Genomic DNA, 55333 nt, shown 5'->3' with positions numbered 1-55333 from the left:
TGGGCAAGGATGGCCGGGTCCTCGCGCGATTCTCGCCGCGTACTGCACCGGATGATCCGACGGTCGTCCAGGCCATCGAAAAAGCCCTGAGTTGAACACCTGCCGGTGCAGCTTCAAGTTCTAAGCTTGAAGCTGCAAGTAGAAGCACAAAGGGTCCTCTTGCAGCTTTAAACTTGCAGCTAGACGCTACCTTCATACCCCTTAATCACCCAAATCAATAGTGCTATTCAGCACGCTGCACTCCCCCATATTATCCACATCATAAACCTCGTCTTCCGTGGAGTGCTCCCATGCCTGTCCAAGCCTTGTTCAAACCGTTCCAGCTCGGTGCACTGCAGCTGTCGACCCGTGTGGTCATGGCGCCGATGACCCGTTCGTTTTCCCCGGGTGGCGTGCCGAATTCCAAGGTCATCGAGTACTACCGCCGCCGAGCCGCTGCCGGCGTGGGCCTGATCATCACCGAAGGCACCGTGGTCGGTCACCCGGCCTCCAACGGCTACCCGAATGTCCCGCATTTCTACGGCGAGGCGGCGCTGGCCGGCTGGAAGAAGGTCGTCGATGCCGTGCACGCCGAAGGTGGCAAGATTGTTCCGCAGCTCTGGCACGTGGGCAGTGTGCGCCGCATCGGTACCGAGCCTGACGCCAGTGTGCCGGCCTACGGCCCGATGGAAAAACTCAAGGATGGCAACGTGGTGGTCCACGGCATGACCTCCCAGGACATCAAGGAGGTGATCGCCGCATTCGCCCAAGCCGCCAAGGATGCCCAGCGCATCGGCATGGACGGTGTGGAAATCCATGGCGCCCATGGCTATCTGGTTGACCAGTTCTTCTGGGAAGGCAGCAACCAGCGCACTGACGAATACGGTGGCAGCCTGGCCAATCGCTCACGCTTCGCCATCGAACTGATCCAAGCTACTCGTGCAGCCGTCGGCCCGGACTTCCCGATCATCTTGCGTTTCTCCCAGTGGAAACAGCAGGATTACACCGCGCGCCTGGTACACACCCCTGAAGCATTGGGTGAATTTCTCAAGCCGCTGTCTGACGCGGGTGTGGATATTTTCCATTGCTCCACCCGTCGTTTCTGGGAGCCGGAATTCGAAGGTTCCGACCTCAACCTGGCGGGCTGGACCCGTCAGCTCACCGGTAAACCGACCATCACTGTGGGCAGCGTCGGCCTGGATGGCGAGTTCCTGCAGTTCATGGTCAACACCGACAAGGTCGCGCAGCCGGCCAGTCTGGAAAAGCTGCTGGAGCGCCTGAACAACGACGAGTTCGACCTGGTGGCGGTGGGCCGTGCGCTGCTGGTGGACCCGGACTGGGCGGTGAAGGTACGTGACGGCCGCGAAGGCGACATTCTGCCGTTCAGTCGTGAGGCGTTGACGACCCTGGTGTAAGCGGCGCCAGGACGGGCACCGGTTGCCCGTCCTCGCACACACCGCGTAACTGGCGCTCGAATTGCTCGATAATCGCCGGCCAGCCCTGGCGACTGGCATGCTGGCGAGCATTCAGTCGGGCCCTGCGCAAGGTCTCGCGCTCTTCCAGCAGCCAGGTAGCAGCATCGCAAAATGCGTTTTCATCTCCCGGCATCGCCAGCACGCCGTTGTAGCCATGGCGAATATGCTGGGTGGCGGCGGCCTGGTCGTACGCCACCACGCCCAGGCCAGAGGCCATTGCCTCCAGCACCACATTGCCGAAGGTTTCGGTCAGGCTGGGGAACAGGAACAAGTCCCCTGATGCGTAATGCCTGGCCAGTTCTTCACCGCGTTGGGTGCCGCAGAACACCGCCTCGGGCAGGTCGCGCTCCAGTATCGGGCGCTGCGGACCATCCCCGACGATGATCAACTTCAGCCGACGCTGTGGATAAGTAGCCTGCAGCCCATCAAAGCACCGTTTGAGCAGCCCGAGGTTTTTCTCCTGGGCCAGGCGCCCCACGTGCAGTACGGCAATATCGTCGTTTTCCAGGCCCCAGCTTTCGCGCAGGGCATTGTCGCGCTTGGCCGGGTGGAACAGTTGGCTATCCACTCCGCGCGCCAGCATCCCCAGGCGCTCGAAATGCCTGCGCTCCAGTTCCAGGCGCTGGCTGGCGCTGGGCACCAGGGTCAAGCTCGAGCGGTTATGAAACCAACGCAGGTAGTGCGTGACCATGCGGCTCAACAGGCTCAAGCCGTACTGGTTGGAGTACTGCTGGAAATTGGTATGAAACCCGCTGACCACGCTGATGCCCAAACGCCGCGCCGCCCGCAGCGCCGACAGCCCCAGCGGCCCTTCAGTGGCGATATACAACACGTCCGGGCGCTGGCGGGTCCAGCGGCGCAGCAACTTGTGCATCGACGACTGGCCCCATTGCAGGCCTGGGTAACCCGGCAGTGGCCAGCCACGGCAGAGCAGTAAACCATCATCGCTGGGCCGGCTCTCGTCGGCGCCCTGGCGCGGGCGTACCAGCTCGACCTGATGGCCGCGCGCGCGTAAACCTTCGCACAGGCGGCCAAGGGTATTGGCCACCCCGTTGATCTCTGGCGGGAAGGTTTCGGTGATCAGGGTGATGTGAAGCGAAGCTGTCGTCATGACCCACAGTGTCGCTATGGGCCATGTCGCCATTGTGTCATGCAGATGATGGATTTATGACTTGACCACTTTCGACGTCGCCATCGCCTCAGCGCCCTGTTCACGCACCCAGAACAACGTCGCCCCGGCCACTGCGGCCGGCATCATCAGCAGGTTGACCACCGGCACCAGCAGCACCAGGTAAACGATGCCGCCGAAACTCATGCTCTGCCAGCGTTTCTGGCGCAGCCAGGCGAGCATTTCGTTCCAGCCCAGCTTGTGGTTGTCGGCCGGGTAGTCGATGTATTGGATCGCCATCATCCACACGCCAAACAGCAACCACAGCGGCGCGGCGATCAGGTTGACCACCGGAATGAACGACAGGATAAACAGGCCGATGGCCCGTGGCAGGAAGTAGCCCAGCTTGCGCATTTCCCGGGCCAGGGTACGCGGGACCATTTCAATCAGCTCGCCCCAACTGAATGCCGGGAAGTCATCAGTGCCACGTACCACCACTTCCACTTTCTCGGAGAGAAAGCCGTTGAACGGTGCCGCGATGATATTGGCGAGCATGGTGAAAGTGAAAAACACCATCAGCACCACCAGCACCACAAACAACGGCCATAGCAGGTAATTCAGAAAGCTCAGCCAGCCGGGCAGGGTCGGCATCAAGTGGTCTACCCACAGGCTGAACTGATGGCCGGCAAAATAGATCAAGCCGACGAACAGCACCAGGTTGATCGCCAGCGGCAGCAGCACAAACAGGCGCAGGCCGGGGCTTAGCACCAGTCTGAGGCCTTCGCGCAGGTATTGCGGGCCGGAAAGGGCAGGGGCGGGCATGGAGAACTCCGAGCAGGATGACGAACGCGCCGACCTTACCGGCTTTGCCTTCAAGGCGAAAGCGTGGTCGGTGTGACGACATCAACGGTAACAAAGGCGTCGATTAATCGGCCTGACTGCATAGAGACCACCTATGAGCTGGATTGTTATTCCGTATTTCCTTAATCTTGCCCCCCTCGATACGCTGCACCCATTATTTTTCAGGGCCTGCGAGTTAAAGCCTTCCCCAAGTGCTTCGTGGTCCCTTTTTTATTCCAGCCGTCTTGTAGTCCGGGCGGTCGATAGGAGTGAGTCATGTCTGATACCCGTCATTCGCGAGTGATTATTCTCGGTTCCGGCCCTGCCGGTTACAGCGCTGCCGTCTACGCTGCCCGAGCCAACCTCAAGCCGCTGCTGATCACCGGCATGCAGGCGGGCGGTCAGTTGACCACCACCACTGAAGTCGACAACTGGCCGGGCGATGTCCACGGCCTGACCGGTCCGGTGCTGATGGAGCGTATGAAAGAGCACGCCGAGCGCTTTGAAACCGAGATTGTGTTTGATCACATCAACAAGGTCGACTTCTCCAAGAAGCCTTACAGCCTGACCGGCGACAGCGGCGTCTACACCTGTGACGCACTGATCATCGCCACTGGCGCCAGCGCCCGTTACCTGGGCCTGCCTTCGGAAGAAGCATTCATGGGCAAAGGCGTTTCCGCTTGCGCCACCTGTGACGGTTTCTTCTACCGCAACAAGCCGGTCGCCGTGGTCGGTGGTGGCAACACTGCCGTGGAAGAGGCGCTGTACCTGGCCAACATCGCCAGCACCGTGACCCTGGTTCACCGCCGCGAGACTTTCCGCGCCGAGAAGATCCTGATCGACAAGCTCCACGCCCGTGTGGCTGAGGGCAAGATCATCCTCAAGCTCAACGCCACCCTGGATGAAGTCCTGGGCGATAACATGGGCGTGACCGGTGCTCGCCTGAAAAACAACGACGGCAGCTTCGACGAGCTGAAAGTCGACGGCGTGTTCATCGCCATCGGTCACACCCCGAACACCTCGTTGTTCGAAGGCGTGCTGGAAGCTAAAGACGGTTACCTGGTGGTGCAAGGCGGCCGTGAAGGCAACGCTACCGCGACCAACATCGAAGGCATCTTCGCTGCCGGCGACGTGGCCGACCATGTCTACCGCCAGGCCATCACTTCGGCCGGCGCCGGTTGCATGGCGGCCCTGGACGCCGAGCGTTACCTCGACGGTTTGAAGGACGCTTCCTTCTAAATTGTTGAAATAAAAAAACCGGCTGCGAGGCCGGTTTTTTATGCGTGCAATTTAACTGACTCAGGATTTGCGGGTCAGTGGCTGGGCGGTGAATGTCACACCTGCCAACCCATGGGCAATCAACGCCCGAATATTGCCATGGTCACTGCCTTCAGGCGTCGCCACCACCGAGCGGTAGTGCTCACCAAACGCCAGCAGCGCTTCCTGGTCGCTCAAGCCTTCCAGCAACGCCAAGCCCAGGGTCTTGCACGAACCTTCGTTTTGCCCGGCAGCGTTTTCCACATCGCCATTGGTGAAGGCTTGCGGCTGATAATCGTAACCGGCAGCGACAAACGCCAGGGTGTCGGCAAAAACATGTGCGCCGCTGTTGAGGCTGGCGCGCAGGGTGTTCAAATCAGTCATGGGTTTTTCCTTTGGCAAACGCCGCCTGTTGCTCGGCGCTGGCTTCTTGCTGGTATTGGGCTTTCCACTCGGCGTACGGCATGCCGTACACCACTTCGCGGGCGTCATCGAGGCTCAGCTCGATCTGGCGCTCGTCGGCCTCGGCCTTGTACCACTTGGACAGGCAGTTGCGGCAGAAGCCGGCGAGGTTCATCAGGTCAATGTTCTGCACATCCTTGCGGCTGTCCAGATGCGCTACCAGCCGGCGGAAGGCGGCGGCTTCGAGTTCGAGGCGTTGTTGATCGTTCATAGGGCTCACTGACAATTCAGGGGTTAGCGGCTGGCCGCCAGGGTAATCGACACCGACTCGGCAAAGCGCAGCGCATGGGGCTTATCCACTTCGACTTCGGCGTACAGCACCGATTCGTTGCTCATCACCAGGTCCAGCAGTTCCTGGGTCAGGCGCTCCAGCAAGGCAAAGCGGTTGCCTTCCACGTGGGCGATGATGGCCTTGGTGATGGTGCGGTAGTTCAGCGCGTGGTCGATGTCGTTGTCGCGCACGGCTTCCTGGGCGGCATACAGGATGGTCAGGTTGATCAGCACATCCTGCTTGTTGAGGATTTCGTCCTCATTGATACCGATGAAGGTGCGCAGGCACAGGTCCTTGACCCGGATGCGCGCCATGCCTGGTTGAAGTTGTGGCATTGCTACTTGCTCCGTCCAATCAGTTGCAGGAACTCCATGCGCGTGGTGTTCGACTCGCGGAACGCGCCGAGCATCACCGAGGTGTTCATGGTTGAATTCTGTTTTTCCACGCCGCGCATCATCATGCACATGTGCTTGGCTTCGATCACCACGGCCACACCGGCCGCCTGGGTCACTTCCTGGATGGCGTCGGCGATTTGCCGGGTGAGGTTTTCCTGGATCTGCAGGCGCCGGGCGAACATGTCGACGATGCGCGCCAGCTTCGACAGGCCCAGCACCTTGCCCGTCGGAATATAGGCCACGTGAGCCTTGCCGATAAAGGGCAGTAGGTGATGCTCGCACAGCGAATACAGCTCGATGTCCTTGAGGATCACCATCTCGTCATTGTCGGAGGCGAACAGTGCGCCGTTGACGATTTCCTCGAGGTTCTGCTCATAGCCATGACACAGGTACTGCATGGCCTTGGCGGCGCGCTTGGGGGTGTCGAGCAGGCCTTCTCGTTCCGGGTCTTCGCCCAGGCCCTTGAGGATCTCGCGGTAATGGTGGGGCAGGGATAAGGTCATACAACATCCTCACAAGCGGCTTACTTGATATGCCGCCCGCCGTTGACGGTCAGGGTGGTCCCGGTGACATAGGGGTTGTCCAGCAGGTAACGCACGCTCTGGTAAATCACCTCCGGCCCGGGTTCGATGCCCAGTGCCGATTTGGCCAAGACCTTGACGCGGTAGGCCGCGTCGTCGCCTTCGTTGAACATCACCATCGCCGGGGCGATGCCGTTGACCTTGATCAGCGGCGCGAACTGCGCGGCAAACGACAGCGTGAGGCTCTCGAGCCCCGCCTTGGTGGCACAGTAGGCGATGTGCTGGCGGCTGCCCTTGCGCACCACGTCATCGCTGATATGCACGATGTCGGCAGGTGTCGAGCGTTGCAGCAAGGGTGAACAATGCAGGTTGATCAGGTAGGGCGCAAGCATGTGCACGCTGAACATATCGCGAAAGGCGCGGCTTTCGTCGCCCGGCGCCTCTGCGACCCACGCCGAAGCATTGTGGATGATTGCACGCAGGCTTTGTGTGTGTGTGTTCAGTTCAGCGATAAACGCGAGAATCCCGGCTTCAGTGGAAAAGTCGGCAAACACACCGACCGCGCCACGCTCGCGCAGGGCCTGCACGCCAGGGCGTTCGCTGCGGTAGCTGAAAATCACCGGTTGGCCCTCGTCCAGCAGGCGTTCGGCGCAATGCAGGCCGACGCGCTGGCCGGCGCCGGTGATCAGGATCGGGGCGTTCGTTGCAGTCATGGGAGGCTCGCGTCGCTGGCAGGCGCAAATCATACCAGCGACGGGCCGCCCCTGTACTCACGCCGCCGCTTCGGAGGCCTTGCGGGGGGCAGGCGCTGGGTGCAGCCAGTTCGCCAGCAGGTGGGTCGACAGCGGAATGAACCAGTACACCATCAAGGGCGTGAGTGCCATTGTGCTGACCAGCACACGTGGCCCCAGCTCGAGTTCACTGAGCAGCGGCCCCAGGACGAAGTTGAACAGCAGCGACACCGGAAAAAACGCCAGCCAGATCGCCACCGCCTGCTTCCAGCGTGGCGGACGGGCGCCCGCTGCGCCAAACCAGCCATCGATGCCCCGTACACGGTGCTCGGACGGGTCGGCGAATAAATCGCTCCCACGGCTCAACCACGCACTGCGTGAGGCGGAAAACTCCCAGGCGTGCAGGGTTTTCTCATCGGCGAAGCGGAAAATGATCTGGAATTCATCGTCATTGGGCGGTGGGGCCAGCACGCCGGAGCCCAGATAGCCGGGGAAATCGGTGGCCAATTGCTCGCCTTCGCGCAGCCAGGCCATCAGTTCTTCATAGCGCCCTTTGGCCACGCGGCGCGCAACCATCAAGGTGACGGGAGAGGTAGACATTGTGTATCTCCAAATGTACGGGTGCGCTGAACCGGGTAGGTGGCGCACAGACGACGCTGCAGGGGTGTTGCAGCGACGTGTAAAAAGCAGGCAAGGATTATTCCTGTTTTACCCGAATACACCAGCGACATTGGTCCGAAAAGCGGGAAACTTGAAAAAGACAGGTGTAAAGGCGTTAAATGAGCGCCCAGTTAACGTTGGTTTTTTGGTCTAAAATGCCCGTGATTACTGCTCCGCTTGATAGTGTTTCGCATCTGGATTCCACCGCTTCCGATGAGCTGTTTCCGATTCGTGAAGTCTCGAGATTGACAGGCGTCAACCCGGTCACCTTGCGTGCCTGGGAGCGCCGTTATGGGCTGATACAGCCCACGCGCACTGAAAGTGGGCATCGCCTCTATTCCAAGGTCGATATACAGACAGTCCATCGTGTTCTCGATTGGATCGAGCGCGGCGTGGCCGTGAGCAAAGTGGGCAAGATTCTCGCTCGTGACGATCAGCAGGCCGAAGCCGTTCGTGCACAGCGCGATGCCGTCGAGGAAAGTGAATGGCCGCAGTGGCAGGCGCGGTTGATGCAGGTCATCAGCGACTTCGACGACCGTCAACTGGAACGTTTGTATGGGCAGGTTCTGGCTACCTACCCACTCGACGTGGTGTTCCAGGACATTCTGATGCCCCTGTGGAATGAGCTGTTGCGTCATCAGGGGCGTTTCGGCCAGGCCAGCGAATGGTTGTTCTTCGACAACTTCCTGCGAGTACGTGCCTTGGAGCGCCTGCAATTGGCGTGCGCTTCACCCGTGCCGCGGGTATTGCTGGCGGCCATGGCGGGTGAGTGCCGTAAGTTGGAGTTGCTGGTGGCGGCGCTCCTGATGAGCAGAGATGACCTGGCCGTGAAAGTGCTGGGCATGGGGCAGCCGGTTGACGAGTTGACGCTGGTCTGCGAGAAAACTCACCCACAGGCCCTGATCCTCTTCTCCAATTACTCGCATAACCATGATCTTGCCGGGCGCTTGAACCGCTTGGCGTTGACCCTGGATTGCCCGCTGCTTCTTGCGGGTGCGGCTTCGGATCTTGCCCAGGACGACCTGGCCGGCACGTCCATCGGCTGCCTGGGCAATGAAGGTCGCCTGATGCGGCGGCGCTTGCAACAGTTTCTCAGCGGCGGGCTGGATACCTGATTTCAGGCATGCATGTGCGGATGGGCCAGGCGGTGCTGGTGCAGGATGAACTGACGCAGGCGCTCGGTTTCATCCACGTCGCTTTGGCTCAAGCGATAAGCAAACAAGCCCCGTGCCGTTTCCCGCTCGAACGCGCCGCGCAGCGCGATGCGTTCGTAGCCCGATGGGCTGAACCACAGGGAAAAGGTTTTTGGCGGCTTGATCCGGCCGCGAATTTCCACCAGTACACCCTTGAATGACACCTCATGCACCCACAGGGCGCCGGCATTGCCCCGGATGTTCTCGAGGGCCACCGGCGTTTCAAGCGCCAGGCGCCACGGGCGTATCATCGGGCCGTCTTCGAAAATACTCGGCACGCCCAAACGCAGATGCATTGCATTGAACTCATCCTCCACCAGATGCAGAGGGAAGGTCAGTTGCTGGTTGTTGAACTGCGCCTGGATGGTGAGATGGTCGTGGGCGGCCAGGCGGGTGAGCAAGTCGCGAATCTGTGCACCGCCGTTGACGGTCAGGCTCGACGAAGCATCCCGCAGGTTGAGTTGCGGGTTGTGTTGCATATTCTGAATGAAATCCAGCTCATCCTGGGTCAGAAGCGCATTGCGTCGCATCGTGCTTGCTCAATAGAGGGGTATTAAAGTGCCATTATCCGCTCTTATGCCTGCACTTTCTAAATTTTGTTTAATCCATTTGTCGCTTTGAGCGCTGCCAGTTCGGCCTTGACCTGCGCCAGTTCGCCTTCCAACTGCGCGACACGCTGCTGGGCCTTGACCTGGAGCGTGACGTCCTTTTGTACACCGACGAAATACGTCTGTTTGTCCGCCGCGTTATAAACCGTTGAAAGCGACAGTTCGTTCCAGAAGTGGCTGCCGTCCTTGCGGTAATTACGCAGGATTTCCCGGCAGGCACCGTCGTTCTCCAACGCTTCGCGGATGGCTATCAGGGCCGGCTGGTCGCGGTCGCCTGACTGCAGGAAGCGGCAATCCTGATAGAGGATTTCGTCGAGGGTGTAGCCGGTCAGCCGTTCGAATGCGGGGTTTACGTAGATCAGCGGCTTGTCCTTGCCTTCTCTTTCAGCGATGACGATGCCGTCGTTGGAAGCGTTGATCACCATGTGCATCAGCTTGGCGTTAATCATTGCGCGGTCCATGGCTTTGGGTTGGAGTTGCCAGTTTAAGACATGCCTTGAATCTTGCACGGCGGGCGCTGAAATATTTGCGCCAGCTGCTAATATCCCAGGCTTTCGCTCAACTACAGGATCAGATTGATGAAAGTCGCCATCCTTTCCGGCTCGGTGTACGGCACGGCTGAAGAAGTCGCCCGCCACGCCGCCGACATCCTCAACAAGGCCGGCTTCGAGGCCTGGCACAACCCCCGCGCGACCTTGGCGGATGTACAAGCCTTCAGTCCGCAAGCCTTTCTGGCGGTGACCTCCACCACCGGTATGGGTGAATTGCCCGACAACCTGCAACCCCTGTATTCAACCCTTCGCGACCAACTGCCCGCCGCCTGGCGTGGCCTGCCCGGCGCGGTGATCGGCCTGGGCGACGCCAGCTACGGCGATACCTTCTGCGGCGGCGGCGAGCAAATGCGCGAGCTGTTCGGCGAGTTGGGTGTGCGTGAAGTGCTGCCGATGCTGCGCCTGGACGCCAGCGAGAGTGTCACTCCGGAAACCGACGCAGAGCCGTGGCTGGCCGAGCTGGTCACTGCACTGCGCGCTTGACCGGGAATTCGCGTAACAACGCCAGCCAGGCCTGGGCGGCTTTCGATAGATAGGCGCCCTCACGCCAGATAAAGGCAATGTCCCAGCGCAGGTAGTCGGGCGCCTTCAACGTCAGGCGCACCACGCCAGGTCGCACCAGCCCACGGGCGACCACGCTGGGCAACAGCACCACCCCTTGGCCGGCGGCCACCAACGCGGCGAGGAAATCTGCCTGGCCACTGCGGCCGATTTCCTTCGGGGTAAAGCCCAACTGCTGACACGCCTGCATCAGACGATCATTGAGCACAAAACTGCGCTGGTACATCAGGAACGGCGTGTCAGCCAATTCTTCAAGGCGTACCTGGGCGTTGTCTGCCAGAGGGTGGTCAATCGGCAGCAGTGCATCCAGTGGTTCATCGCAAAAGGCTTGCCAGGCAAACGCCGGGTCATTGGGCTTCAAGCTGCCTCCCACTTCCAGTTCACCGTTCAGAATCGCCTGCTCGATATTGCGGCTGCCGCCCTCCAGCAACTGGATGGTGACGTTCGGGTAGCGTCGGCGGTACTCGGCAAACAACCCGGCGAACAGCGTGTCGCCCGCCAGCAATGGCAGGCCCAGGCGCAGTTCACCGCGGGTGAGGTGGTGCATATCGTCCAGTTCGCTGAGCAATTCGGACTGCAAGCGCAGCATGGCTTCGGCGCGTTGCAGCACGACTTGACCAGCAGCGGTCAGGCGGATCTGCGAGCCGATACGGTCGAGCAGCGGCGTGCCCAGGCTTTGTTCCAATTGTGCGACCTGCTTGCTGACGGCGGACTGGCTGATATGCAGGGTTTTCCCCGCCTGGGTAAACCCGCCTCGGTGGATCACTTCGACAAAGCTGCGCAGCTGTTTGAATTCCATTGCCTTGATTCCAGTTTGGAATAGTTGGCAGTCTAACAATTCGCTATGGGGATGGAAGGTCGCTCTCTAAAATGTAGGCCTGCGAGGACCCAAAGCCCATGAAACGTTTTCCCTTCAAACACCTTGCCCGTTTGCTGACTGAACTGGTCGTGCTGCTCGCGATTTATCTGCTAGGCACCCAGTTGGCGGTTTGGCTGGCCTTGCCCATCCCCGGTGGCGTCGTGGGCCTGGGCCTGCTGCTGGCAACGTTCGCCAGTGGCCTGGTCAAGCCGGCGGCGCTGCAATTGGGCGCCGGGGTGTTGATGGCCGAGATGCTGCTGTTCTTCATCCCGGCCCTGATGAGCCTGCTCGATTACGGCTGCCTGCTGCGCAACGACGGCTGGCGCATCCTGTTGGTGATCGGCTTCAGCACGCTGGCGGTGATGCTGGTCACGGCGTTTACGGTGGAAGCCGTGTGCCGCTGGAGATTGCGCCATGAAGCTTGAACTGATGCCGGTGTTCTGGCTCGCCTTGACCCTGGGCGCCTACGTGTTCAGCCGCTGGCTCTACCGGCGCACCGGGCGCTACCTGCTGTCGCCGCTGATCCTGGTACCTGCGCTGTTGTTGGCGGTGGCCGTGCCGATGCACACCGCCTATGCCGAATACGCCACCGACACCCACTGGCTGATGCTGGTGTTGGGCCCGGTCACTGTGGCGTTTGCCGTGCCGATCTGGCAGCAGCGCCGCTTGCTGGCGCGGCACTGGCCGGCGTTGCTGCTGGGCATGGTGGCGGGCAGCGTGGCATCGATCGCGACCTCGTTCGGCCTGGCGAAGGCACTGGCGCTGGACAGTTCGGTGACGATGTCGCTGGTGCCGCGCTCGATCACCACACCGTTCGCCATGCCGGTGTCTTCCGACCTTGGTGGCGTGCCGGAGTTGACGGCGGTGTTTGTGATGTTCACCGGTGTGTTCGGCGCCATGCTCGGTGGTGTATTGCTCAAATGGCTGCCGCTGCGTACGCCCCTGGCTCGTGGCGCGTTGTTTGGCGTGGGGGCCCACGGTGCGGGTGTCAGCCGAGCTCATGAAGTGGGCGGCGAAGAGGGCTCGGTCGCCGGCCTGGTGATGGTGTTGACGGGGTTGCTCAACCTGTTCGCCGTGCCTTTTCTGGCGGCGCTTCTCTGACGCGCTTTAAACAAAATTCAACTATTCTCTGAGCTGACCCGCTCGGTCATCAAGCTGGCTGCCAAGGCAACTACGGCAGGCATGAGGTCTGACTAGACTGGCCCATCACACAAAAAAATAACAATAAGACAGTGCGCCAAGGAGGTCGTTGCCGTGAGCCTAGCCCCCGTTCTATCGCCGCAGAATGTCAAAGATCAGGTCAGCGCTGCCGAATGGCAGATCCGCGTCGACCTCGCGGCCTGCTATCGCCTGGTGGCGCTGCATGGCTGGGATGATCTGATCTTCACCCATATCTCGGCCAAGGTGCCGGGCACCGATGATTTCCTGATCAACCCCTATGGGCTGATGTTCCACGAGATCACCGCGTCCAGCCTGGTCAAGGTCGATCAGGCCGGCAACAAACTGATGGACAGCCCCTACGAAATCAATCCGGCGGGCTACACCATCCACAGTGCCATCCATGAAGTTCGCCACGATGTGACGTGCGTGCTGCACACCCATACCGCCGCGGGTGTCGCCGTCGCTGCGCAGAAGCAGGGCGTGTTGCCCATCAGCCAGCAATCGCTATTCGTGCTGTCGAGCCTGGCCTATCACGCCTACGAAGGCGTGGCCTTGAACCACGAAGAAAAAGCCCGCTTGCAGGCCGACCTCGGTGATAACAATTTCCTGATGCTGCACAACCATGGCCTGCTGACCTGCGGCAGTACCATCGCCGACACCTTCCTGATGATGTTCATCTTCCAGCGCGCCTGCGAAATCCAGGTGCTGGCGCAAAACGGCGGCGCCGAATTGATCCCCATCGGGCCGCAGATTCTTGCCGGTGCCAAGGCGATGGTGGCGGGTGTTACCAAGAGCGCCCAAGGCATGGGTGGCGCGCTGGCCTGGCCGGCCTTGCTGCGCAAATTGGACCTGCAAGCCCCGGGGTATAACAGCTGATGCCACTCGCCGAGATCCCGCTCAGAGCCTGGCGCAAGCGTGGTCAGGATTTCGTCTTTCGCGGCCGTACCATTCGCTATTGGGTGGCCGGGCAGGGTGAACCGCTGCTGCTGATCCATGGCTTCCCCACGGCCAGTTGGGACTGGCATTACCTGTGGCAACCCCTGGTCCAGCGCAATCTGGTGATCGCCTGCGACATGCTCGGCTTCGGTGACTCGGCCAAGCCGCTGGACCACGATTATTGCCTGCTGGAACAGGCGGACTTGCAACAGGCCTTGCTCGAACACTTGCGGGTGGAGCAGCCGGTGCATGTGTTGGCCCATGACTACGGTGACAGCGTTGCCCAGGAACTCCTGGCCCGGCACTACGAGGGCCGGTTTGAGATGGCCAGTTGTGTGTTCCTCAATGGCGGGTTATTCCCCGAAACCCATCGCCTGGCCCTGGTGCAAAAACTCTTGCTCAGCCCCCTGGGCTGGATGATCGGCCGTGCCTTCGGGCGCAGCGCTTTGTCTGACAGCTTCGGCCAGATATTCGGCCCCGACACCCGCCCCAGTGAAAGTGCCCTGGATGACTTCTGGAGCCTGATCAACGGCAACGACGGTACGCGCATCCTGCACAAACTGATCGCTTACGTCCCCCAGCGCCGTCGCCTGCGTGATCGCTGGGTCGGCGCGATGCAGCGCGGCGAAGTGCCGTTGCGGGTGATCGACGGCGAAGTTGACCCGATCTCCGGCGCGCATATGGTCGAGCGCTACCAGCAATTGGTGCCCCACGCCGACACGGTGTTGCTGGCCAATATCGGCCACTACCCGCAGATCGAGGCACCGGTGCAGGTGCTCAAGCACTACCAGGCGTTTCGTGATCGGGTCGCGCGGCCGGCCTCGCAAGTGGCCTATTCCTGATCCCGAATCCTTTTCTGTAGGCGCGAGCTTGCTCGCGAAAATCGTCAACGATAACGTGGGAATCCTGACACCACGCGGCGCTCTGGGATTTTTCGCGAGCAAGCTCGCTCCTACAGAGAGACGAGTCATCATCCCTCAGCCTTATCGAGCACCATTCAGCCTCAACCGTATTTATTGTGACCGGCGGCGCCTTGCCGGACACTCAAACCCATCCCATTGTCGCCATCGGAGTTCGGTATGAGTGAGTCAGTACAGTTCCAGGATAAGGTCGTGATCGTCACCGGTGCTGGCGGCGGATTGGGCCGGGCCCATGCGCTGCTGTTCGCCAGACACGGGGCCAAGGTACTGGTCAACGATCTCGGCGGTTCCACCCAGGGCGAGGGCGCCAATGCGTCCGCTGCCGACCGGGTCGTGGCAGAGATTCGCGAGGCGGGCGGTATCGCCGAGGCCAACCATGACTCTGTCACCGACGGTGACAAGATCGTCCAGAACGCCCTCGACGTCTTCGGCCGCATCGACGTGGTGGTCAACAACGCCGGCATCCTGCGCGACAAAACCTTCCACAAAATGGACGACGCCGACTGGGACCTGGTTTACCGGGTGCATGTCGAAGGTGCCTACAAAGTCACCCGCGCCGCATGGCCCCACCTGCGTGAGCAAGGCTACGGCCGGGTGATCTTCACCGCGTCCACCTCGGGCATCTACGGCAACTTCGGCCAGTCCAACTACGGCATGGCCAAGCTTGGGCTGTACGGCCTGACCCGCACCCTCGCCCTGGAAGGGCGCAAGAACAACATCCTGGTCAATGCCATCGCCCCCACCGGCGCCACACGCATGACCGAAGGCCTGATCCCGCCGCAAGTGTTCGAGCGCCTCAAGCCGGAATTGGTCAGCCCGCTGGTGGTGTACCTGGGCAGCGACGCGTGCCAGGAAACTTCAGGGCTGTTCGAGGTGGGTGGCGGCTGGATCGGCAAGACCCGCTGGGAGCGCAGCCTGGGCGTAGGCTTTGACCCAGAGGCCGGGTTCTCGCCAGACGATGTGGCGGCACATTGGGCGCAGATCTGCGACTTCGAAGGCGCAGCCCATCCCAAGGACAATATCGAAGCGTTAAAGGAAATGATGGCGAACTTGCAGAAGTACAGCCTGTGATCGTTGCTTGAAAAAGATTGAATCCCACGGGGCGCTGATGGCGCCCCGTTTTATTTCAGGCAAAAAAAAGCCGCGGCAAACGCAGCGGCTGAAGTAAGACGTTGGATCAAGGAGCGACAAATCAACGTCAGTGAACACGGGTAACAGACTGAAAAAACACTTCAATCTATTCAAGATCGGCTTTTCTCCCGAGAGCGGAAGCGGGCGGTTTGCCCTGAAAGCCAGGCAAGAATAGTCTCTTGTAACAAAATGAGTAATAGCTGTTCAGGACAAGGACTGTTACCGATATGGCAACAGTCGCCCACGTCGCCATCCATTCTCTTGATAACCCACCATCCACCCGGTCCATGCCCTCGCCCAGACCCAGGCCAGAGCGGCCTGTAATCCTTTCGAGCGACAACACGAATCCCTCCTTGGTGCGCTTATCGCTCCTGATGCGCGGCAGTAGGGTGGGGCCTTCTGTCACTCACCGGGGAAGACGCATGACAAAAACAATAATGCGCGCCATCTTCACGCCACAGGCGCTGGCCGCTGCGGTTGCGTTGGGTTGCTGTGCCCAGGCACAGGCTGTTTCTTTCAACATTGGCGAGATCGAAGGGCAATTCGACTCCTCGCTGTCGGTCGGCTCGAGCTGGGGCATGCGCGATGCCGATAAAAAACTCGTGGGCACCGTCAATGGCGGCACAGGCCAGGCTTCCACGGGAGATGACGGGCGCCTCAACTTCAAGAAGGGCGAGACCTTTTCCAAGATCTTCAAGGGCCTGCACGACCTTGAACTCAAGTACGGCGACACCGGTGTGTTCGTGCGTGGCAAGTATTGGTACGACTTCGAACTCAAGGACGAAGACCGCGAGTTCAAGCAGATCAGCGACCACAACCGCAAGGAAGGCGCCAAATCCAGCGGTGCGCAGATCCTCGATGCGTTTGTCTATCACAACTATTCCCTGGGCGACCTGCCGGGCACCGTGCGCGCCGGTAAGCAGGTGGTCAGTTGGGGCGAAAGTACCTTCATCGGCAACTCCATCAACAGCATCAACCCGATTGACGTGTCGGCGTTCCGTCGACCGGGTGCCGAGATCAAGGAAGGGCTGATTCCGGTCAACATGCTGTTCGCGTCCCAGAGCCTGACCAACCAACTGACCGTGGAAGGGTTCTATCAGTTGGAGTGGGACCAGACGGTGCTGGATAACTGCGGCACGTTCTTTGGCGGTGACGTGGCGGCGGATGGCTGCACCGGCAACTACACGGTTGGTAGCCCGGCGATTGCGCCGTTGCAACCGATTGCAGCGGCTCGCGGCCAAGGCTTTGTGGTGACCCGCGAAGGTGTGGTGGTGCAGCGTGCCGGTGACCGCGATGCACGGGACTCCGGCCAATTCGGTGCAGCCTTGCGCTGGCTGGGCGATGACACGGAGTACGGCCTGTACTTCATGAACTACCACAGCCGCACGCCGACCGTGGGCACGATTACCGCCAACACCAATCTGGCGACCATCGGTGGTATCGCGGCTGCTGCCCCGGCCGGCTTCGGTTCGGCCCTGGCCCAGAGCACCATGCTCGGCCGTGGCCAGTACTACCTCGACTACCCGGAAGACATCCGCCTGTTCGGCGCCAGCTTCTCCACCACCTTGCCCACCGGCACGGCGTGGACCGGTGAGATCAGCTACCGCCCGAATGCACCGGTGCAGCTCAATACCACTGACTTGACCCTGGCCCTGATCAACCCGATTGCGGGTAATGCGGCATCGCCGATTCGTTCTTCTTTCGGCGCCGACAACAAAGGCTACCGCCGCAAGGAAATCACCCAGATCCAGAGCACCATGACGCAGTTCTTCGACCAGGTGCTGGGCGCTGAACGCCTGACCCTGGTAGGCGAAGCGGCGGTGGTCCACGTCGCCGGCCTGGAAGACAAATCCAAACTGCGTTACGGCCGCGACTCGGTCTACGGCGCTTACGGTTTCGAGGGTGACACCGACGGTTTCGTCACCTCCACCTCCTGGGGCTACCGCGCTCGGGCGATCCTTGACTACAACAACGCCATTTTCGGGGTGAACCTCAAGCCCAACCTGTCCTGGTCCCATGACGTGGCCGGCTACGGGCCCAACGGGATCTTCAACAAAGGCGCCAAGGCTATCAGCGTCGGCGTGGATGCGGACTACCGCAGCACCTACACCGCCAGCCTCAGTTACACCGACTTCTTTGGTGGCGACTACAACACCCTGACCGACCGCGACTTCCTCGCCCTCAGCTTCGGCGTGAACTTCTGATTTGGCTTAAAGAAGGACAAGAATCCATGCGTAAGACAATTGCAGTGTTGGCCCTCAGCCTGTTGGCCTCCCACGTGATGGCGGCGGTGTCGCCGGAAGAGGCGGCCAAGCTGGGCACTACTCTGACCCCGGTCGGCGCTGAAAAGGCTGGCAACGCCGATGGCTCGATCCCGGCGTGGACCGGTGGCATCCCGAAAAACGCAGGCGCGGTGGACAGCAAGGGCTTCCTCGCCGACCCGTTCGCCAGTGAAAAACCGCTGTTCGTGATCACCGCGGCCACCGTCGACAAGTACAAAGACAAACTCTCCGACGGCCAGGTGGCGATGTTCAAGCGTTACCCCGAGACCTACAAGATCCCGGTCTACCCGAGCCACCGTACGGTCAACCTACCACCGGATATCTACGAGTCGATCAAGCGCAGCGCGCTGAACGTCAAGGCGATCAACGACGGTAACGGCCTGGAAAACTTCACTGGTAACCGTTACTACGCCTTCCCGATTCCGAAGAATGGCGTGGAGGTGCTGTGGAACCACATCACCCGTTATCACGGCGGCAACCTGCGCCGCATCATTACCCAGGCCACCCCGCAGACCAATGGCAGCTACACGCCGATCCGCTTCGAGGAGGAAGTGGCGGTGCCTCAGGCGATTCCCGATATCGACCAGGCTAAGGCGGCCAACGTGCTGAGCTATTTCAAGCAATCGGTGACCGCCCCGGCGCGCCTGGCGGGTAACGTGCTGCTGGTGCACGAGACCCTCGACCAGGTGAAGGAACCGCGCCTGGCCTGGATCTACAACGCCGGCCAGCGCCGCGTGCGCCGCGCGCCGCAAGTGTCCTATGACGGCCCGGGCACCGCGTCCGACGGCCTGCGCACCACCGACAACTTCGACATGTTCTCCGGCGCCCCCGACCGCTATGACTGGAAGCTGGTGGGCAAGAAAGAGATGTACATCCCCTACAACAGCTACAAGCTCGATTCGCCGTCGCTCAAATACGACGACATCATCAAGGCCGGTCACATCAACCAGGACCTGACCCGTTACGAACTGCACCGCGTGTGGGAAGTGATCGGCACGGTCAAGCCAAGCGAGCGGCACATCTACGCCAAGCGCCATATGTACATCGACGAAGACAGCTGGCAAGTCGCGCTGGTGGATCACTACGACGGTCGTGGCCAACTGTGGCGTGTCGCCGAAGGTCATTCGCAGTTCTACTACGACCACCAGGTGCCGGCCTACACCGTCGAGACCTTGTACGACATCATTGCCGGGCGCTATATCGCACTGGGCATGAAAAACGAGGAGAAGAGCAGCTTCGTGTTCGGCTTTGCGGCCAAGGCAGCGGACTACACCCCGGCGGCGTTGAGGGCTGAAGGCGTACGCTGATCCCAATATGAAATGCAGTCAAATGTGGGAGGGGGCTTGCCCCCTCCCACAGTGGGTTTTTTACACATGGGGTTTTGTGCATGGCCTTCAATCACCCTGCTGAATACTTCTTCAACAACCACCCGCCACAGGACTAGGGTAAGCACCAGGTTGCATAACAATAAAAAAGCAGGATGCAGCAATGACTGCCATGACACGCTGCCTGGACCGTCCTGGATTCATGCCCCGGCTGTCCGCTCACCATCTGCTGCGCCCCCGCCTGGCCGAGCCTTTGCTGACGGCCCCGGCCAGGGTCAAATTACTCTGCGCCCCCGGCGGCAGTGGCAAGAGCGCGCTGCTCGCCGAATGTGCATTGCAGGCGCCTGCGGGTTGCCAGGTGTACTGGTTGCCGCTCAATGGCGCGACCCTCAGCCCCCTCGACCTGTGCCTGCGGCTCGCGCAAAACCTGGGCCTGACGTTTACCGATGAAACCACCTTGCTGCTCGACCTCAGCCGCTGGCAGGCCTCGGCATGGCTGTTCCTCGATGATTTTTGCCGCTTGCCAACGCCCGACACCGACGCCTTGCTCGACCGTCTGCTCACCGCCAGTAGCCCGGCCCTGACTTGGTGGCTGGGCGCGCGGCGGCGACCGGCGTGCAACTGGCCGCGCCTGCTGCTCGACGATGAGTTGCTCGAATGTGGCGCAGAACTGGCCTTCAACCCTGCGGAAATCCAGCAACTGCTCAGCCATGCGCCCGCGCATTCGGTCGACAGCGTGCTGCAGTTCAGCGCCGGCTGGTGCGCGGGTGTGCGCATCGCGCTGCTGGGCGATGGGCACCCCGACAAGACCTTGCTCGACTACCTGCAACACGAGCTGTTCAGCACACTGCCGCCGGAACTGGCGGAGGCCTGGCGCGTACTGGCGCATCTGCCGCGCTTCAACACCGGCCTGTGCGAGCACTTGTTCGGCGCGGGTGACGGTGACCAGTACCTGAGGGATTTGCAGGTGCTCGGCGCCTTTATCCAACCGTGGGAAGACACCGGCTGGCTGCAGGTTTTTCCGCCCCTGGCGCGCCTGATGCAGGACGAGCCCTGGCCGGCCAAACGCTCCTGGCATCGGCGCGCCTGCCAATGGTTCTGCGCCGAACAGGACTGGCAGGCCGCCTTCGAACAGGCGCTGCTGGCCGAAGAATATGAAATGGCGGTGAGCCTGTTGCAGCACTTCAGCTTCGAGGACCTGTTCCGCCAGCAGAATGCCGTCTTGCTGTTGCACCTGCATGAGCAGCATGGCGATGAATTGATGCTCGGCTCGGCGCAACTGGTGGGGCTGGTGACGGCGGCGTTGCTGTTTGCCGGGCGCTTCGAACAGGCGGCGGTGTGCATCGATCAACTGGCCCGGTTTGCCCCGCAACCGACGGCGGCGCAACAGCGGTATTTATTGGCGCGCTGGCAGGCGCAATGGGGCTGGTTGCTGCACCTGGGCGGCGATGCCGAGGGCTCGCGCCTGCATTTTCTTGAGGCGCTGCAAGCCTTGCCCGACAGCGCGTGGACCTCGCGGCTGATGTGCCTGTCGGGCCTGACCCAGCAAGCCTTGTTGCGCGGCGAACTGGACGTGGCCCAAGGCCTGAACCGTGAAGCGCTGTGCCTGGCGCGCGCCCATGGTTCGTTACTGTTGGAGGCGCTGCTTGAGCTGGATCACGCTCAATTGCTGGAACAGCGCGGTGCACCGTACAGGGCTCAGAGCCTGCTGGAAAATGTACAAGCCATATTGCTTGAACAGCGGCTCAAGGCCGGTCCCTTGGTGGGGCGTATTGCCTTGCGACGCGGGCACCTGGCCTTGCGCCAAGGCCAGGACAGCCTGGCGGCCGAGTGTTTCGACACGGGCTTGAAGATGTGCCTGCACAGCCAGGACAAGCGCGTGCTCTACGGCTTTCTCGGCCTGGCGCTGTTGGCTGCCAACCGTGGCGATTACGCCCAGGCCTTTATCCAGTTGCGTGAGGCCGAGCGGCTGATGCAGCAACGCCAGGTTCCGGACACGGTGTACCGCGCGGTGCTGCTGTTGGTCAGCGGGCACTTCTGGTTGCAGCAGGGGCGCGCCGAATTGACCGTGGAAGCGGTGCGCCGCGTGCTGCGTCACTTTCGTGGGCCGCAGGCCAAGCAAGCACCGCCGGCCACCCTGGAACTGATCCCGCGTCTTGAATACCTGTTGGTGCTGGCGGAGGTGAAACTGGGCTGCGCCGATCAACCGGTGGAACGGCTCAACGCCTTGCTGCAAGCCACCCATCAGCGCGGCATGCTTTGCCTGGAAATCGAACTGCACCTGGTGCTGGGCGAAGTCGCCTGGCAGCTGGGGGATCCGGCCTCGGCGCGCCGCTCGCTGCAAGCCGGCCTGGAACTGGCCGGGCGTTGCCAGGTTCAACAAGCGATTCGCGAACTGCGTTTGCGTGCGCCGGGATTGCTGAGTGAGCTGGGCCTGGAGCCTCAGGCATCAACCCCCGGAACGGTGGAAAACCCCTTGAGCCAGCGCGAACTGGAAGTGCTGCAACTGATCGCCCTGGGCAGTTCCAACCTCGAGATCGCCGACCGCCTGTTTATCTCCCTGCACACCGTCAAGACCCACGCGCGGCGCATTCACAGCAAACTCGGTGTAGAGCGGCGCACCCAGGCGGTGGCCAAGGCCAAGACCTTGGGCTTGATGGTTTAGATGAACGCCTGACGGTATTCGCCGGGCGTGGCGCCCATGGCCTGGCGGAAGCGATGGGTAAAGTGGCTGGCGCTGGAAAAACCGCACAGCAAGGCAATCTCGCCCAACGGCAGGGCGCCGCCACGCAGCAGGTTTTGCGCGCGGGTCAGCCGGCGCGCCAGCAGGTACTGATGGGGCGGCAGGCCGAAACTCTGGCGAAACATCCGTGCGAAATGGTACTCCGACAACGTACATAACCCAGCCAGTTGCCCAAGGCTGATGGGGTCTTCCAGGTGCTGGTCGATGTAGTCCACCAGCAACCGTCGTTGGTAGGCGGCGAGCCCGCCTTTTAAACGCAGGCCTTCGCGGGCGCCCACCTGGCTGAGCAGGGTGTGGCTGAGCATTTCATGGGCGAGGCTGCTGGTGAGCAGGCGTTCGGCGGGCTCGTGCCAGTTGAGGGCGATCAACTGGTGGAAGCGTCGGGCCAGGCGCTGGTCTTCCAGGAAGGTACTTTCCCGCAGTTCCAGCGTGCGCGGTTCGCGGTCAAGCAGGGTAACGCAGCCCAGGGCAAATTGTTGCGGGCTGAAATACACGTGGGCCAGGCGGATTTCACCGTTGATCACCCAGGCCGATTGGTGCTCGGCAGGCAGGATGCACAGCTTGTCCGGTCCACCCTTGGTGCCCGGTTGGTCCCGCCGAAACGTGCCGGTGCCGCCACCGACATAGCAGGACAAGGTGTGATGGCTGGGCGCCTGGTAGTCCTGGGAATCATGATGGTTGCTCCACAAGGCCGCGGACAAGCCGTCACCGAGCTCGGCGCAGGCTTCCAGGCGTGCGTTGGGCGAGCGGTTAAGGGCTTGGAAGACTTGCAGGGATTCCAGGTCTGACATGGTGTGTTCTCCGACGCCTTGCATCCTACTCCGCGATACGGACGCTGTGATCCCATCGCCCGACAAAAGCGCAAGATTGTGCAAGAGCCTTGCCCGGGGTGAAGGCGACACTGTGGCTCAATCGATGGAGCCCGCTATGAACCTTTCCCTGTATTTACTCACCGTGCTGATCTGGGGCACCACCTGGATCGCCCTCAAATGGCAGCTGGGCGTGGTGGCGATTCCCGTGTCCATCGTCTACCGCTTCGGCCTGGCGGCCCTGGTGTTGTTTGCGTTGCTGCTGGTCAGTCGCAAGTTGCAGGTGATGAACCGGCGCGGGCACCTCATCTGCCTGGCCCAGGGGTTGTGCCTGTTTTGCGTCAACTTCATGTGCTTTCTCACGGCCAGCCAGTGGATCCCCAGCGGCCTGGTGGCGGTGGTGTTTTCCACTGCCACGCTGTGGAACGCGCTGAACGCCCGAGTGTTTTTCGGCCAGCGGGTGGCGCGCACGGTGTTGATGGGCGGCGGCCTCGGGTTGGCGGGCTTGGGCTTGCTGTTCTGGCCGGAACTGGTGGGGCACACCGCCAGCCCGCAGACCTTGCTGGGGTTGGGGTTGGCGTTGCTGGGGACGATGTGTTTCTCGGCGGGCAATATGCTGTCGAGTCTGCAGCAGAAGGCTGGCCTGAGGCCGCTGACCACCAATGCCTGGGGCATGTTGTATGGATCCTTGATGCTGGCGACCTACTGCGTGGTGCGGGGCATTCCGTTTGAGATGGACTGGAGCGCACGGTACATCGGTGCGCTGTGGTACCTGGTTATTCCGGGGTCGGTGATTGGGTTTACCGCTTACCTGACGTTGGTAGGGCGCATGGGGCCGGAGCGTGCGGCGTATTGCACGGTGCTGTTCCCGGTGGTGGCGCTGAATGTGTCGGCGTTTGCCGAAGGCTACCAGTGGACCGCGCCGGCGTTGGCGGGGTTGGTGCTGGTGATGCTGGGGAATGTGTTGGTGTTTCGTAAGCCTAAGGTGGCTCAGCCGGTGAATCCGATCCTTCAGGCAAAGCAGGTCTAGTGTGGGAGGGGGCAAGCCCCTCCCATATTTCCTGCATTTCTCACATTTGACTGAGTTGGCCTTGCTATCTCATACCGAGGCGCTTGGCCATTCGGCCCAGGTTGGCGCGGTCCAGGCCCAGTTCGCGGGCGGCGCCGGCCCAGTTGTGCTGGTGGCGCTCCAGGCAGGCGTTGATCACTTGGCGCTGGTAGTGCTCGGTGGCCTGGCGCAGGTCACCGGTGACGGCAAGGGCGGCTTCTGTCGGTGCTTCGATCACCGGCGCGCTGACATCGGGCAAGTCCAGGTCCTGGGCACTCAGGCTCAGAATCTTTGGACGCTCGCGACAGTTACCCAGTGCCTTCAGCGCACTGCGCCCGATCAAATGTTCCAGCTCCCGCACATTGCCCGGCCAGTTATAGGCCAGCAGCGCCGCTTGGGCATCGCTGGTCAGGCGCAGGCTGCCCAGGCCCATGCGTGAGCGGTTCTGCTCCAGGAAGAAGCCGGCCAGCAGCAACACATCACGCCCGCGCTCGCGCAGGGCCGGCACTTGCAGCGGGTACACGCTCAGGCGATGGTAGAAGTCGGCGCGGTAGCGGCCGTTGCGCACCTCGTCGGCGAGGTCGCGGTTGGTGGCGGCGATCAGGCGCACGTCCACCTGATGTTCCTTATCCGAGCCCAGGCGCTGCAATTGGCCACTTTGCAGCACCCGCAGCAGCTTGGCCTGCACGCTCAGCGACAGCTCGCCCACTTCATCCAGAAACAACGTGCCGCCATTCGCCAGCTCGAACTTGCCGCGCCGTTCATTCAGCGCGCCCGTAAAGGCGCCGCGTACATGGCCGAACAACTCGCTTTCCACCAGGGTTTCCGGCAGGGCCGCACAGTTGAGGCTGATCAAGGGTTTATCTGCCCGGGACGACGCCGCGTGAATGGCCTGGGCCACCAGTTCCTTGCCCACCCCGGTTTCGCCGGTGATCAGCACCGTGAGGTCGCTGCCACCCACCAGCTTGATTTCATCCACCAGGCGCTTGTGGGTTTTACTCTGGCCGATCAGTTCCTTGTGCTGCTGGCCGCTGGCCTGGCGGTAGATCTCGGCGCGCTGGTGTTCGTCTTCGGCCCGCAACGCCAAGCGTTCGATACGTTCGGCCACGTTGACGGTGGCGGCGGCGAGGCTGGCGAAGGCTTGCAAGGCTTCCAGCTCCACGCGTTCGAAGCGCTCGGTATCGAGGGCATCCAGGGTCAGCAGGCCCCAGGGCTGGTCGTCGACGAACAGTGGGCAGCCCATGCAGTCGTGCACTTGCAGATGACCGTGCAAGCCATCGACCAGGCCGTCGTAGGGATCGGGCAATTCGCTGTCACTGTCAAAGCGTGTGGGCCCGGGGCTGCTGAGCAGCACGGCGAAGCGCGGGTGTTCGCTGACCTTGAAGCGGCGGCCCAGAGTGTCTGCACTCAGGCCATCCACCGCCAGCGGTACCAGCGATTCGCCGTCCAGGCGCAACAGTGCGGCCGCATCACACGGCAATAGGGCGCGCATGGCTTGCAGCAGGCGTCGATAGCGTTCGCCTTCGGGCAGTTCCCGTGACAGGTCGGCGACCAGCGGCAGCAGGGTGGTGAGCAGCGAGTGTGCAGTCATAATGACTCCTTGTAGTCCTTATGACTATAAAGTGTAGGAGGTCATACTGACTACATATTATTCAAATCGTTGAAATGGAAGGATTTATTAGTTGGCATGAATACTGAGTAGCTAAGGGTAATCAGTAAAGAAGCCCAGGAGGCTCCCATGCTTAGTGCCCAAGACCGTGCCATCGTCAAATCCACCGTGCCCCTGCTGGAAAGCGGCGGCGAAGCGCTGATCACCCATTTCTACCGCATGATGCTCTCCGAGTACCCTGAGGTCCGCCCGCTGTTCAACCAGGCCCACCAGGCCAGCGGTGATCAGCCCCGCGCCCTGGCCAATGGCGTATTGATGTACGCACGGCATATCGACCAGCTCGACCAACTGGGCGACTTGGTGGCGAAGATCATCAACAAGCACGTGGCCCTGCAGATCCTGCCGGAGCATTACCCGATTGTGGGCGCTTGCCTGCTGCGGGCGATTTCCGAGGTGCTGGGCAGCGAGATCGCCACCCCTGAGGTGATGAGTGCCTGGGGCGCCGCGTACGGCCAACTGGCAGACATTCTGATCGGCGCCGAAGCAGCCATCTACGCAGAGAAAGCCCAGGCCCCCGGCGGCTGGCGCGGTGCGCGGGCGTTTACCGTGGTCAAGCGTGTGGAAGAGAGCGCCGAGATTACCTCCTTCTATTTCGCGCCGGTGGACAACGGGGCGATCCTCGCTGCCGCGCCGGGCCAATACATCGGCATGAAGCTGGTGCTCGACGGTGAGGAAGTGCGCCGCAACTATTCATTGTCGGCGTTGAGTGATGCGGGTCAGTACCGCATCAGCGTCAAGCGCGAGGCCGGCGGGCGGGTTTCCAACTACCTGCATGACCAGTTGCAGGTCGGTGCGACGATTGACCTGTTTCCGCCGTCGGGCGAGTTCACTCTGGCGGCCAGCGATAAACCGCTGGTGCTGATCAGCGGCGGGGTAGGGATCACCCCAACCTTGCCGATGCTGGAAGCGGCACTGGCCACCGAGCGTCCGGTGCACTTTATCCACTGCGCGCGCAATGGCGGGGTGCATGCGTTCCGTGATTGGGTGGATGCACTGGCGGCCAAGCACCCGCAGCTCAAGCGCTTCTATTGCTATGCCGAGGACGACGGCGTGAGCCCGGCGGCGGATACAGTCGGCCTGCTGAGCCAGGAGCAACTGGCGGCGTGGTTGCCGGAGCAACGTGACCTGGACGCGTACTTCCTCGGCCCTAAAGGTTTCATGGCGGCGATCAAGCGCCACCTCAAGGCCCTCGGTGTACCGGAAAAACAAAGCCGCTACGAATTCTTCGGCCCGGCTGCGGCGTTGGAGTAACACGGTCAAAAATGTGGGAGTGGGCTTGCCCCCTCCCACATTTGGATCTCTGTTCTTCCCGATTAATCCCCTGTTAACCCCTCTCTGTTTAAACCACTCTCTGTGTGTAAACTTGCGGCCATTGGCACAACCAAACAAAGGGATACGGGGATGAGTGACGAATTGCGTTTAGGCAGGGAGCGGCGCTTTCTGGTGTTGCTGGGCATCATCTGCCTGGCACTGATCGGTGGTGCGTTGTACATGCAGGTGGTGTTGGGCGAGGCGCCGTGCCCGTTGTGCATCCTGCAGCGCTACGCTTTGCTGCTGATTGCGATCTTTGCGTTCATTGGCGCGGCCATGCGCAGCAAAGGTGCTATCACGCTGTTCGAAGGCCTGGTGGTACTCAGCGCCCTCGGTGGGGTGGCCGCAGCCGGCCACCATGTGTACACCCAGTTCTTCCCGCAGGTCAGCTGCGGCATCGATGTGCTGCAACCTATCGTCGACGACCTGCCCCTGGCCAAGGTCTTCCCGCTGGGCTTCCAGGTCGACGGTTTCTGCAGCACCCCATACCCGCCGGTACTCGGCTTGTCCCTGGCGCAATGGGCGCTGGTGGCGTTCGTGCTGACGGTCATCCTGGTGCCCCTGGGTATCTATCGTAATCGCCAGCGCAAGGCCTGAATCCATCAGCAAAACGCCCCGGTCCTTCTTCAAGGAAGGCCGGGGCGTTTTGCATGTAGGGTTTTGTGAACAGAACGTGACGCCGGACAATTTTGGGTGCGCGCAATGTGCGACATGTTGTCACACGGAAGCCGCCGCAGGACGTTTCTGACCTGCCAAACCAGCGCTTAAATTTGCAAGAAACCTCCAAGATGTGCTGTCAGTTCGTGGTTTGGGTGACGGCGCGTACCTCACGCCGTACAAGGCTTTGAGTGATGTCCGAATGCCTTGTTTTCTGGGGGGTTGGTTAGGTTTTGCAGGCCCTTACGGGGTGTAAGGGCCGTGACGGATTGCCCTATAACACGGCAATTTTTGTGGTTTTTGTTGGGAATCGAACGCGATAAGATCGCGAACCTTTGCAATATTGGTGAAGGATTATTGCTGTAATCGATAAAAATTATTTCTTTATAAGACATGGTTTATACATCGCCAGCTAACTACAATCGCCCGCACTGAATGTCCGGTGCTGCTCAATCTTTGAGCACTGGAGCGGTCGAGGGGCAGATGGACGGCTCTGTGCGACCCCAAGGTTCCGGCAGCCTTTCAACTATCCGCACCAAAGGGAATTGGTCTGTAACAAGGCCTTTAACCACGAAATCGAATAAGAACTCACCGCAGGCTCGTGAAGCGTACCTATATGACGTGACGGGCAGGCTCTTATTCAATCGAAGAGAAATGCCAACCCTTGGCAGGGTGAAGTGTTGGCGATCAAAACCCAACTGCATTGCGCAAGCTGCTTTAGAGGTCGTGAGATGAGTAAAAACAGGTACCCCCGATTACTAGGCTTTTTGCCGCTGCTTGGCATGATGTTAATGCTGGGAGGCTGCAAGTGGACCTTGATGGACCCGAAAGGACAGATCGGTCTGGATCAACGAAACCTGATCATCACTGCCACCCTGCTGATGCTGTTGGTCGTGGTGCCTGTGATCATCATGACCTTCGCCTTCGCCTGGAAATACCGCGCGTCGAACACCAGCGCGACCTACGCGCCGAAGTGGTCGCACTCCACCAAGATTGAAATCGCGGTGTGGCTGGTTCCGATCCTCATCATCATCGCCCTGGGTTACATCACCTATAAGTCGACCCACGAGCTGGACCCGTACCGTCCGCTGGAGTCCGACGTCAAGCCGATCAACATCGAAGTGGTCGCGCTGGACTGGAAGTGGCTGTTCATCTACCCGGACCTGGGTATCGCCACGGTTAACCAGATCCGTTTCCCGGAAAACACCCCGCTTAACTTCCGGATCACCTCCGACGCCGTGATGAACTCGTTCTTCATCCCAGCCCTGGGCGGTCAGATCTACGCGATGGCCGGCATGCAGACACGCCTGCACCTGATCGCCAACGAAAAAGCTGAAATGGAAGGCATCTCCGCGAACTACAGCGGCGCTGGCTTCACCGGCATGAAATTCAAAGCGATCTCGACGAGCCAGGAAGATTTCAACGCCTGGGTAGCCGAAGTCAAGGCCGCACCTAAACAGCTTGATCAAGCTGAATACGATGCCCTGACCAAACCAAGCCAGAACAACCCAGTCGCCCTGTACTCCGCGTATGAGCCGAACCTGTTTCAGAAAATCGTCGACAAGTACGAAGGTATGAAACCAGGCAAGCCGGTCAAGCACGAGAAGAAAGAAGTGGCCGCGGTTGAAGGTTCTGACACGGGCTCGCATTCAACTGCTGGGGCAGAGGAGTAAACGATGTTTGGTAAATTAAGTTGGGATGCGGTCCCGTTCCACGAGCCGATTGTGATGATTACCATCGCCATGATCGCGCTGGGTGGTCTGGCACTGTTTGCAGCAATCACTTATTTCAAGAAGTGGACCTACCTGTGGACCGAGTGGTTGACGTCGGTCGACCACAAGAAAATCGGCGTGATGTACATCATCGTTGCCATGGTCATGCTGCTGCGCGGTTTTGCCGACGCCATCATGATGCGTACCCAGTTGGCCATGGCCACCGAAGGTTCGCCTGGCTACCTGCCGCCTGAACACTATGACCAGATCTTCACCGCCCACGGTGTGATCATGATCATCTTCATGGCGATGCCTTTCTTCACCGGCCTGATGAACCTTGCGGTGCCGCTGCAGATCGGTGCGCGTGACGTTGCCTACCCGTTCCTGAACTCCCTGAGCTTCTGGCTGCTGGTTTCCGGCGTGGTGCTGATCAACGTGTCCCTGGGCGTCGGCGAGTTCGCCAAGACCGGTTGGGTTGCGTATCCGCCACTGTCTGGCTTGCAATACAGCCCTGGCGTGGGTGTGGACTACTACATCTGGGCGCTACAGTTATCAGGACTCGGGACGACGCTGACGGGGGTCAACTTCCTGGCCACCGTCCTGAAAATGCGCGCCCCTGGCATGAAACTGATGGACATGCCGATCTTCACCTGGACCTGCACCTGGGCAAACGTGCTGATCGTGGCTTCGTTCCCGATCCTGGCCGCTACCATGGCGCTGCTGTCGCTTGACCGTTACCTGGATTTCCACATTTTCACCAATGAACTTGGTGGCAATCCAATGATGTACGTGAACCTGTTCTGGGCATGGGGTCACCCTGAGGTGTACATCCTGATCCTGCCGGCGTTCGGTATCTTCTCCGAAGTGATCTCGACCTTTACCGGCAAGCGCCTGTTCGGTCACCACTCGATGGTTTACGCATCGGGCGCAATCTCTGTACTGGGCTTCATGGTGTGGCTGCACCACTTCTTCACCATGGGTTCGGGGGCCAGCGTCAACGCCTTCTTCGGCCTGGCGACGATGCTGATTTCCATCCCGACGGGGGTGAAGCTATTCAACTGGCTGTTCACCATCTACCACGGTCGTCTGCGCATGACCAGCCAGGTCCTGTGGACCCTGGGCTTCATGGTGACCTTCGCCATCGGCGGCATGACCGGCGTACTGCTGGCCATCCCGGGCGCTGACTTCGTGCTGCACAACAGCCTGTTCGTGATCGCTCACTTCCACAACGTGATCATCGGTGGTGCTGTATTCGGCTACATCGCTGGTTTCAGCTTCTACTTCCCGAAAGCGTTCGGCTTCAAGCTGCACGAAGGCTGGGGCAAGGCTGCATTCTGGTTCTGGATCTCGGGCTTCTTCGTCGCGTTCATGCCGCTCTATGCACTGGGCTTCATGGGCATGACCCGTCGTCTGAACGCCACCACCAACCCTGAGTGGGTACCGTACCTGTACGTCGCCATGTTCGGTGCAATCATGATCGCTGTGGGCATCGCCTGCCAGTTGATCCAGCTGTACGTGAGCATCCGTGACCGTAAGCAGAACGCTTGCGAATCCGGCGACCCATGGAATGGCCACACCCTGGAATGGTCGACCTCGTCGCCACCACCGTTCTACAACTTCGCGGTGATCCCGACTGCGAACACCATCGATGCGTTCACCGAAGCCAAGGAAGACGGTACTGCGTACCAGCAACCTAAGCACTACGAACCGATCCACATGCCAAGCAACACCGCCACTGGCGTGGTGATGGGTGCGCTGTTGACCGTGTTCGGTTTCGCGATGATCTGGCACATCTGGTGGCTGGCAATCGTGAGCCTGGTGGGCACCATCGGCTACTTCATTGTCCACGCAGCACGTGATGATCAAGGCTACATGGTGCCGGTCGAAACGATCGAGCGCATCGAAGCCGAGCAGCACGCTCGCCTGGTCGCCGAGAAGAAAATCCCGGCCAACCGTGTAGAAACCTCGTTGGAACAGGCTTAAACCATGTCGAACTTAGTGACCAATGCTGGACACGCCCATGTCGATGACCATGGGCACGATGACCATCACCACGACTCGGGGCCGATGACCGTTTTCGGTTTCTGGCTCTACCTGATGACCGACTGCATCTTGTTTGCGTCGATCTTCGCGGTGTACGCGGTACTGGTAAACAACGTAGCGGGTGGCCCGTCGGGCCACGACATCTTCGAACTGCCTTACGTGCTCGGCGAAACCGCCTTGCTGTTGTTCAGTTCGATCACCTACGGCTTCGCCATGTTGGCCTTCTACAAGGGCAACAAGAAAGGCGTGCTGACCTGGCTGGGTATGACCTTCCTGTTCGGCCTGGGCTTCATCGGCATGGAGATCAACGAGTTCCACCTGCTGATCTCCGAAGGCTACGGCCCGCACCGTTCCGGTTTCCTGTCGGCGTTCTTCACGCTGGTCGGCACCCACGGTCTGCACGTTACTGCCGGCCTGCTGTGGATGGCGGTGATGATTTATCAGGTCAATAAACACGGCCTGACCAACACCAACAAGACTCGCCTGACTTGCCTGAGCCTGTTCTGGCACTTCCTGGACGTGGTCTGGATCTGCGTCTTCACCGTTGTTTACCTGATGGGGACTCTGTAATGGCTAATGCACACTCCCATGACCATGACAGCCATGATGCGAGCCACGGCAGCGTTAAGTCGTACGCCATCGGCTTCATCCTGTCGGTAATCCTGACGCTCATCCCGTTCGGTCTGGTGATGTACCCGACCCTGCCGAAGTCGATCACTTTGATGATCGTGCTGGCGTTCGCGGTGATTCAGGTTCTGGTTCACCTGGTGTACTTCCTGCACCTGGATCGCTCTAAAGAGCAGCGCGATAACGTGGTTGCGTTCGTGTTCGCAGGCATAGTAATCCTGCTGCTGGTTGGCCTGTCGATATGGATCATGTTCAGCATCCATACGTTCATGATGGCGAAGTGAGGTAAGACCCGATGTCGCTTAAGCACTTTATCCAAATCACCAAACCGGGGATCATTTTCGGTAACGTGCTTTCTGTGGCGGGCGGTTTCTTCCTGGCCTCCAAGGGACATGTCGATCTGGCCATCTTCCTGGCTGCGATGATCGGTACGTCCCTGGTGGTGGCTTCCGGCTGTGTCTTCAACAACTGCATCGACCGTGACATCGACATCAAGATGGAGCGCACCAAGAATCGCGTGCTGGTCCAGGGCCTTATCTCCCTGAAACTGGCGCTGATTTTCGCGACCGTCCTGGGTGTTGCCGGTGTGGCGCTGTTGTACCAGGTGGCCAACCCGCTGGCGGCGTTGTTTGCCGTGATCGGTTTTGTCATCTACGTCGGCCTCTACAGCCTGTACCTCAAGCGCAAGTCGGTTCACGGCACGCTGGTGGGCAGTCTGTCGGGGGCGATGCCGCCGGTGATTGGTTATGTGGCTGTGACCAATAGCTTCGACATGGCTGCGCTGGTGCTGCTGGTGATGTTCAGCCTGTGGCAGATGCCGCATTCCTACGCCATCGCGATCTTCCGCTTCAACGACTACCTGGCTGCTTCGATTCCGGTCCTGCCGGTCAAGCGTGGCATCCAGGTCGCCAAGAAACACATCCTGCTCTACATCCTGGCCTTCCTCGTGGCGACCTTGATGTTGACCTTCAGTGGCTACGCCGGCATGAGCTACCTTGCCGTCGCCGCGGCCATGGGCATGTACTGGTTGTACATGGCCTGGACCGGCTACAAGGCGGTGGACGACACCGTCTGGGCGCGCAAGCTGTTCGTGTTCTCGATCTTCACCATCACCGCGCTCAGCGTGATGATGTCCCTGGATTTCCAAGTACCGAAAGAGCTGTTGCTGACCTACGCACACTGAGTGTCCGAGTAGTAAAAAGGCCCCGCCTTCGAAAGAAGCGCGGGGTTTTTTATTGAGTGAGCTTTAAACTACGACCCAACCCTACCCTGGCAGGAAGCAAGTGATGAGTAAAAAAGCCGTTATGGTGTTCAGTGGCGGTCAGGATTCGACGACCTGTCTGATCCAGGCGCTGCCGCTGTATGACGAAGTGCACTGCATCACCTTCGATTACGGTCAGCGTCATGTGGCGGAAATCGAAGTCGCCCAGCAACTGGCCAAGCAACTGGGGGCCACCGTTCACAAAGTGATGGACGTGTCCCTGCTCAACGAACTGGCGATCAGCAGCCTGACCCGCGACAACATCCCGGTGCCGACCGTGAACAGCTCCGGCGAAAGCCTTCCGAGCACCTTCGTGCCGGGCCGCAATATTCTGTTTTTAACCCTGGCGGCTATCTACGCGTATCAGGTCAAGGCCGAGACGGTGATCACCGGCGTGTGTGAAACCGACTTCTCCGGCTACCCCGATTGCCGTGATGAGTTCGTCAAAGCCTTGAACCAGGCCCTCAAGCTGGGCATGGAGTACGACGTGCGCCTGGAAACCCCGTTGATGTGGCTGAACAAGGCTGAGACCTGGGCGCTGGCGGATTACCACCAGCAACTGGACCTGGTCCGCGAGCAGACCCTGACCTGCTACAACGGCGTTATCGGCACCGGCTGTGGCGAATGTGATGCCTGCAACCTGCGTGCACGTGGCTTGAATGACTACCTGCAGAACAAAGCAGCGGTCATGCAGGGCCTGAAGCGGAAGTTACAGCTGAACTAACCCCAATACGTAGCAGGCACCAGAAAAAGCCCCGTCTTCGCAAGTCGTACGGGGCTTTTTCATGGCGGCTCGGTTAAATCATTCGTTCCTTGTCTCGTCATACCCTTCTATACGAGCTGTGCGAATCCATCACCCGCCTACAAGGAGTAGTCACCATGGTCAGCGTTAGTCGTCGGTCCCTTCTCGCCCTGGGCGCCGCCCTGCCTTTGCTCGGGCGCCTGGATTGGGCGGTCGCCGCGCCCGCGCCGGCCAACGCTGACAAGGTACTGCTCAACTACAACGAAAGCCCCTACGGGCCTTCGACGGCGGCCCGCGAAGCGATGCAGCGCGGTATCGCGACAGCCGGGCGGTATCCGTACAAACACATGTACGCCTTGGCCGGCTTGTTTGCCCAGCAGCACGGGATTGCCGAAGAGCAGGTGGCGGTGTTTGCCGGCTCCATGGCTGCGCTGCGCTACGCGGTGCTGGCGTTCACCAGCGAAACCCGTGGCCTGGTGATGGCCACGCCGTCCTACGAAGTACCGCGCCAGGCCGCCGAGTCCCGTAAGGCGCCGGTGCGCGAAGTGGGCCTTAATGCCGACCACGCCCATGACGTCCCCGCCATGCTCGCCGCCGATCCCCAGGCGGGGATGCTCTATGTATGCAATCCCAACAATCCGACTGGCACCATCACCTCCACTGAGGCTATTCGCCAGGCGCTGACGAAAAAACCCAAGGGCAGCGTATTGGTGGTGGACGAGGCCTACATCGACTTTGCCGACACCCCAAGCGTGGTGAGCTGGGTCAAGGAGCATGACGACCTGTTGGTATTGCGCACCTTCTCGAAAATCTACGGCATGGCCGGCGCCCGCCTGGGCCTGGCGATCGGCCACCCGGCGCTGCTGGTACGGCTGGCGGTGTTCGGCGGTGACAATGTGCCGGCAGGTTCATCCTTGCTCGGCGGACTCGCCAGCCTGGAAGATGTGAAGCTGCTGCCACAACGCAAGGCGCTCAATGCCCAGTTGCGCGATGAAACAATCACCTGGCTCAAGGGCCGTGGCTTCACCTGCACGGCCTCCCAGGCCAACTGCTTCATGATCGACGTGAAGCAACCGGCCGAGCAGGTCATCGAGAAACTTGCCACGCAAGGCGTACTGATCGGGCGGTTGTGGAAAAGCTGGCCGCAGTGGGTGCGCGTGACGGTGGGGAGCAAGCGGGAGATGGAGCGGTTTCGCGAGGTGTTTGCGGCGACGGTCTAGCGCCGATGTGGGAGGGGATTGCTCCCCCCCGCATTCAGTTCAGTGGTATCACTGTTGCGCGATGCTGTAACCCTCAAACGCCGTCTGCTGTTGCAGCGCAGTAATCACGCTCTTGCGGCTCAGCGGCTGCTGGACGCCGGCGTTATCCACAAAGCTTTCAACCTCCAGCTCGGCTTCATCGCCTTCGCCTACAAAGCTGAAACCCAGGAACTCAAACGCCTCACGGTCGACGTTCAACCGCGAGCGTGGCGTGCGCAGCGGCAGGGTGACGCTGATGCCGTCCTTGCTGATCACAAACACTTCGGCTTCTTTCTTGGGGCGAGCAGCCTTGCCTTTGCCGGCGCTTGGGTTGCTGATGGCCTGGTGAGACTGGTTCAGCACTTTGAGGGCCAGCCCGTAGACCAGCTCCTGAAACTGCGGATCATCCTTGAAGCTCGACAGGATGCGGCTGATGGAGAACTTGCTGCTCAGGTCTTCAAGGGCGATGTTGTCAGCGGCTTCGGCGTCCTTGAGCTGCTTGAGCTGGCCCATCAGGTCGTAGGCCTTGTCGTCGTCGAAGGCGTCGTGAGCCTGGCGGATGGCGACGCGCAGTTCGCGGATCTGGTCGCTTTCCTTGGAGGTGTGAAAGGCGTCCAGCACCATCTCGCTGATGATCTTGGCGGCTGGCACATGCTGTGAAAGATTGATGGCGTTTTCGTATTCAGCTTTGGCGTGCAAGGCGACTACGGATTCTTCGGCGGATTGTTCGGTGTAAGAATCGGACATTGAAATTTCACTACTTCAGTAAACGGGAGACAAAAAAGCGTCGCGCATTTTCAGCGGGGAGGGAGGTCAGGTCAAGGCAGCACAATGCCCTTATCGCGGAGCAAGGCTGCCGACCGGCGGAGGCGGGGGGTTAAACCAACTGCTTCAGGCACGCCTGGAGAATATCCAGTCCTTCTTCCATTACCGCAGCCTCAATGGTCAGCGGTGCCAACAGGCGGATGATGTGCCGCGACTTGCCGCTGGGCATCAACAGCAACCCGGCGTCTCGCGCCAGGCTCAGCAATTGGGTCAGTTGCTGGGGCGCGGGCGTGCCGTCGGCGCTGGTCAGTTCGATGCCGCGCATGGCTCCGACGCCGGTCAGGCGGCCCAGGTACGGTGAGAGGTGCTGCGAACGCCAGGCTTCATAGCGGCCGACGATGGCTGCTTCCTGCTGCGAGCCCCAGGCCTGCAAATGTTCATCGGTCATTGCATCGAGGGTGGCCAGCGCCGCTGCGCAGGCGATGGGGTTGCCGGAGTACGTCCCGCCCAACCCGCCTTTGGGCAGGTTATCCATCAATGCCTTGCGCCCGACCACCGCACCCAGCGGTACGCCGCCGGCGATGCTTTTGCCCAGCAGGATCAAATCCGGTTCGATGCCCAGGCGTGAGAAGGCGAAACGCTGGCCGGTGCGACCGAAGCCGGATTGGATTTCATCGGCAATCAGCAGAATGTTTTTCTCATCGCACAAGCGCCGCAACGCCTGGGCGAACTCGATATCCAAGGCGAGGAAACCGGCTTCGCCCTGCACCGGCTCGATGATGAAACAGGCGACGTCATTGACGTCGATTTCCACGCTGAACAGGCGGTCCATGGCTTTCAGCGCTTCAGCGCAGCTCACGCCGTTATCGGCGCTGGGGTAGGGCAGGTGATACACCGGGCCGGGCAGTACGCCAACCTTTTGTTTGTAGGGCGCCACCTTGCCATTGAGGTTGAGGGTGGCCAGGGTGCGGCCGTGGAAGGCACCGTCAAAGGCGATCACCGCCGTGCGGCCGGTGGCGCCGCGGACGATCTTCAAGGCATTTTCTGCAGCTTCTGCGCCGCTGTTGGTGAGCATGCCGCTGACGGGGTAGTCCACCGGGATAGACCTGGTCAGGCGATCCATCAGTTCGATGTAGGGTGTGTGGGGCGCCGCGTTGAATGCATAGTGGGTCAACTTCGTCGCCTGCTCACTAATCGCCGCCACCACACCCGGGTGGCAATGGCCAAGGTTGAGCACGCCGATCCCGCCGACAAAATCGATATAGCGTTTGCCCGTGGTGTCCCATACCTCGGCGTTCCTGCCATGGCTGAGGCTGATGGGATGAACGATGGAAATCGACTGGCTGATGGTTTCGCGGCTCATGAATCTCGGACTCGGCAGTGGCGGGCGTGTTTTTATCTAAGCCGTGGACCAGGCCCTGCCGCAAACGAAATAAAGTCGCCGGGTCATTCCAAATCGGAAGGAGCTGTTGCCAAAAGCTCGTTTTTGGCAACGTCGTAGCCCCGTCGATGCTACGTCGACACCCCATCCTTGCCCGCCGCCTTCGCGCGATACAGCGCCTGATCGGCACGTGCCATAAGGGCGGCGGGGGACTCATTCATACGGCGCTCGGCCACACCCAGGCTCAGGGTGACGTGGAGGTTGCTGCGCGTCGGAATCTTGCGCATCGTCTGGCAGATGTTTTCGGCCAGTGCCGTGGCGGTTTCCAGCGAGCTTTTGGGCAGCACCACCATGAACTCATCGCCTCCCCAGCGGGCCAGCAGGTCGCCTTGGCGAAGGCAGCTTTCCAGGCATTCCACTACCTGCAAAAGGGTTTGGTCGCCCACGCCGTGGCCATGTTGGTCATTGATCGGCTTGAAGTCATCGATATCCATCGCGATCAATGCCATTGGCAGGCGAAAGCGCTGGGCACGGTCGCACTCTTCCAGCAGGACTTTTTCCAGGCGGTAGCGGTTGGCAACGAGGGTCAATGCATCCCGTTCGGCCAGGGAGCGGTTTTCGTCCAACTGCAATTGCAACTGCTGATTGACCCGTGACAACTCGCGCGTGCGCTCGGCCACCAGCGCCTCAAGGGATTGGTTGCGCCGCTCCAGCTGTTCGACGGAGCACTTGCGTGTATGAATATCGCGATGGGCGCCCACCATCCGCGCCACCGAGTCATCGGCGTTACGTGCAATCACGTAGCCCCGGTCTTCGATCCACAGGTAGCTGCCGTCTTTTTTGCGGCAACGGTATTCGATTTGATAATGGGGGGCGCGACGGTTGATGTAGTCATCAAACAGCGTCATCACTTGGGGGTAGTCTTCCGGGTGGATGACGGTCTCCCAGGTGAACACGCTGTTTTCGAGGGAGTGGCGGGGGTAGCCCAGCATTTCGTACCAGCCTGGGTTGCGGTAGACGAACCCGGTATTGGCGTTCCAGTCCCAGATTCCGTCGCTGACCAGCTCCAGCACGGTATGCAGCATGTCGGCGTTGAGGTGAGAGAAATCACTCTTCAGGTTGCCGTCGTCGGAGGTATCGTCCATCTGCGCGCTCCTTGCATGGGCTGGCGTCCAGGGCCAGCCATATTGATGCCGATACTCCGTGGCTGGGGCTACTGTACAACGGGGCTTGTGCGCTTTGAATAGGGCGGATGGCCGGTTATAGAGGGGTGGCAATAGGCTATTGTTTCGGCGCCATCATCCTCGTCCGAGCTTTCCCATCCGCGTTGTGCTGGTAAATCGTTTCCGGCTGGCCGTGTTCATTGAAAAACACCTGGCCAATCCCCGCCGAATTCCATAGCCGCTCACCCGCTTCGGCATGCTCCGGAATATGCGGTACTACCTGCATGGTGCGGCGGCGAGTGAACCAGTTGAGCGGCGACCGCGGCGAGTACAGCCAGCGGTTGAGGCGGTCGAACCATTCCAGCAATCGCGCTGGGAATTCATTCTTGATGCCGCTGCTGGTGATCTGCCAGATCCTGGGGCCGGCGTTGCGATGGCGGATCAGCACTTCATAGACGAACGAGTAGTGCACGTCGCCCGAGAGGATCACGTAGTTACCGGGTGTACGCGAGTGTCGGAAGATGTTGAGGATCACCTGGGCCGCGCCGCGATGGGCCATCCAGTTTTCCGCGTCCACCAGCAAGGGGTGGCCGCACCAACTGAAGATTTTCTGCACAGTCTCGATCAGCTTGACGCCAAAGATCGGCGCGGGGGAGACGATGATGGCCGAAGGGTGGTCGAGCAGTTCCTGTTGCAGTTCGCTCAAGGCTTCCCAGTCCAGCAGGCCGGACGGTTGTTTGAGGGTGAATTCGCTGCGCCAGCGCCGGGTGCGGGTGTCGAGTACCACCAGGGCCGGGGTGGTGGGCAGCACGTAGTGCCACTGCTGGAACTTCAGCAGCGCCGCGAGTAAATCATCCTGTGCCTGGGCGTCCAAGTGATCGTTCTGCGCTTGGGTGGCCAGTGCCTGGGTGTGGCCCACCAACTCATCAAAGGCGTCCGGGTTATTACCCCAGCCCTGGCACAACAGGTACGCAAGCAGGGCGTTACCGATGATGCGTTTGGAGAACGGATGGCCGTAGGCGGTTTCTTCCCATTGCGCGCTGAGGTTCCAGTCGTCGGTAATGTCGTGATCGTCGAAGATCATCAACGTGGACAGATGGGCGAATACCCGCGCTACGCCCGGCAAGCCATCGCGGAATTTATCCACCTGCACCTGTTCGCGGGCATAGCGCGCGGCTTCATCGGCGTTCAGTTGCGGTGGCTGTAGGGTGATCAGTGTCCAGGGGGTAGGTGACCACACCAGCAGGTACATCGCCATGACTTCGGCGAAGGTCACCAGGTGATTGTCGGCGGTACTGCTGGTGAAAATCGGCTTTTTCACGCCACCAAAAAAACGTTCGCGCAGGGTCTCGTTGCTGTCCAGCGCAGGTAGCAGATCCGCGCGGTTGTAGTAGCTGGCGTGATGCCCGTAGAGGCTGGCGCTGTCGTCTACCACGGCGCCTTCCAGGTATTCATCGAACAGGCCCAGACGCGCAATCAGCCCATGGATCGCCCGCAACATCGGGCCGGCGACATCGTCGGCGTACACCTGGTCGCCGCTCATCATCAGCAAAGCTGGGCGGTCGGCTGGGGTCTGTGCATCGGCCAGCAGGCGATCGAGGCAGAGCAGGCCTTCGTCGGCCTTGTGGTGAGGTTTACGGCACGAGCCGTGTACCAACTGATGGATATGGCTGTGCAGTACGAAACTTGGGCATCGCGTGTCGGCGTACAGCAGGTGCGGTGCCCACTCGGCAATGCCGGCATCGTCGACCAGCAGGTCATAGTTGATGACCACGTCCTGTGGCAGCGCCTCGTCCAACCGTACATCAATCAGATGGATAAACGCCTGGCGCCCCACTGGCACGATCTGGCACTGGTCCTGGCCCAGGGGTATTTCCAGGCTCCGTTCGGCACAGTGCAGCTTCAGGGTCAGGGGCAATGCCCGGCTTCCCACCAGCCACAGCACCAGGCGCCGGGGTTCCAGGCGCCGCAGCAGAGGGCCGGCGAGTACGGCGGGCAATGTGTCGGGATGTGGCATGCAGTAACAGGCTCCGGCCAGGGTTGAACCGGCAAGGTTAGCGCAACGGATGTCAGTGTTTTGTTAAGGCGCGGCGGTCAGTAAAGAAGAAGGGCAGTGTGCTGCCCTTCTTCCTACGGTTTAGAGCAGGTTTCCTCTGCCCAGGCTGTCCAGGCCGCCACTTCCGGTTCGGCGGTTGCGCGCCGAACCGTCGGCTTCTTGAGGCTCCAGTTGCGACTGAGGTGCTTCGATGCTGCGCTTCTTGCGTTGGAGGGTTGCATCATCCTGTGGCGCAGTGGGGTATTGAGGGGGGAGTTGTACGGCGTTGATGGAGCTGATCATGGACGTGTCCTTCTCTCTATTAGTCGTGGGTTACTTCGCCCCTTGGCGCGAAGTGGCGCCAAACTTATAGAGCCTGGAGAAGGTGGGCTATAAACGCCCTGCTGCAAGATATGACGGCGGTTGGCAACCGGCTTCAGACGTCATCCCGCCATTTTTGCGTGGCGAGCAGGCTCGCCACAGGAGCGGTCAGGTATGGGAGTCCTCGATCACTCTCGGCACGGTAAAGCGGAACTCACTGCCACGTCCGACTTCACTCTCGGCAACGATTTTGCCGCCATGGGCTTGGACTATCCCCTGGGTGATATACAGCCCCAGACCCGTACCGGTGGGGTTGTTTTCGGCCTGGGTCCAGTAGCGATCAAACACATGCGGCAACTGCTCAGGCGCAATGCCTTCACCGGAGTCGCGCACCGAAAACACGATCTCTTCACCATTGCTCAATGCGCTGATGCCGATATGGCCTTGGCGCGGGGTGAACTTGATGGCATTGCCAATCAGGTTCGACAGCACCTGAAACAGTCGCTCCGGGTCGCCGTTGATCTGCAGGCCAGGCTCGGCGTTGAACGACAGGTCGATGCCTTTTTCCATCGCCAGTGGCGCCAGCAGGGAATAGGCCTCTTCGAACATTTGGCTGACGTCCAGGGCCACCCGTTTGACCACATAGCGTCCGGCCTCGATTTTCGAGGTGTCGAGCAAATCTTCCAGCAATACGTTCATGCGCCCGGCGGCCTGTTGCATGGTGTCGATGGCCGAGGAAATGCGGCGCGATGTGTGCGGGCCGTCGGAGCTGAAAGCCTTTTGCATCATGCCGCAGAGCATGGAGATTACCGTCATCGGGTTGCGCAGGTCGTGGGACACCACCGCCACCAGGTCATCGCGGGCACGCACGGCTTGTTGCTCGCGCAGCACCTGGCGGGCCAGATCGTTTTCCAGGGCCGAGCGGCGCAGGTCATTGGCTGCGAAGAGGTCGCCGTGGCTCCATTTGGTGGAGATACCGGCCATTTCCACTTTCCAGATTTCAAACGAGGTGCGTGGGCGAAGGCGCAGGCCGGCGCTGGAGTTTTCCAGGGCCAGCGGCTTGTTCGGGTCGCCGCTCCAGTTGATGCTCTCTTTCACTTCCGGGCGGAACCACAGCACGCCGTTATCCACAGGCTTTGGCAGGCTCATTGCCAGGACACCACTGGCCACCTGTTGAAATTCGGCAGCTGGCGGGTAGACCGACACCAGGTTGTGGCTGGAAAACACCGGCTCGCCGCTGTCTTGCAACCACTTGTGCAATGCACGGATCTGAGCGGGTTCCGGGCAGTTGCCGTAGCGGTGCAGTTGCTTGTCTTCGATGATCGCCACGCCGCTGGACAAGGTCAGGTCCATCAGCAACTGACCGCGCTGGGCCAGGCCGTCGAACACGTTTTCTTCTGACGCCTTCATGGCTTTATCCAGCAACGCCAAGGCCTCAACTTTTTCCTCACGCTGACGGCTCAGGTCCAGGGCTTCCATGGCGCTGATCTGCAATGACAACACCTGGCCGATGGTCTGGCAGGTGATGCGCAAGTCATTGGGCACCAACAGTGGTTCGCGGTTGCCGCAACTGATCAGGCCCCAGAGTTTGTCGCCCTTCATCAGCGAAATGCTCATGGACGACAACACGCCCATGTTCTGCATGTATCGGCAGTGAATCGGCGACACGCTGCGCAGGGTGGCGAAGCTCAAGTCCAGTGGCTCGCCGGTGTCGGGACGCAACCGGGGCAGCAGGGGCACCGGCTCGTAGGCGGCGTTCGGGATGATGCGCAGCCAGTTGGTGCGATACAGCTCGCGGGCCTGTTCCGGGATGTCGGACGCAGGGAAGAAGAGGCCGTTGAACAACTCCATGGACGGTGCCGACGCTTCGGCGATCACCTGACCATGGCCTTCCTCTTCGAAGCGATAGATCAACACCCGGTCGTAACCGGTCATGGCCTGGATTTCAGTCACGCTGATTTCGTACAGCGCTTGCAGGGTTTTCGCTGATTGCAGACGTTGCAGCATCTTGCCCAAGTCACTGCTGCGACCCTTCAGCGCCCGTGGCCGGAAGTCCTTGAGCCGCGGCTCGAACTCCAGCACCAGCACATCCTGATGGCGGTGCAACAGGCCTTCGAACTCGGCGCCGTTGAACGTGACATGCAGCGGCTGCGCATCGACAAAACTGTTGTGTTCCGCCATGACCTGCACGGCCTGGGCATGCTCGGCACCCACCAGCGTGTGCAGCGGCTGGCCCAGCAACGATTCGGGGGCGCGGTTGAACAAGGTGGCGACGTTGGTACTGACCTGGATGATGTTCAGGTCGGGTTCCGACAGCGTCAGCAGCACGCCGTGGGGTTGGATCGCCCCCGGAAAGCGGATGGGCTCGTCGGCACAGTTGGCAAGCAGCTCTTCAAAGTCTTCGGGTTTCATAGCAGTACCTCCTGGCTGTCGAGCCATTGCTCAAAGCAGCTGAATGTCGAACGTGCCGCGTTCACCGCACGCTGTTTGGCTGGCGCGTCCAGCGGCTGACGGCCCAGATAGTCGAGAAAATCCTTCCAGCGCCGACCGGTCTCGGCACCGTATACATCGAGGAACGCACCGCCGTTATCGGCGTCCAGATCCAGGCGCAGGGCCATTTCCCGGCGTAATACCTGGCCGCCCAAGGTTGCGCCTTCCAGCACATACAGGGCGCCGAGGCAGGCTGCGGGGGTGTCGAAGGAGGGCAGTTGCACACAGTGTGGCAAGGCATTGATCGCGGGGGCATCCAGGCCAAGGGCGTGAAGATCGTCCAACAGGGTCGGTGTTTTCACACGCAGCGCCGGGTCGAAGCCTTCAGGGATGAAGTCGCAGCCGTACAGCGCCGCTTCCATCGGCCCATAAAACCCGTAATACGCCTGGATCAAGCGCTGGTACCAATCGGCATCCAGGTGCTCGGAAAAAAACGGCAGGCGTTTTTCCAGCGCTACGTGCAATAGGCCAGTGCCTGCGCGCAACGCTTCCAGCAATGAGGGCGTACCACCATCATGGGCCTGTGAATGCATTCAATGAGCTCGAACTGTGGGCCTTTCGGCCATGAATGACGCGTTAAAAAAGGCGACGATTCTACACAACACGTAAGCATCAGCTGAACGCACAAAGCGAAAAGGCTGACCAGTGGATCAGAAAAGTCGCTCCCTGCTTAATTAAGTGACCATAAGGCCAGCTGTGAAGTTCGGCATAAATGATATCGCGACGCTATCAATGCATGGACGACCCCTGCTGGGTCAACGCGGTTTGCACACACTCAAGTAGATGTTCGGTGCTCCACGGCTTGGGCAGGAACCGCACGGAGCCTCCCAATTGCTCTGCGAGTCTGGCGTTTCCCGAGGTGAGCAATACCGGCACCGACGGCCAGCGGTGTGCAACTACCCGGCTGAGGTCATAACCGTTGAGCAACCCCGGCATCTGCACATCGCTGACAATCAAATCCACCGGGTCATCGCCACGCTCCAGGTAAATCATCCCTTCATCGGCCGAAGGGAAAGAGGTCACCGTCGCGCCGAAATCCTCCAGTACATCCACCATCAACGACCGAATGATCTCGTCGTCTTCCAATACCAAAATCGATGGCTGAGCCATGATCGTTACTCCACCATCAGGGTTCAGTAGGGTGGAGTGGAATAGGGTTGGATAGGTTCTATTGGATCTGCACGGGGCGATGGGTGGTCGATTCGAGGGTCTAGGTTGCGCATTTGCGCGGTGGTACGGCACGATACCGGCGCTCTGCAATCAGGATCTGCCCGAACCCCACGGGCCTTCGCACAAGGTCGTCAACCGTGAACGCTTCCGCTGCCCCCTTGATCGACCCGAACCTGGGTAACCGCATGATCAAAGTCGACCACGCCGGCGAACATGGCGCGATCTGTATCTACAGTGGCCAGCTGTTTATGGCGCGGTTGTTCGCCCCCGGCATGGTGGGGGAGCTCCAGGAGTTCCTCGCCCACGAGCGCCGCCACCGCGCCGTGTTTCAGGCTGAGTTGCAACGGCGAGGCTACCGACGCTGCCGCAGCTACTGGCTGTGTGGCCTTGGCGGGCTGGTGCTGGGCCTGCTCACCGGGGTGTGCGGGCGCAAGGCTATCGTCGCCACCACCGTGGCGGTGGAAAGCGTGGTGCTCAAGCACCTGGCTCATCAACTTCACGCTTTACGCGACGTAGACCCGCTGGCCGTGGCGGCCATTGCCTCCATCGTCGAAGAAGAACAACACCACCACGATCACTCGGCAGCGCAGATTGATGTTCGCGACCCTTGGTTTCGTGCGCTGACGCCGGTGGTTACGGCGTGGACCGAAGCGGTGATCTGGATGGGCATGCGCTCCTGACAAACAGGCATAATCGCCGGCAAAGCCCGATGTGGAGTCACCTATGAAGTACGTCCTACTGACCCTCGCGCTCATCCTCAACACCGGCACGGCTAATGCGGCCGGCGATGCCGAGGCTGGCGCCAAGCTCTTCAGCAAGACCTGCGGCGGCTGCCACAGCGTCGGCGAAGGCGCGCGCGGTGGCTTTGGCCCGGAGCTCAACGGCATCATCGGCCGACCCGCCGGTACCACCGCCGACTATCAATATTCGGACGCGATGAAAAACTCCGGCGTGGTCTGGACTCGCGACAAGCTGGCGGCCTATATCGAAGCGCCAAAAAAGGTGGTGAGTGGTACGCGCATGATTTTCTGGGGCATCAGCGACCCGGAAAAAATCGACAACATCCTGGCGTACCTTGAGACGTTCCAGCCCAAGTAATCACTCACGCACATTCCTGAACAGCATCAACCGCGCACTTTCATGCAGCCCACGGGTCAGCGCCTGCAAACGCTGAAATTCCTCGGGGTGCTGCGCGGCCACATCGTCACGCGGGGTGAGTGATGCCAGGTCATGCAAGGTCGGAGAGCTGCCGTCGTATTGCATCTGCAGCAGGAAGTCCTGGGTCACGCCGCCGATGATCGGGAAGGTGCCCTCGCGCAACACCAGCGGCACCACGCGTTCGCCCTCGGGCGCCGGTTGCTGGATGTCCCGGCCCATCGCGCCATTGCGAAACGGTACGCCCGCCATGCCGGCGACGGTGGGCAGCAGGTCGGCCAGCCCCACCGCTTCTTCGATCACCCGGGGCTCAAGGCCGGGGGCGTGGATCAGCAGCGGCACGTTGTTACTTTCCAGGCCCAGCTGTTCGAAGGCCGGCGCCATGTGCGGGATCTGGCTGATGCGGGTGTTGTGGTCACCGAAGAACACAAAAATGCTGTTGTCGTAGTAGCCGCCGGCCTTGGCGATGTCCATCAGCCGGCCGATGTTGTAGTCCAGCAGGCGCACGGCGTTGTACTGCTCGACACTGCGGGAACCAGCGGCCTGGGCCTGTTCCAGCGTCACGTCGCTGAGCTGGAAGCCATCGTTGTGCTTGGGGATGGTGAAGGGACGATGGTTGCCGGAGGTTTGCAGATAGGCGAAGAACGGCTGGTCTTTGGGCACCGCGCTTAACAGTCCGTCAGCTTCCTTGAACAGGTCCAGGTCGGAAATCCCCCACACGTCCACCCGTGGCGATTGCCAGTCGCTCTCCTCGAACAGTTGCACATCGTCGATGCTCTGGCGGATCAGTGCATTGATATTCGCCCAGCCGGCGTTGCCGCCGATCATGTAGAACTTCTGGTAGCCCTCGAATGCATTGATCAACGTGTGTTGCCGCGTGATCAGCGGATTGCGCGTGGCGGTCTCCTGGCGGGTGACGTCGGGCACACCGGTGATGCTGGCCCATACGGTTTTGGCTGTGCCGGTGACGGGGACGTAGAAGTGTTTGAAGAACCAGCTTTGCGTCGCCAGTTTATCCAGGTTCGGCGTGGGGTTGAGCGGGTTGCCATAGGCACCCACGGCGCTGGTGCCGAGGGATTCGAGCATCACGAAAATCACGTTGGGCGGGCGCTCGCCGGCCAGTCGATAGGGCTGTACGCCTTGTTCGCGAATGAAGTTCAGGGACTGGGCATCGGGCTGGGCCACGCCCAGGTACTGGGCGACGTGCGGGTAATACTCGCGAACCTGGGCTTCATCGAACTGCGATTGGCCGACCTTGAGCGTGTCATACAAAAACAGCACCGGGTTCAGGCCCACGGCGGCCAGTTGGCTGTTGCCGGAAAAGAACGCATCGCTCCAGCGCAGGGGCACCGGGTTCTCCAGGTTGAGATGGGCGACACGGCCGAGCAGGGCCAGCAGCACCGCGACGACGCCCATCACACTCACCACCGTCAGTGTCGGCTTGCTGATAGCGGCGGGCGCTCGATCCAGGGTCAACCGCTCCAGGCAGACCAACGCCCAGACCCAAAGCGCCACCGCCGCGAGCCAGCTGGCGGTTATCCACAGCACTGGGTAGGTTTCCCACACCATCTGTTGGGAAATCTGCGCGTCTTGCAGGTAGCGCAGCACCGTCGCATTGATACGCACGCCGAGGTAGGCGTAGTGGCCGAAGTCGATGATGTACACCAGCCCCACCACTGCCAGTGCGATGACCAGATAACCGCGCGCCAGCCAACGCAGGGCCGGCAGGGTGGTGAGGTTCCAGCGCGGCAACCATGCCACCACGGCCAGCGGCAGCAGGATCAACACCGCCAGGCGCAGGTCGAAACGCAGGCCGATACCCAGGGTTTCCAATAGCGCCGGAGTGTTCAAGTCAAGGCCGGAAAAACCCAGCACAAACACCAGCCGCAACGCAGCCAGCAACACAAACACCAACCCGATCGCGCCCACGCCGTAGCGCAGGCGGCGTGATTGCAACGCACTCATCATTGACCCCTGTGCCATTTCAAAAGAGGGCGCCAGGCGGCGCTGATCAGCAGCCCCGCGCCGGCGATCAGGCAGTAACCGGTCAGCAACGGGTCGACCAGATAATCCCAATAGTTTTCTGACGCCTTGAGCCGTAACGCAAAAGCCAACGTGCCCATCGCCAACATCCACACCGACAGCGTATTACGCCGCCACAACATCAACAGTGCGGCCGCTGCCGCCAGGACGATCATCGGCCGCGGGTTGTAGCCCCAACGGTACGGGTCGAAGTAGGTCAGGCCCAACGTGGCCGGATACAACACCAGGCTCAACAGGCCAAACAGCAGCAACATCTGTACCTGATGCCGGCGAGCAAGCGGCTGCACGACGCCCAGACGGCTGAGCACGACCCAGGCCAACAACACCAATGTGCTGATCGCCAGGTCATCGGTAAAACTGCGCACATACGCCGCCAGCGGCAGCTCGTTGACCGGGATAAAACTGACCGCCACCAGCGCCGGCAGCAGCCATGGCCGCCAGGGTGCGGTAAACCTGAGCGTGCTTAACAGCGCAAACCCCAGCAGCACAAAACTCAAATGGGCCTGCCACAGAGAAACCATCACAGACGTTCCGCCAGCCAGGCTTCGTTGAAGCTGACATGTTTGATAAAGGTGTTATTCCACGAGTACACCAAGTGGTACATGCCGTCCGGGCTGCGGCTGAAGTACGGGTACTCGTATTCGAAATCGCAGCCCCGGGGTTTGCACACGCGGTAGTCGAGGTTGCTGAGAAAGCGCTGTTCCAGCGGCAGGCGTTTGGCGCCGCTGGAGGCGCGGAAGCCTTCGCCGATGATTTCTTTATAGGCCTCGGGGGAGAAGGGTTGGCCGAGCGGGTCGGGTGATTCATCCAGTTGCGCCACGGTGCGCCATTGGCTGAGCTGGGCGTCGGTGCCGTAGAGACTGAGCTTGAAGCGGCCATCCTGCAGGTCGTTGAGGGCCACGAGTAACCCGTCATCTACCGTGCCCACCGCCGCCAACGACGAATTGGGGTTGGCCGGTTCCAGCGGGTACGGCTCGCTCCAGGTTTGCCCGGCGTCTTCGGTGCGGCTGGCCAGGACGCGGTGGTGGGTGTCGCCGGCGTAGCGCAACATCGCCACCGCGCGCTTGCCATCCAGCGGCACGATGGTCGGTTGCAGGGAGTTCTTGCCGCGGCTGATGCGGAATTTATCGATCACCGCGCCGTCGGCGCTCAAGTACAGGTACTCGGCAAACTTGCCCATGAACTCGTGGTACACCGGCAGGCCGATGGAGCCGTCGGCGTGGAACACCGGCGCTGCGCGCACCAGCGTACTGATGTTGAAAAACGGAGAGGTCACCAATTGCCGGGGCGCCGACCAGTTGGTGCCGAGGTCATCCGATACCATCAGGTTGATGGCACTGGTGGCCCAGCCGCCGACCGACACCGAGACATAAAACATCCACAGGCGTTTATCCGGCCCCAGGGCGATCACCGGGTTGCCGAGTTTGCGGATATAGCGCTGGGTGCCGTCGCGGGTGCTTTCCCGCGTGGCCAGCACCTGCTCGGTGCCCCATTCGCCGCTGCGCGCATCGAAGCGTGCGGTGCGTACCTGCACATCGGCGGCGCCTTCACGGGAACCGGCAAACCACACGGCGATCAGGTCGCCACCGGGCAGGGCGGTAACAGAGGATGAATGCACAAAGTCAGTGAGCTGCGAAGACACAAAACGGCTGGTGTACTGTGGCGCCGCCGCCACCTTCATGGTGTTCGGCGCCACTTGGGCAAAGGGGGCCAGCACATGGGGCGGGTGGCTTAGCCACGCGGCCACGAAGACGGCGAGCAGGCTGCAGATCAGTAAGGCGGAGCGCATAGAGGACCTGTCGAGAAAAGGATTACTGCGCACGTTCATCCGGCAGGCGCTTCCTGCGACCGGTGAGCATGGATAGCGGCAGGTTGTCCCGCACCTGGATACTTTCAAACACCGCGGCCAGCACATGGATGCACACCAGGCCAAGCAGCACATTGGCGGCGGTCTCATGGATTTGCAGGGGCCAATCGGCGCCCCACAGGGCATCCACTTCCTGCATCAAAAAGCCGCTGATGCCGATGGTCAGCAACGCCAGCAACATCAACAGCATCACCAGCGCACCGATGGGCGAATGGCCCAGGCGATGCTGCGGGCGGCGGTTGAGCAGCGAGCGCAGATGGATTTTCAAGCGTTTCGGGGTCGGCCAGAAGTCCGCCCAGCGTGCGCTGCGCGGCCCGATGAATCCCCACACCGTTCGTACCAGCAGCCAGGCCATGGCGTAATAGCCCAGCCAGACATGCCAGTCATCGCCCGCTTCGTTAAAGAAGTAATTGGCGACAAAGACCCCGGCGATCGACAGATGAAACAGCCTTACCAACGGGTCCCACAGGCGCAGGGATTCGCCTGGCATCAGCCTTTGATCTCAGTCTTCACAGCCTTGCCGGTCACCGGATCGTGGTAGATCTCGACCTTGCGCTTGTCCTTGTCGAAACCGTAGATCTCGTAGCAGTTGCCGTCGGTGACCTTGAACTTGCTGATCTCGTAGCCTTCGGCCTTGAGCTTGTCCTGGAAGGTTTTTTCGTCTTGCCATTGCGAGCGTTCGGCGGTGGTGCATTGCGGACCGGCAACGGCCAGGGGGCTGGCGATAATCAGGGACAGCAGGAGAATTTTGCGCATGGAAAAGCTCTCAGCAGATGTGGGAGATTTCACAATGCAAAATCAACCTTAGCGCAACCTTAGTTGGCAACGCGCGGTAACATCTTTGCCGAAATAGCCTCGGCCAGAACCCGGCATGATGCCGCCGATTCCCACAGAGACTTTGCTATGCGCCTACTCCTTGTCGAAGATGATCGTGCCCTTGGCCAAGGGATTCGCGTGGCATTGGGCGTTGAAGGCTACACCCTGGATTGGCTGCAGGATGGCGTTGCGGCCCTGTATGCCCTGCGCACGGAAAACTTCGATCTGTTGCTGCTCGACCTCGGCCTGCCGCGCCTCGATGGCCTGGATTTGTTGCAGCAACTGCGCGCCGAGCAGCACGACCTGCCGGTGTTGATCCTCACTGCCCGCGACGGCACCGCCGAGCGCATCGCCGGTCTGGACGCCGGTGCCGACGACTACCTGGTCAAACCCTTCGATGTGGAAGAACTCAAGGCCCGCGTGCGCGCCTTGTTGCGCCGCAGTCAGGGCCGCGCGCAACCGATGCTGGAACATGCCGGCGTCAGCCTCGATCCGGCCACTCAGCAAGTGCGGTATTTGGATGAAGACATCATCGTCACCCCCATGGAATACCAACTGCTGCACCAACTGATGGTACGCCCCGGCAAAGTGGTGACCCGCGAGCGCCTGTCCCGCGCGTTGTATGGCTGGCAGGACCGGGTCGAGAGCAACACCTTGGAAGTGTTGATCCACAACCTGCGTAAAAAGTTATCCACCGAGCTGATCCGCACCGTGCGCGGTGTTGGCTATGTACTGGCGCTTAAACCATGACCTCCGTGCGTGCACGCATCCTCATCCCTGTCCTGGTGCTGATCCTGTTGGGCGACGCCCTGATCAGCTGGCTGGTATTGCGCGACAGCCACCACGAAATCGAGGAAGTCTACGACGCCCAACTCGCCCAAAGCGCGCGCCTGTTGCAAGGCGTATTGCGCCAGCGCGACCCTGGCGAAGCCGACTGGGACCGCTTGTATCAGGCCTTCGATCAGGCGATGAGCCGTGTCGGCGAGGGCGGTGTCGCCCACCCTTATGAAACGCGGTTGACCTTCCAGGTGTGGCGCAGCGACGGCCAATTACTCGTACGCTCCGCCGAAGCGCCAGTGTTGGCCGCACCGCCGGCTACCCTCGGCTCCCACGACATCCTGGACAACGGCAACGACTGGTGCGCCTTTCTCCTTGCCGACCCGCAACAGGGCCTGCTGATCTGGGTGGGCGAGCGCGACGATATTCGTCAGGACGTGATCCAGCGCATCATGCGCCACACCCTCTGGCCCACCTTGATCGGCGTGCCGCTGCTCACTGTATTGATCTGGCTGGTGATCGGCTGGGGCCTCAAGCCCTTGCGCGCCATGGCCCGCAAGATTCGCGGGCGCACTGCCGGGACCCTGCAACCGCTGCACCTCAAGCCGCTGCCCAGCGACTTGGAGCCGATGCAAACCGCGCTCAACCGGCTGTTGGTGCAAGTGGATGACCTGTTGGAACGCGAACGCCGTTTCATCGCTGACGCTGCCCACGAACTTCGCACCCCTCTGGCAATCCTGCGCATCCACGCGCAAAACGCCCAAAGTGCCGGCACCGAGGCCCAGCGGCGCGAAGCGTTGGACTTCCTGGTCAACGGCGTCGACCGCGCCACCCGCATTGGCAGCCAACTGCTGACCATGGCGCGCATCGAGCCGCAGTTGAACAACCCTAAGCGCAGCCGCGTACAACTCACCGAGCTGGTGCGCGAAGAACTCGCCGAACTGACACCGCTGGCCATGGAAAAAGGCGTGGAGTTGGTGTTGGAAGGGGATGAAGACTGCTGGATCGAAACCGAGCCGGTAGCACTGGCCATCGCCCTGCAAAACCTGGTGACCAACGCCCTCAACTTCTCCCCGCCGGGCAGCGAAGTGAAAGTGGTGATTGGTGCCCATTGCCTCAGCGTGGAGGACCAGGGGCCGGGCATTGATGAGGCGGAAATGGGGCGTTTGTTCGAGCGGTTCTACAGCCGTGGCAATGCCAATGGCGCAGGGCTGGGGCTGGCAATTGTGGAGATGATCGTGGGCAAGATCGGCAGCCGGCTGGCGCTGCATAACCGGGAGCAGGGCGGGTTGTGCGCGCGTTTGGTGTTTAACGAGGCCTGAAGCGATCACTGCTCAAATGTGGGAGCTGTCGAGCCCCTGCATCGCGGTCGCTCCACTGCGGAACATTTTGTCTAATCACTGGTCCAGTCTTCATGATCTGTCACCCTGATAAGGACATCCTCCCGTGAAGCGAATCGTACTGCTCTCCCTCGCCCTGGCCCTGTGCGCCTGCGAATCCAACCAACGCGACTCATCCCCCAGCCTGCTCAAGGATGGTATTCAACTGCGCCAGAAAACCGTGGCCGTCGATGCTGAGCACGCCAAAGTCATCATGAAAGCCTACGGCGGCACCGCTCCCGTCGAGTTCTCGATACGCCGCGAAGGCGACCCCGATGAACGCATGGAAACCCTGGGCACGGTGATGGATACAGGTGAAGGCCGCGTCTTCAACTGGATTGCAAAGCTCAACCAGACGGTGGCCAGCGCGGGATTCAAGCGCTTCCCGCAGTTGGAGATCCAGGCAGATCCTGGCAAGAAGCTGACCGTTGCCAGTTCGTCCACCGACTCACGCCCTGGCATCTACGCCATTTGCGGGCCTCTGTTCAGTAGCTTCCAGCCTGAAAAGGGCAAGGTGTATCTGGTGGAGTTCCAGTTCAAACCTTCGTCGTGTGCGCAGCAGGTGTTTGATATTACGGATCCGGGGAAACGGGTTCTGATTGGGGGGGAGGGGAGTGAGGCGAAAGAGGGTTAGGTGGACGGCCGAACAAATGCGGATGCTGCGCTTGGAATGGCCTGAAGGTTTGATACTTCCAGCGCTCTCCGTCAGGGTCTTCGTCTGATCGTGCTTCAACCAGGTGGCCTGCAACCTTGATCAACTGTTGAGCGCAATGCGCCAGAATTTTTGGTGTGGTTTGATTACCTTCCACAAGATTTCGTGACAAACACAAGAAAGTCGGCTCGCAGCCGACATTGCCGTGGCAGATTAATCGGGCTCGGTTCAACAGCGTGGATGACGATCAGTCAGCGTCATCCGTGATCCCCTCAAGCATGCCCGCTGATCAAGTCAGCAGGTGCTTGGAGATCAGGCGGGAGATTTCGACAATCGAGGTCTTGCCGGTGAACTCAAATTTCACTTTTCCCAGCGACGAAAAGTAAATCTCCAGTTCCGAATCCAGGTCAAACGTGCCGGACGTTTCCACCGAGTACGCGACGATGTTTTTGTACGGCAGCGAAGTAAAGTCCTTCTTGCTGCCGGTGATGCCTTGCACGTTCACCGCGATGATGCGTTTGGTGGTGAAGACCACGCCGTCGCGCATGGCTTTGTAGGCGTCGACGACTTCTTCGCCGTCCAGCAGCAGGGCGGCGACGCGTTCGGCGTATTCGTTGTTTTGTTTGAGTTTGAAGAAACCTTTGTTGTTGAAGTCGATCATGTGACGGTCCTTGTGGTGAGTCGGTTATTGGATGGCTTTAAGGTAGTCCTTCAGTGCCACGAGCGGTGGGTTGAGTTCCTCCAGCGTGCTGACTTGCTGTACGTCGCTAGACAACCACTGCAACTCACGCCCCAACACCGTATCGGCCCCACCCAAAGTGGTCAGCGCCTGCACCACACACTCATCTATCTTCAGCAGAATTCCCGACAGATCCCCCTGCCGCACCAGCAACCCAAATACCTCCCGCTCATACCCATCCATCACCAGGTCATCCCTCAACACCGGGCTGCCGCCGTCCTCCTCATGCACGAGCTTGAGTGCAAAGAGCGCAACAGCTTCCAGCGTCAATTCCATGGTGTCGGTTCCTCAGGGTTCGGGGCGGAGGGCGATGATCACTGTTCTGGGCGTGAAAAAAAAGACCTGGTGCGTACCGGGTTTCGGATGTTCTGCAGTATTGATGAGAACCCGTATGCGGCCGGCCTGACTTCACGGTTCGATGTCACTGACAACACGGCCGTGGTTCTTGGCTGCTGGCCAAGTACACCTTCTATATAGAAGCAATGACGCCCCCTTTAATAAGAAGGCCTTTATTGCGTCGTGGTGTGTGGGGCTTTTGTTAAGGAAAGTTTTTCCAGAAGGGGGTTGACCACGCAATTCAATACTGTATTATTCGCCTCCCGCTAACGAGAGATCGGAAGCGCAAGTGGTTGAAGTTGTTGAAGAAATCTTCGAAAGCTTCTGAAAATAATCACTTGACAGCAAATGAGGCTGCTGTAGAATGCGCGCCTCGGTTGAGACGAAAGCTCTTAACCAACCGCTCTTTAACAACTGAATCAAGCAATTCGTGTGGGTGCTTGTGGAGTCAGACTGATAGTCAACAAGATTATCAGCATCACAAGTTACTCCGCGAGAAATCAAAGAATAACCAACGATTGCTGAGCCAAGTTTAGGGTTTCTTAAAAACCCAAAGATGTTTGAACTGAAGAGTTTGATCATGGCTCAGATTGAACGCTGGCGGCAGGCCTAACACATGCAAGTCGAGCGGTAGAGAGAAGCTTGCTTCTCTTGAGAGCGGCGGACGGGTGAGTAATGCCTAGGAATCTGCCTGGTAGTGGGGGATAACGTTCGGAAACGGACGCTAATACCGCATACGTCCTACGGGAGAAAGCAGGGGACCTTCGGGCCTTGCGCTATCAGATGAGCCTAGGTCGGATTAGCTAGTTGGTGGGGTAATGGCTCACCAAGGCGACGATCCGTAACTGGTCTGAGAGGATGATCAGTCACACTGGAACTGAGACACGGTCCAGACTCCTACGGGAGGCAGCAGTGGGGAATATTGGACAATGGGCGAAAGCCTGATCCAGCCATGCCGCGTGTGTGAAGAAGGTCTTCGGATTGTAAAGCACTTTAAGTTGGGAGGAAGGGCCATTACCTAATACGTGATGGTTTTGACGTTACCGACAGAATAAGCACCGGCTAACTCTGTGCCAGCAGCCGCGGTAATACAGAGGGTGCAAGCGTTAATCGGAATTACTGGGCGTAAAGCGCGCGTAGGTGGTTTGTTAAGTTGGA

General features: G+C 60.4%; 56 protein-coding genes, 1 rRNA gene and 1 pseudogene (1 of these 58 cut by a window edge). 30 read left to right on the top strand and 28 right to left on the bottom strand.

Going from position 1 to position 55333, the window contains the following annotated elements; all coding sequences use genetic code 11:
- Window positions 1–95, top strand: partial view of a glutathione peroxidase gene (locus tag HCF10_RS25735; protein ID WP_027607649.1) — the end only. The gene continues 388 nt to the left of window position 1, outside the view; 95 of the gene's 483 nt are visible here — the last part of the coding sequence; its start codon lies off the left edge, out of view; the stop codon is at window positions 93–95.
- Window positions 96–290: 195 nt separating this feature from the next.
- Window positions 291–1394: an NADH:flavin oxidoreductase gene (locus HCF10_RS25730; protein ID WP_167656682.1), complete on the top strand. Its 1104-nt coding sequence runs from the start codon at window positions 291–293 to the stop codon at window positions 1392–1394.
- On the opposite strand, the gene HCF10_RS25725 is transcribed toward HCF10_RS25730, so the two are convergent.
- Window positions 1363–2565 (bottom strand): glycosyltransferase family 4 protein, encoded by a 1203-nt coding sequence (locus HCF10_RS25725; protein ID WP_131700248.1) that lies wholly within the window; start codon window positions 2563–2565, stop codon window positions 1363–1365. The genes HCF10_RS25730 and HCF10_RS25725 overlap by 32 nt on opposite strands.
- Window positions 2566–2619: 54 nt before the next feature.
- Entirely contained in the window at window positions 2620–3384 is a 765-nt protein-coding gene (gene cysZ / locus HCF10_RS25720) for a sulfate transporter CysZ (RefSeq protein WP_131700249.1), read from the bottom strand.
- A gap of 294 nt (window positions 3385–3678) precedes the next feature.
- Here cysZ and trxB point away from each other — a divergent pair, with 294 nt between their 5' ends.
- The gene (trxB, locus tag HCF10_RS25715; RefSeq protein WP_003194076.1) at window positions 3679–4641 is read left to right on the top strand and encodes a thioredoxin-disulfide reductase; all 963 of its coding nucleotides are present in this window, start codon (window positions 3679–3681) and stop codon (window positions 4639–4641) included.
- 60 nt (window positions 4642–4701) lie between these two features.
- Here the strand turns inward: trxB and HCF10_RS25710 are convergent, their stop codons facing one another.
- Genes HCF10_RS25710 through HCF10_RS25685 form a run of 6 tightly spaced genes read right to left on the bottom strand, consistent with a single transcriptional unit; the run spans window position 4702 to window position 7639 of the window.
- On the bottom strand, window positions 4702–5043 hold the full coding sequence (locus HCF10_RS25710) for a HopJ type III effector protein (protein ID WP_145338511.1): 342 nt from the start codon (window positions 5041–5043) through the stop codon (window positions 4702–4704).
- Window positions 5036–5332 carry a DUF1244 domain-containing protein gene (locus tag HCF10_RS25705; protein ID WP_027607644.1) on the bottom strand — a complete coding sequence of 99 codons (297 nt, stop codon included), beginning with the start codon at window positions 5330–5332 and terminating at the stop codon, window positions 5036–5038. The genes HCF10_RS25710 and HCF10_RS25705 overlap by 8 nt, the downstream gene beginning before the upstream one ends.
- Window positions 5333–5355: 23 nt before the next feature.
- Complete coding sequence (folX, locus tag HCF10_RS25700) at window positions 5356–5727, bottom strand: dihydroneopterin triphosphate 2'-epimerase (RefSeq protein WP_003194073.1); 372 nt, start codon at window positions 5725–5727, stop codon at window positions 5356–5358.
- Between the two features lie 2 nt (window positions 5728–5729).
- The gene (folE, locus tag HCF10_RS25695) at window positions 5730–6290 is read right to left on the bottom strand and encodes a GTP cyclohydrolase I FolE (protein WP_024077360.1); all 561 of its coding nucleotides are present in this window, start codon (window positions 6288–6290) and stop codon (window positions 5730–5732) included.
- A 20-nt stretch (window positions 6291–6310) separates the two neighbouring features.
- Window positions 6311–7021 carry a dihydromonapterin reductase gene (gene folM, locus HCF10_RS25690; protein ID WP_131700251.1) on the bottom strand — a complete coding sequence of 237 codons (711 nt, stop codon included), beginning with the start codon at window positions 7019–7021 and terminating at the stop codon, window positions 6311–6313.
- A gap of 57 nt (window positions 7022–7078) precedes the next feature.
- Complete coding sequence (locus HCF10_RS25685) at window positions 7079–7639, bottom strand: antibiotic biosynthesis monooxygenase (protein WP_065939011.1); 561 nt, start codon at window positions 7637–7639, stop codon at window positions 7079–7081.
- Between the two features lie 215 nt (window positions 7640–7854).
- Here HCF10_RS25685 and HCF10_RS25680 point away from each other — a divergent pair, with 215 nt between their 5' ends.
- Window positions 7855–8814 carry a MerR family transcriptional regulator gene (locus HCF10_RS25680; protein WP_167656681.1) on the top strand — a complete coding sequence of 320 codons (960 nt, stop codon included), beginning with the start codon at window positions 7855–7857 and terminating at the stop codon, window positions 8812–8814.
- Between the two features lie 2 nt (window positions 8815–8816).
- Here the strand turns inward: HCF10_RS25680 and HCF10_RS25675 are convergent, their stop codons facing one another.
- Both HCF10_RS25675 and HCF10_RS25670 read right to left on the bottom strand, forming a co-directional pair.
- A complete protein-coding gene (locus HCF10_RS25675; protein ID WP_131700254.1) occupies window positions 8817–9422 on the bottom strand; it encodes a hypothetical protein in 606 nt (201 codons plus the stop codon).
- Window positions 9423–9481: 59 nt separating this feature from the next.
- Entirely contained in the window at window positions 9482–9949 is a 468-nt protein-coding gene (locus HCF10_RS25670) for a PAS domain-containing protein (RefSeq protein WP_131700255.1), read from the bottom strand.
- 129 nt (window positions 9950–10078) lie between these two features.
- Between HCF10_RS25670 and HCF10_RS25665 the strand changes: the two genes are divergently transcribed.
- The gene (locus tag HCF10_RS25665) at window positions 10079–10534 is read left to right on the top strand and encodes a flavodoxin (protein ID WP_131700256.1); all 456 of its coding nucleotides are present in this window, start codon (window positions 10079–10081) and stop codon (window positions 10532–10534) included.
- On the opposite strand, the gene HCF10_RS25660 is transcribed toward HCF10_RS25665, so the two are convergent.
- Entirely contained in the window at window positions 10515–11411 is an 897-nt protein-coding gene (locus HCF10_RS25660; RefSeq protein WP_131700257.1) for a LysR family transcriptional regulator, read from the bottom strand. The two genes, HCF10_RS25665 and HCF10_RS25660, sit on opposite strands and share 20 nt — an antisense overlap.
- A 98-nt stretch (window positions 11412–11509) precedes the next feature.
- Here HCF10_RS25660 and HCF10_RS25655 point away from each other — a divergent pair, with 98 nt between their 5' ends.
- From HCF10_RS25655 to HCF10_RS25620, 9 genes and pseudogenes are all read left to right on the top strand, one after another.
- Window positions 11510–11896 (top strand): CidA/LrgA family protein, encoded by a 387-nt coding sequence (locus tag HCF10_RS25655; RefSeq protein WP_167656680.1) that lies wholly within the window; start codon window positions 11510–11512, stop codon window positions 11894–11896.
- The gene (locus HCF10_RS25650) at window positions 11886–12572 is read left to right on the top strand and encodes an LrgB family protein (RefSeq protein WP_131700259.1); all 687 of its coding nucleotides are present in this window, start codon (window positions 11886–11888) and stop codon (window positions 12570–12572) included. Before HCF10_RS25655 ends, HCF10_RS25650 begins: the two co-directional genes overlap by 11 nt.
- A 153-nt stretch (window positions 12573–12725) precedes the next feature.
- Entirely contained in the window at window positions 12726–13508 is a 783-nt protein-coding gene (locus HCF10_RS25645) for a class II aldolase/adducin family protein (protein WP_167656679.1), read from the top strand.
- On the top strand, window positions 13508–14410 hold the full coding sequence (locus HCF10_RS25640; RefSeq protein ID WP_131700261.1) for an alpha/beta fold hydrolase: 903 nt from the start codon (window positions 13508–13510) through the stop codon (window positions 14408–14410). Before HCF10_RS25645 ends, HCF10_RS25640 begins: the two co-directional genes overlap by 1 nt.
- Window positions 14411–14438: 28 nt before the next feature.
- Window positions 14439–14552 (top strand): annotated as a pseudogene (locus tag HCF10_RS31560) (outer membrane lipoprotein carrier protein LolA); the annotation flags it as partial.
- Between the two features lie 95 nt (window positions 14553–14647).
- Window positions 14648–15559 carry an SDR family oxidoreductase gene (locus HCF10_RS25635; RefSeq protein ID WP_131700262.1) on the top strand — a complete coding sequence of 304 codons (912 nt, stop codon included), beginning with the start codon at window positions 14648–14650 and terminating at the stop codon, window positions 15557–15559.
- Window positions 15560–16041: 482 nt separating this feature from the next.
- Entirely contained in the window at window positions 16042–17823 is a 1782-nt protein-coding gene (locus HCF10_RS25630) for a DUF1302 domain-containing protein (RefSeq protein WP_145338504.1), read from the top strand.
- 26 nt (window positions 17824–17849) lie between these two features.
- Complete coding sequence (locus tag HCF10_RS25625) at window positions 17850–19208, top strand: DUF1329 domain-containing protein (protein ID WP_131700264.1); 1359 nt, start codon at window positions 17850–17852, stop codon at window positions 19206–19208.
- Between the two features lie 181 nt (window positions 19209–19389).
- Window positions 19390–21891, top strand: coding sequence for a LuxR C-terminal-related transcriptional regulator (locus tag HCF10_RS25620; protein ID WP_131700265.1), 2502 nt, complete (start codon window positions 19390–19392; stop codon window positions 21889–21891).
- Here the strand turns inward: HCF10_RS25620 and HCF10_RS25615 are convergent.
- On the bottom strand, window positions 21888–22760 hold the full coding sequence (locus HCF10_RS25615) for a helix-turn-helix domain-containing protein (protein ID WP_167656678.1): 873 nt from the start codon (window positions 22758–22760) through the stop codon (window positions 21888–21890). The genes HCF10_RS25620 and HCF10_RS25615 overlap by 4 nt on opposite strands.
- A gap of 136 nt (window positions 22761–22896) precedes the next feature.
- Between HCF10_RS25615 and HCF10_RS25610 the strand changes: the two genes are divergently transcribed.
- Window positions 22897–23808 carry a DMT family transporter gene (locus HCF10_RS25610; RefSeq protein WP_065925991.1) on the top strand — a complete coding sequence of 304 codons (912 nt, stop codon included), beginning with the start codon at window positions 22897–22899 and terminating at the stop codon, window positions 23806–23808.
- A 64-nt stretch (window positions 23809–23872) separates the two neighbouring features.
- Here HCF10_RS25610 and norR read toward each other — a convergent pair whose 3' ends face one another.
- Window positions 23873–25417 (bottom strand): nitric oxide reductase transcriptional regulator NorR, encoded by a 1545-nt coding sequence (gene norR / locus HCF10_RS25605; protein ID WP_167656677.1) that lies wholly within the window; start codon window positions 25415–25417, stop codon window positions 23873–23875.
- 147 nt (window positions 25418–25564) lie between these two features.
- Between norR and hmpA the strand changes: the two genes are divergently transcribed.
- From hmpA to ptaA, 9 genes are all read left to right on the top strand, one after another.
- Window positions 25565–26746, top strand: coding sequence for an NO-inducible flavohemoprotein (hmpA, locus tag HCF10_RS25600; RefSeq protein ID WP_145338500.1), 1182 nt, complete (start codon window positions 25565–25567; stop codon window positions 26744–26746).
- A 150-nt stretch (window positions 26747–26896) separates the two neighbouring features.
- Window positions 26897–27403, top strand: coding sequence for a disulfide bond formation protein B (locus HCF10_RS25595; protein ID WP_131700270.1), 507 nt, complete (start codon window positions 26897–26899; stop codon window positions 27401–27403).
- 791 nt (window positions 27404–28194) lie between these two features.
- Window positions 28195–29136, top strand: a complete 942-nt coding sequence (cyoA, locus tag HCF10_RS25590) for a ubiquinol oxidase subunit II (protein ID WP_027607622.1) — start codon at window positions 28195–28197, stop codon at window positions 29134–29136.
- Between the two features lie 3 nt (window positions 29137–29139).
- Window positions 29140–31158, top strand: a complete 2019-nt coding sequence (gene cyoB / locus HCF10_RS25585) for a cytochrome o ubiquinol oxidase subunit I (RefSeq protein WP_167656676.1) — start codon at window positions 29140–29142, stop codon at window positions 31156–31158.
- Window positions 31159–31161: 3 nt separating this feature from the next.
- Entirely contained in the window at window positions 31162–31788 is a 627-nt protein-coding gene (locus HCF10_RS25580) for a cytochrome o ubiquinol oxidase subunit III (RefSeq protein WP_131700272.1), read from the top strand.
- Complete coding sequence (gene cyoD, locus HCF10_RS25575) at window positions 31788–32129, top strand: cytochrome o ubiquinol oxidase subunit IV (RefSeq protein ID WP_065925996.1); 342 nt, start codon at window positions 31788–31790, stop codon at window positions 32127–32129. Before HCF10_RS25580 ends, cyoD begins: the two co-directional genes overlap by 1 nt.
- A gap of 11 nt (window positions 32130–32140) precedes the next feature.
- Complete coding sequence (gene cyoE, locus HCF10_RS25570) at window positions 32141–33028, top strand: heme o synthase (RefSeq protein ID WP_027607620.1); 888 nt, start codon at window positions 32141–32143, stop codon at window positions 33026–33028.
- Window positions 33029–33131: 103 nt separating this feature from the next.
- The gene (queC, locus tag HCF10_RS25565; protein ID WP_145338499.1) at window positions 33132–33830 is read left to right on the top strand and encodes a 7-cyano-7-deazaguanine synthase QueC; all 699 of its coding nucleotides are present in this window, start codon (window positions 33132–33134) and stop codon (window positions 33828–33830) included.
- A gap of 155 nt (window positions 33831–33985) precedes the next feature.
- Window positions 33986–35068, top strand: a complete 1083-nt coding sequence (gene ptaA / locus HCF10_RS25560; RefSeq protein ID WP_167656675.1) for a pyoverdine biosynthesis transaminase PtaA — start codon at window positions 33986–33988, stop codon at window positions 35066–35068.
- A gap of 48 nt (window positions 35069–35116) precedes the next feature.
- Here the strand turns inward: ptaA and HCF10_RS25555 are convergent, their stop codons facing one another.
- From HCF10_RS25555 to HCF10_RS25520, 8 genes are all read right to left on the bottom strand, one after another.
- The gene (locus HCF10_RS25555) at window positions 35117–35833 is read right to left on the bottom strand and encodes a hypothetical protein (RefSeq protein WP_167656674.1); all 717 of its coding nucleotides are present in this window, start codon (window positions 35831–35833) and stop codon (window positions 35117–35119) included.
- Window positions 35834–35963: 130 nt separating this feature from the next.
- Complete coding sequence (locus tag HCF10_RS25550; RefSeq protein WP_167656673.1) at window positions 35964–37214, bottom strand: 2-aminoadipate transaminase; 1251 nt, start codon at window positions 37212–37214, stop codon at window positions 35964–35966.
- A 149-nt stretch (window positions 37215–37363) separates the two neighbouring features.
- Window positions 37364–38377: a diguanylate cyclase domain-containing protein gene (locus tag HCF10_RS25545; RefSeq protein ID WP_167656672.1), complete on the bottom strand. Its 1014-nt coding sequence runs from the start codon at window positions 38375–38377 to the stop codon at window positions 37364–37366.
- Window positions 38378–38513: 136 nt separating this feature from the next.
- Window positions 38514–40412 (bottom strand): alkaline phosphatase D family protein, encoded by a 1899-nt coding sequence (locus HCF10_RS25540; protein WP_167656671.1) that lies wholly within the window; start codon window positions 40410–40412, stop codon window positions 38514–38516.
- A 120-nt stretch (window positions 40413–40532) separates the two neighbouring features.
- Window positions 40533–40733: a hypothetical protein gene (locus HCF10_RS25535; protein WP_131700280.1), complete on the bottom strand. Its 201-nt coding sequence runs from the start codon at window positions 40731–40733 to the stop codon at window positions 40533–40535.
- Between the two features lie 186 nt (window positions 40734–40919).
- Window positions 40920–43163 carry an ATP-binding protein gene (locus tag HCF10_RS25530; RefSeq protein ID WP_167656670.1) on the bottom strand — a complete coding sequence of 748 codons (2244 nt, stop codon included), beginning with the start codon at window positions 43161–43163 and terminating at the stop codon, window positions 40920–40922.
- A complete protein-coding gene (locus HCF10_RS25525; RefSeq protein ID WP_167656669.1) occupies window positions 43160–43774 on the bottom strand; it encodes a biliverdin-producing heme oxygenase in 615 nt (204 codons plus the stop codon). Before HCF10_RS25525 ends, HCF10_RS25530 begins: the two co-directional genes overlap by 4 nt.
- 196 nt (window positions 43775–43970) lie before the next feature.
- Window positions 43971–44351 carry a response regulator gene (locus HCF10_RS25520; protein ID WP_131700283.1) on the bottom strand — a complete coding sequence of 127 codons (381 nt, stop codon included), beginning with the start codon at window positions 44349–44351 and terminating at the stop codon, window positions 43971–43973.
- 197 nt (window positions 44352–44548) lie between these two features.
- Between HCF10_RS25520 and HCF10_RS25515 the strand changes: the two genes are divergently transcribed.
- Window positions 44549–45091: a demethoxyubiquinone hydroxylase family protein gene (locus HCF10_RS25515; protein ID WP_337782528.1), complete on the top strand. Its 543-nt coding sequence runs from the start codon at window positions 44549–44551 to the stop codon at window positions 45089–45091.
- Between the two features lie 43 nt (window positions 45092–45134).
- A complete protein-coding gene (locus tag HCF10_RS25510; RefSeq protein ID WP_131700284.1) occupies window positions 45135–45509 on the top strand; it encodes a c-type cytochrome in 375 nt (124 codons plus the stop codon).
- Here the strand turns inward: HCF10_RS25510 and HCF10_RS25505 are convergent, their stop codons facing one another.
- From HCF10_RS25505 to HCF10_RS25485, 5 genes are read right to left on the bottom strand one after another with little or no spacing between them, the layout of a single operon-like run.
- The gene (locus HCF10_RS25505; protein ID WP_145338493.1) at window positions 45510–47531 is read right to left on the bottom strand and encodes an LTA synthase family protein; all 2022 of its coding nucleotides are present in this window, start codon (window positions 47529–47531) and stop codon (window positions 45510–45512) included.
- Window positions 47531–48130: a hypothetical protein gene (locus HCF10_RS25500; RefSeq protein ID WP_167656668.1), complete on the bottom strand. Its 600-nt coding sequence runs from the start codon at window positions 48128–48130 to the stop codon at window positions 47531–47533. Before HCF10_RS25500 ends, HCF10_RS25505 begins: the two co-directional genes overlap by 1 nt.
- Complete coding sequence (locus tag HCF10_RS25495) at window positions 48130–49398, bottom strand: sialidase family protein (RefSeq protein WP_145338491.1); 1269 nt, start codon at window positions 49396–49398, stop codon at window positions 48130–48132. Before HCF10_RS25495 ends, HCF10_RS25500 begins: the two co-directional genes overlap by 1 nt.
- Before the next feature lie 22 nt (window positions 49399–49420).
- Window positions 49421–49966, bottom strand: a complete 546-nt coding sequence (locus tag HCF10_RS25490; RefSeq protein WP_167656667.1) for a cytochrome b/b6 domain-containing protein — start codon at window positions 49964–49966, stop codon at window positions 49421–49423.
- Window positions 49966–50232 (bottom strand): PepSY domain-containing protein, encoded by a 267-nt coding sequence (locus HCF10_RS25485; protein WP_167656666.1) that lies wholly within the window; start codon window positions 50230–50232, stop codon window positions 49966–49968. The genes HCF10_RS25490 and HCF10_RS25485 overlap by 1 nt, the downstream gene beginning before the upstream one ends.
- Before the next feature lie 147 nt (window positions 50233–50379).
- Here HCF10_RS25485 and HCF10_RS25480 point away from each other — a divergent pair, with 147 nt between their 5' ends.
- The 3 genes from HCF10_RS25480 to HCF10_RS25470 all read left to right on the top strand — a co-directional run bounded on the left by HCF10_RS25480 (window position 50380) and on the right by HCF10_RS25470 (window position 53082).
- Window positions 50380–51042 carry a response regulator gene (locus tag HCF10_RS25480; RefSeq protein ID WP_131700289.1) on the top strand — a complete coding sequence of 221 codons (663 nt, stop codon included), beginning with the start codon at window positions 50380–50382 and terminating at the stop codon, window positions 51040–51042.
- A complete protein-coding gene (locus HCF10_RS25475; RefSeq protein ID WP_167656665.1) occupies window positions 51039–52391 on the top strand; it encodes a sensor histidine kinase in 1353 nt (450 codons plus the stop codon). The genes HCF10_RS25480 and HCF10_RS25475 overlap by 4 nt, the downstream gene beginning before the upstream one ends.
- 124 nt (window positions 52392–52515) lie before the next feature.
- Window positions 52516–53082 (top strand): hypothetical protein, encoded by a 567-nt coding sequence (locus HCF10_RS25470; RefSeq protein WP_167656664.1) that lies wholly within the window; start codon window positions 52516–52518, stop codon window positions 53080–53082.
- A 307-nt stretch (window positions 53083–53389) separates the two neighbouring features.
- Here HCF10_RS25470 and HCF10_RS25465 read toward each other — a convergent pair whose 3' ends face one another.
- Window positions 53390–53761, bottom strand: coding sequence for a PH domain-containing protein (locus tag HCF10_RS25465; RefSeq protein WP_032885644.1), 372 nt, complete (start codon window positions 53759–53761; stop codon window positions 53390–53392).
- 24 nt (window positions 53762–53785) lie between these two features.
- Window positions 53786–54115, bottom strand: coding sequence for a hypothetical protein (locus HCF10_RS25460; protein ID WP_131700292.1), 330 nt, complete (start codon window positions 54113–54115; stop codon window positions 53786–53788).
- Window positions 54116–54737: 622 nt separating this feature from the next.
- Between HCF10_RS25460 and HCF10_RS25455 the strand changes: the two genes are divergently transcribed.
- Window positions 54738–55333 (top strand): 16S ribosomal RNA (locus HCF10_RS25455); the annotation flags it as partial.

The organism is Pseudomonas sp. B14(2022) (assembly GCF_012030485.1).
In the GTDB taxonomy this organism is placed as follows: Bacteria; Pseudomonadota; Gammaproteobacteria; order Pseudomonadales; family Pseudomonadaceae; genus Aquipseudomonas.
This window is presented reverse-complemented; position numbering and strand designations above follow the sequence as displayed.

Bases quoted from the DNA above. Each gene is read 5' to 3' on its own strand.
- HCF10_RS25730 (WP_167656682.1), top strand. From the start codon at position 291: ATGCCTGTCCAAGCCTTGTTCAAACCGTTCCAGCTCGGTGCACTGCAG.
- HCF10_RS25725 (WP_131700248.1), bottom strand. From the start codon at position 2,565: ATGACGACAGCTTCGCTTCACATCACCCTGATCACCGAAACCTTCCCG.
- cysZ (WP_131700249.1), bottom strand. From the start codon at position 3,384: ATGCCCGCCCCTGCCCTTTCCGGCCCGCAATACCTGCGCGAAGGCCTC.
- trxB (WP_003194076.1), top strand. From the start codon at position 3,679: ATGTCTGATACCCGTCATTCGCGAGTGATTATTCTCGGTTCCGGCCCT.
- HCF10_RS25710 (WP_145338511.1), bottom strand. From the start codon at position 5,043: ATGACTGATTTGAACACCCTGCGCGCCAGCCTCAACAGCGGCGCACAT.
- HCF10_RS25705 (WP_027607644.1), bottom strand. From the start codon at position 5,332: ATGAACGATCAACAACGCCTCGAACTCGAAGCCGCCGCCTTCCGCCGG.
- folX (WP_003194073.1), bottom strand. From the start codon at position 5,727: ATGCCACAACTTCAACCAGGCATGGCGCGCATCCGGGTCAAGGACCTG.
- folE (WP_024077360.1), bottom strand. From the start codon at position 6,290: ATGACCTTATCCCTGCCCCACCATTACCGCGAGATCCTCAAGGGCCTG.
- folM (WP_131700251.1), bottom strand. From the start codon at position 7,021: ATGACTGCAACGAACGCCCCGATCCTGATCACCGGCGCCGGCCAGCGC.
- HCF10_RS25685 (WP_065939011.1), bottom strand. From the start codon at position 7,639: ATGTCTACCTCTCCCGTCACCTTGATGGTTGCGCGCCGCGTGGCCAAA.
- HCF10_RS25680 (WP_167656681.1), top strand. From the start codon at position 7,855: ATGCCCGTGATTACTGCTCCGCTTGATAGTGTTTCGCATCTGGATTCC.
- HCF10_RS25675 (WP_131700254.1), bottom strand. From the start codon at position 9,422: ATGCGACGCAATGCGCTTCTGACCCAGGATGAGCTGGATTTCATTCAG.
- HCF10_RS25670 (WP_131700255.1), bottom strand. From the start codon at position 9,949: ATGATTAACGCCAAGCTGATGCACATGGTGATCAACGCTTCCAACGAC.
- HCF10_RS25665 (WP_131700256.1), top strand. From the start codon at position 10,079: ATGAAAGTCGCCATCCTTTCCGGCTCGGTGTACGGCACGGCTGAAGAA.
- HCF10_RS25660 (WP_131700257.1), bottom strand. From the start codon at position 11,411: ATGGAATTCAAACAGCTGCGCAGCTTTGTCGAAGTGATCCACCGAGGC.
- HCF10_RS25655 (WP_167656680.1), top strand. From the start codon at position 11,510: ATGAAACGTTTTCCCTTCAAACACCTTGCCCGTTTGCTGACTGAACTG.
- HCF10_RS25650 (WP_131700259.1), top strand. From the start codon at position 11,886: ATGAAGCTTGAACTGATGCCGGTGTTCTGGCTCGCCTTGACCCTGGGC.
- HCF10_RS25640 (WP_131700261.1), top strand. From the start codon at position 13,508: ATGCCACTCGCCGAGATCCCGCTCAGAGCCTGGCGCAAGCGTGGTCAG.
- HCF10_RS25635 (WP_131700262.1), top strand. From the start codon at position 14,648: ATGAGTGAGTCAGTACAGTTCCAGGATAAGGTCGTGATCGTCACCGGT.
- HCF10_RS25630 (WP_145338504.1), top strand. From the start codon at position 16,042: ATGACAAAAACAATAATGCGCGCCATCTTCACGCCACAGGCGCTGGCC.
- HCF10_RS25625 (WP_131700264.1), top strand. From the start codon at position 17,850: ATGCGTAAGACAATTGCAGTGTTGGCCCTCAGCCTGTTGGCCTCCCAC.
- HCF10_RS25620 (WP_131700265.1), top strand. From the start codon at position 19,390: ATGACTGCCATGACACGCTGCCTGGACCGTCCTGGATTCATGCCCCGG.
- HCF10_RS25615 (WP_167656678.1), bottom strand. From the start codon at position 22,760: ATGTCAGACCTGGAATCCCTGCAAGTCTTCCAAGCCCTTAACCGCTCG.
- HCF10_RS25610 (WP_065925991.1), top strand. From the start codon at position 22,897: ATGAACCTTTCCCTGTATTTACTCACCGTGCTGATCTGGGGCACCACC.
- norR (WP_167656677.1), bottom strand. From the start codon at position 25,417: ATGACTGCACACTCGCTGCTCACCACCCTGCTGCCGCTGGTCGCCGAC.
- hmpA (WP_145338500.1), top strand. From the start codon at position 25,565: ATGCTTAGTGCCCAAGACCGTGCCATCGTCAAATCCACCGTGCCCCTG.
- HCF10_RS25595 (WP_131700270.1), top strand. From the start codon at position 26,897: ATGAGTGACGAATTGCGTTTAGGCAGGGAGCGGCGCTTTCTGGTGTTG.
- cyoA (WP_027607622.1), top strand. From the start codon at position 28,195: ATGAGTAAAAACAGGTACCCCCGATTACTAGGCTTTTTGCCGCTGCTT.
- cyoB (WP_167656676.1), top strand. From the start codon at position 29,140: ATGTTTGGTAAATTAAGTTGGGATGCGGTCCCGTTCCACGAGCCGATT.
- HCF10_RS25580 (WP_131700272.1), top strand. From the start codon at position 31,162: ATGTCGAACTTAGTGACCAATGCTGGACACGCCCATGTCGATGACCAT.
- cyoD (WP_065925996.1), top strand. From the start codon at position 31,788: ATGGCTAATGCACACTCCCATGACCATGACAGCCATGATGCGAGCCAC.
- cyoE (WP_027607620.1), top strand. From the start codon at position 32,141: ATGTCGCTTAAGCACTTTATCCAAATCACCAAACCGGGGATCATTTTC.
- queC (WP_145338499.1), top strand. From the start codon at position 33,132: ATGAGTAAAAAAGCCGTTATGGTGTTCAGTGGCGGTCAGGATTCGACG.
- ptaA (WP_167656675.1), top strand. From the start codon at position 33,986: ATGGTCAGCGTTAGTCGTCGGTCCCTTCTCGCCCTGGGCGCCGCCCTG.
- HCF10_RS25555 (WP_167656674.1), bottom strand. From the start codon at position 35,833: ATGTCCGATTCTTACACCGAACAATCCGCCGAAGAATCCGTAGTCGCC.
- HCF10_RS25550 (WP_167656673.1), bottom strand. From the start codon at position 37,214: ATGAGCCGCGAAACCATCAGCCAGTCGATTTCCATCGTTCATCCCATC.
- HCF10_RS25545 (WP_167656672.1), bottom strand. From the start codon at position 38,377: ATGGACGATACCTCCGACGACGGCAACCTGAAGAGTGATTTCTCTCAC.
- HCF10_RS25540 (WP_167656671.1), bottom strand. From the start codon at position 40,412: ATGCCACATCCCGACACATTGCCCGCCGTACTCGCCGGCCCTCTGCTG.
- HCF10_RS25535 (WP_131700280.1), bottom strand. From the start codon at position 40,733: ATGATCAGCTCCATCAACGCCGTACAACTCCCCCCTCAATACCCCACT.
- HCF10_RS25530 (WP_167656670.1), bottom strand. From the start codon at position 43,163: ATGAAACCCGAAGACTTTGAAGAGCTGCTTGCCAACTGTGCCGACGAG.
- HCF10_RS25525 (WP_167656669.1), bottom strand. From the start codon at position 43,774: ATGCATTCACAGGCCCATGATGGTGGTACGCCCTCATTGCTGGAAGCG.
- HCF10_RS25520 (WP_131700283.1), bottom strand. From the start codon at position 44,351: ATGGCTCAGCCATCGATTTTGGTATTGGAAGACGACGAGATCATTCGG.
- HCF10_RS25510 (WP_131700284.1), top strand. From the start codon at position 45,135: ATGAAGTACGTCCTACTGACCCTCGCGCTCATCCTCAACACCGGCACG.
- HCF10_RS25505 (WP_145338493.1), bottom strand. From the start codon at position 47,531: ATGAGTGCGTTGCAATCACGCCGCCTGCGCTACGGCGTGGGCGCGATC.
- HCF10_RS25500 (WP_167656668.1), bottom strand. From the start codon at position 48,130: ATGGTTTCTCTGTGGCAGGCCCATTTGAGTTTTGTGCTGCTGGGGTTT.
- HCF10_RS25495 (WP_145338491.1), bottom strand. From the start codon at position 49,398: ATGCGCTCCGCCTTACTGATCTGCAGCCTGCTCGCCGTCTTCGTGGCC.
- HCF10_RS25490 (WP_167656667.1), bottom strand. From the start codon at position 49,966: ATGCCAGGCGAATCCCTGCGCCTGTGGGACCCGTTGGTAAGGCTGTTT.
- HCF10_RS25485 (WP_167656666.1), bottom strand. From the start codon at position 50,232: ATGCGCAAAATTCTCCTGCTGTCCCTGATTATCGCCAGCCCCCTGGCC.
- HCF10_RS25480 (WP_131700289.1), top strand. From the start codon at position 50,380: ATGCGCCTACTCCTTGTCGAAGATGATCGTGCCCTTGGCCAAGGGATT.
- HCF10_RS25475 (WP_167656665.1), top strand. From the start codon at position 51,039: ATGACCTCCGTGCGTGCACGCATCCTCATCCCTGTCCTGGTGCTGATC.
- HCF10_RS25465 (WP_032885644.1), bottom strand. From the start codon at position 53,761: ATGATCGACTTCAACAACAAAGGTTTCTTCAAACTCAAACAAAACAAC.
- HCF10_RS25460 (WP_131700292.1), bottom strand. From the start codon at position 54,115: ATGGAATTGACGCTGGAAGCTGTTGCGCTCTTTGCACTCAAGCTCGTG.